Source organism: Siccirubricoccus deserti (assembly GCF_014283215.1).
In the GTDB taxonomy this organism is placed as follows: domain Bacteria; phylum Pseudomonadota; class Alphaproteobacteria; order Acetobacterales; family Acetobacteraceae; genus Siccirubricoccus; species Siccirubricoccus deserti.
Window position 1 is genome coordinate 222,713 of sequence record NZ_JACOMF010000002.1, and the last position, 55,044, is coordinate 277,756.

The window sequence follows — 55,044 nt, forward strand, 5'->3', positions numbered from 1 at the left end:
GAACCACACCGCCAGCGCCGCATGGAACAGCGTGAAGCCCCAATGGATGGCGGCGACGCTCCTGGTGCCCAGGCCGCTGCGCTGCGCCATCTGGTAGAGATGGGTGCGATGCGCGGCGCCCACCCGGTCGCCCATCGCGCCGCGCCGCGCCAGGGTGAAGGCGGCATCCCACAGCAGCCCGAACAGCAGCAGCGGCACGATCAGGAAGCTGACCTGCGTCGAATCGAAGCGCGCTGCCGCGACCGCCAGCACCGCCAGGGTGAAGCCGGCGAATTGGCTGCCGACATCGCCCATGAAGATCCGCGCCGGATGCAGGTTGTACGGCAGGAAGCCGGCGAAGCCGGCGGCGAGGAACAGCGCGGCCGCATAGACGAAGCGCCCGCCCTCGGTCGCCGCGATGGCGGCCAGGGCAGCGCAGGCGATCAGCAGAGTACCGCCCACCAGCCCGTCCAGCCCATCCATGAAATTCACCGCATTGGTGCAGCCGATGATCCAGACCAGGGTCAGCAGCGTTCCCAGCAGCCCAAGCTCGACATGGCCGACATAGGGAATGGCCAGCCGCGACAGCGTCAGTCCGCTGGCCACCGCCACCAGCGCCGCCGCCGCCTGGCAGCCCAGCCGCAGCCGGGCCGAGAGGTCGCGGATGTCATCCACCAGCGCCACCCCGGCGATCGCCACCGCGGCGAAGATGACGCCGAGGAATTGCCGCTCCGCCAGCCGGGCGAAATCCGCCAGCTGGTAGAGCACCAGCATGCCGGCGATGAAGGCCAGCACCACGCCCACTCCGCCGCCCCGCGGCGTCGGCCGGACATGGGCGCTGCGACCGTTCGGATGGTCGAGGATCGGGAAGGCGATCATCCCCCGCACCACGATGCCCGACAGGCAGGCGAGGCCGAGCGCGAAGAGCAGGTGCTGGGACAGGGCATTGAGCGTCATGCGCGCCGGGGTGTGGCGGAACCGCGCCGGCGCGGCAAGGGCGCGGCCCGGCCATCCGTCAGGGCAGGAGTGCCTGTCAAACCCGGCCGCTTCCCTGTGCCCTTCCGCGGCAAAGCCACGGAAGGCAGGCCGAAACGCCGGTCAGGAGGGGCCATCGGGTCCCCCAGGACCGGCAAAGCGGTGTTGCGGGCAGCTCCTACAGCGGCGGCAGCGGCGCGGCGATCGCCGGGTCGCGGGTCATCCGGCCGAGGGTGTTCCAGCCGCGCTCATACTGCGGCGGCACCTTCAGCGCCTCGGTCCGGCCGAGCGCGGCGGCGGCATGCAGCGGCCAGTAGGGGTCGCGCAGCAGGAGCCGGCCCAGCAGGATCAGGTCGGCCTTGCCCTCGGTCAGGATCGCCTGCGCCTGCGCCGGCTCGGTGATCAGCCCGACCGCCGCCACGGCGACCCCGGCGCCCCGGCGCACCGCCTCCGCCCCCGGCACCTGATAGCCCGGGCCGAGCGGGATCTTCTGCCGGTGGTCGAGCCCGCCGCTGGACACGTCGACCATGTCGACGCCGAGCGCCTTCAGCCGGGCCGAGAGCCGCACCGTCTCCTCGGTGGTCCAGCCGCCCTCGACCCAATCGGTGTGGGAGAGCCGGACGCAGAGCGGGATCTCATCCGGGATGGCGGCGCGCACTGCCTTGGTCACCGCCTCGGCGAAGCGGGTCCGACCGTCGAAATCGCCGCCCCAGGCATCGTTGCGGCGGTTCGACAGCGGCGAGAGGAATTGGTGCACCAGATAGCCATGCGCCGCATGCAGCTCGATGAAGCGGTAGCCGGCGGCGACGCTGCGCTTCGCCGCGGCGGCGAAATCGGCGATCGCCTGGGCGATCTCGGCCTCGGAGAGGGCATGCGGCACGGCGAAATCGCCGAAGGCGGCGGCGGAGGGGGCGATGGCCTGCCAGCCCGGCTGGGCCGGGCCATCCGCCCAGGGCGCCATGCGGCTGGCCTTGCGCCCGGCATGGGCGATCTGGATGGCCGGCACCGAGCCGGCGGCGGTGATGCCGGCGACCAGGCGCTTGTGGCCGGCAAGCTGGGCATCCTCCCAGATGCCGAGGTCGCCGTGCGAGATGCGGCCCTCGGGCGCGACCGCCGCAGCCTCCGTCATGGTCAGGCCGGCGCCGCCGATCGCGCGGGAGACCAGGTGGGCGTAGTGCCACTCGGTCGCCTTGCCGTCGTCCGCGGAGCAGTACTGGCACATCGGCGAGACGCCGATGCGATTCTTCAGGGTCACGCCGCGCAGGGTCAGCGGCTCGAACAGATCAGTCATGACAGGGGGCTCCCAGGCATTCCCGCGGGGAATGCCGTGTTGTCGGACACGGGTCCGGCCACCGGGCCGGCATCATCGGGCCCTGGCCTGGACGGAGCGCCGGACCAGGGTGGCAGGCGACCGAGGCGGTTCTCGAAGATCGCGAACCACACCGGGGCGCCGCCGGGTCTGGGCAGAAGATAGCCGGTTCCGTCGGCGGTGAAACGGGTACGGGTGACGGCGTCGCGGACATTTCCGCCGATGGCGTCGACGAAGCCGGGCCCGGTGGCCACGGCGATATCGCAATGCATCGGCCGGAAGGCGCCGGCATCGGCGGCGCGCTGGCGCCAATGCACGATCGGCGCCCGGCTGCGGTCGGCGCAGAGCAGGTCGCCCGCCCGCGGCGCGTATTCCGCCGGACCATGCGGCAGGAAGGGGGCGGTGGCAGGGAAGGCGGCCGCGTCGCGGATCAGCGCGTCGAGGTAATGCACATGGGAGGCGGACGGCGGGAATTCCCGCGTATCCACCCCGGCGGCGCGCATGACGTAGCTGATGAAGGCGGCGGACCAGAAGGGCTCCTGCCACAGCGCCGCGCCCTTGGCCCGGCCGGCCAGCGCCGCGGCGTAGAGGTCGCGGTTGCGGGCGACGGCACCCTCATCCTCCGGCACGGCGCGCCAGTAGGCGAGGACACGGGGGAAATTCGCCGGATCGCTCTCGGCGCCGGCAGCGGGCTGCGGGCTGGCATCCGCCGGCGCCACCACCGCGCCCCATTCCGCCCATTCGGCGAGCGCGATGCGCAGCATCCGCTCCCGTGCCGCCGGCGGGTAGACCAGTGGCGGGGCCGGCACGGCGGCCGTGCAGGCGCCGAGCAGCAGCAGCAGGACCAGGGTCCGCATGCGGCAGGCCGGCGTCAGGGCTCGTCCTGCAAGGCCAGCAGATGGCCGAAGCGGGCCGCCTTGGTCGCCAGGTAGCCGTCGTTCACCCCGTTCGGGGCGAACTCATGCGCCTCCCGCCCCGCGATGGTCACGCCGCAGGCCGCCAGCCCGGCCAGCTTGTCCGGGTTGTTGGTCAGCAGCCGGATGCGGTGGATGCCGAGCTGGTCCAGCATGGTGGCGGCAACCAGGAAGTTCCGCTCATCCGCGCCCCAGCCGAGCGCCCGGTTGGCGTCGAGCGTGTCGAGCCCGGCATCCTGCAGCGTATAGGCGCGCAACTTGTTCACCAGGCCGATGCCGCGCCCTTCCTGCGCCAGGTAGAGCAGCACCCCGCCATCAGGGTCGGTGGCCATGCGGGCGATGGCGCCGCGGAGCTGCGGCCCGCAATCGCAGCGGAGCGAGCCGAGAAGGTCGCCGGTGAAGCATTCCGAATGCAGCCGGACCAGCGGTGCCCTTCCCTCGGCCGCCACCACCTCGGGCTGGCCGATCAGGATGGCGAGGTGCTCGATCCCGCCATCGGCGGCACGGAAGGCGATGATCCGGGCGTCGGCGGTGGCCTCCAGCGGCACCGCCGCCTCGGCGACGCGGCGCAGGCTGGTGGCGGCCGAGGCCGGGTAGGCGAGGACATCGGCGGCCTCCACCGCCAGCAGGTCGGGCCGCGGCAGCCCGTCCCGCGGCGGCGCCTGAGGCGCGGCGATCACCGCCGGCAGCAGCCGGCCGAGCTTGGCCAGCGCCAGGGCGGCGGCGGCCAGCGGCGGGGCCGGCACCCGTTCGGTGCGGGCGCCCTCCGGCAGCAGCCGGTCCAGGGTAGGGTCGGCCAGGCTGCGCAGCGTCGCGGGATCCAGCAGCGCTTGCGGCAGGCGGAGCGCCACTGCCGCCTCCTCGGCCCCCAGCACCGGCCGCAGCGCCGGCACCGGTGCCACCGCGGCGGCGCGGGTCGGCGCCAGCAGCAGCACCGGCGGCGACTTCGCCAGACCGGTGATTTCAGCCAGCCCACGCGCGCCCACGGTCTCGGCAGCAGCCATCACAAGACTGTGTTCGCCGCTTCTGAGCAGCACGGGCGTGCCCCGGCGCAATTCCGCCGCAGCCCGATGCACCGCCCGAAGGGCGGAGACGGCGGGATCAGGCAGCATGGCAGGGGTGGACGCCTGCGGTTCGGAAGCCATCATACGGGGCATGGTCATGACTATAGGTCCATCGCAGGCGCATGGCGCCCCGCCAATGTGGCGTGGAAAGGGCGCCCGAAAGACCCCTGGGTGAAATAATCGGGAATGGTCACGGTCTTGTCGCCGCTACCGTCCCAAACCCATGTATGCGTCCACACTGTCGCCACAGCTTCGCCACCGATGGCGGATACGATGGCGTTGAGAGCAGTGAAACCGCTGGGAGATGGCATGGCCGGTCCGCGCCCCTTGCTGATCGTGGATGACGACGCCGCATTGCGCGCGACGCTGGCGGAGCAGCTTTCGCTGGATGGCGAATTCGCCCCGGCCGAAGCCGCCACGGCCGAGGAGGCCCAGCAGATGCTCGCCGACGCGGCCGCCCGATTCGACGCGGTCCTGCTCGACATCGGCCTGCCGGATGGCGACGGGCGGGAGCTCTGCACCCTGCTCCGGCGCCAGGGCATCAAGATCCCGATCATCATGCTGACCGGGGCGGATGGCGAACAGGATGTGGTGCGTGGCCTCGATGCCGGGGCCAATGACTACATCGCCAAGCCGTTCCGGCTGAACGAGCTGCTGGCGCGGCTGCGCGCCCAGCTCCGGGTCTATGACAATTCCGAGGATGCGGTCTTCGTGATCGGGCCCTACAGCTTCCGGCCCTCCTCCAAGCTGCTGCTGGAGCAGGCGCGCAACCGGAAGATCCGGCTGACCGAGAAGGAAAGCGCCATCCTGAAATACCTCTACCGCGCCGGCGGAAGGCCGGTGGGGCGGCAGATCCTGCTGAACGAGGTCTGGGGCTACAATAGCGCGGTCACCACCCATACGCTGGAGACCCACATCTACCGCCTGCGGCAGAAGATCGAGCCGGACCCGACCAACGCAAGGCTGCTGCTGACCGAGGGCGGTGGCTACAAGCTGGATGCGACGGCGGGCCAGGCGAACGCCTGAGCGTCCGGCGCCGGCGCGCCGCCGACAGTGAGACGCCGTCATGGCCGGACTTGATCCGGCCATGACGACGTGGCCGCGGAAGCGGATGCGCGGATCAGGTCCGCGCATGACGGAGGGAGGGCGATCCGCCGTGCGATGCGCCCCCTATTCCAGCCGCACCGCCTCGTCGAAGCTCAGCCGCGGGCTGCGCTCGAACAGGCCGGTGGGGTCGCCGTAGCCAAGATTGACCAGGAAATTCGACTTCCAGCCGGTGTCGGCGAAGAAGGCCGCGTCCACCTTGGCGTTGTCGAAGCCGCTCATCGCCCCGGTATCCAGCCCGAGCGCGCGGGCGGCGATGATCAGATAGGCCCCTTGCAGGGTGCCGTTGCGGAAGGCCGTCACCTCGGCCAGCGATGGATTGTCGGAGAACCAGGACCGCGCATCGGTGTGCGGGAAGAGCTTCGGCAGCTGCTCGTAGAAGGCCGGGTCATAGGCGACGATGGCGGTGACCGGGGCGGTCATGGTCTTGGCGATGTTGCCCTCGGACAGCGCCGGCTTCAGCTTCGCCTTGCCCTCCGCCGTGCGGATGAAGACGAAGCGGGCGGGGGAGCTGTTGGCGCTGGTCGGGCCGTATTTCAGCAGGTCGTAGAGGTCCTGAAGCTTGGTGTCCGGGATCGGCCGGTCCTGCCAGGCATTCTGGGTGCGGGCGCTGCGGAAGAGCTGGTCGAGGGCAGCGGGATCGAGGTCCTGGGTCATGGCGAAACTCCGTATTCGGTTCGGCCATGGATATCGCGCCTCCGCCACGGCCGGCCAATGCGCCGGGCCGGATGGGCGCCATCACCGCTGCTGATGATGGCGCGGGGCCGGACGGGCGCCCTCAGACCTCCTCGACCTGCTCCACCGCCACGACCTCCGGCACGTAGTGCCGCAGCATATTCTCCACCCCATGCTTCAGCGTGGCGCGGGAGGAGGGGCAGCCGGAGCAGGAGCCCTGGAGCTGCAGCTTCACGATGCCATCGCGGAAGCCGCGGAAGATGATGTCGCCGCCATCGCCGGCCACCGCCGGGCGCACCCTGGTGTCCAGCAACTCCTTGATCTGCTCGACCAGTTCGGCATCCGCCGCGTCGAACTCCTCATCCTCCGCCTCGGCGGTGCCGGCGCCCTCCAGCACCGGCAGGCCGGACATGTAGTGGTCCATGATGGCGCCCAGCACCTGCGGCCGCAGCCCATGCCATTCGGCCTCGTCCGTCTGGGTCACGGTGATGAAGTCGGCGCCGAGGAACACCCGGGCCACGCCGGGCAGGGTAAAGATGCGGGAGGCCAGCGGGCTGCGGGCGGCGGCCTCGGGGCTGGAGAAATCGGCGCTGCCCCGGTTCCCCATCACGTCCCGGCCGGGAAGAAACTTCAGGGTGGCGGGGTTCGGGGTGCCTTCGGTTTCGATGAACATGGGGCTCGTCCTGGTGATGCCGCAGGGAATACCGGACCAAGGTGGTCGGTTTTACCCGCCGGTGCAAGGCGGGGCGGCGGCCCAAGGTGTGGGCATCCGCAAACCGGCCATGGCCGGGCCTGGCCCGACCAGCCAACCCACTGTTTTCACGAAAGATCGGATGCGCGGGTCAGGACCCGCGCATGACGGGGAAGGTGCAACTCGCCGTTCTGCGGCACGCTACCAGGCGGCGCACCCGGCGCCTGCAGGGGAGCTGAACGCGCCGGGTTCAGCCCCATGCATCATGTCACCCGCTCCATTTCCTTGTCGTCCAGCCCGCCCGGCACGATGGTCATCGGCACCCGCACCTGCGTCGCATAGCGGCCGGTTAGTGCCGAGATCAGCGGCCCCGGCCCGCTGCTGCCGCCAGCGGAGGAGGCCAGCACCAGGATGGAGATGCGCGGATCTTCCTCCAGCAGCGCCAGCAGCTCGTCGCGCGGGTCGCCCTCGCGGATCAGCAGGATCGGGATGCCGCCGGTGATCTCATTCACCTGAGCGGCAAGGCCGGAGAGCAGCTTCTCCGCCTCCTCCCGCCGCTCCTCGGCCATCATCGCGCCGACCCCGGCCCATTCCACCAGCCCCTCGGGCTCGATCACCCGCAACAGCGCCACCCTTCCGCCACCGTTGCGGGCGCGCAGGCAGGCGTAGCGCAGCGCCACCGCGCGCTCCGGGCTGTCGTCCACCACCACCAGGAAGACGCGATCGCGCTTGGTTGCGGCCGCGGTCGCCTCGGGTGTCGTCTCGGCCATCAGCTCCTCCGGAACACCACGCTGCCAAACCAACCAGCGAAGGCCGCCAGCAGGATGCAGGCAATACCGTAGACCAAGGGCTGGTCTTCCGCGACGCTGGCGATGCGGTCGGCGGTGCCGACGCGGTCCACCCGGAAGGCCAGCTCCTGCCGCGCCACCACCTGGCGGGACCGCACCAGCAGCACCTCCACCCGGTAGTCGCCCGTCGGCACCCCGGCCGGCAGCGGCAGCCGGACATGGAACAGCCGGCTGCCGGCGATCTCCACCGGCTGGGAATCCTCGACCCAGAGGCCGGACAGCACCTCCAGCTCCAGCAGGGCGGCGCGGAAAGCCGGGCTGCGGGCCCCGGTACTCACCAGCGGCAGGGCATCGAGGCCCAATCCATATCGGTGCCGCTCTACCTCCGGCAATAGCTGCCAGGCCGGGCGGGTGCCGGCGACGAAGTAAAAGCCCGGCACGTCGGCGAAGCGGGCCGAAGGGCCGTTGACCCAGAGCACGCCGAGCACCGGCACCTTGCGCCGCACCACGGTCGGCCGGTTCGGCCCATGCACCACCACCACCACCTCATCCCCGCCGGGGCCGATCGGCGCTTCGGTGCTGCCGAAGACCATGAGCTGGGCGCCGGTGAAGCCGGTGGTGACCTCGACCGCGTCCTGCGACAGCGCCGCGACCAACGCATCCTGCGCCCGGGCCGGAAGCGCCAGCAGGACCAGTAGCAGCAGCAGGCTGCCTGCCCTCACAGCGCCGGGCCGCTGCTGAACAGGTTCTCGGGCGGCCGCAGCAGGCCCCAGAGCAGGCTCAGCGCCACCCCCAGCACCAGCATGCCGAGCAGCGCGCGGGTTTCCTCACCGCGCAGCTTGCCCCCCATGGAGGCGCCGAATTGCGCACCGGCAACGCCGCCGAGCAGCAGCAACAGGGTCAGCAGCAGGTCAACGGTGCCAAGCTGGATCGCCTGCAGCAGCGTCACGTTGGCAGCCACGAACACCACCTGGAACAACGAGGTGCCGATGACCACCGAAGTCGGGATGCCGAGCAGGTAGATCATCGCCGGCACCAGCATGAAGCCGCCGCCGACGCCCATCACCGCCGAGAGCACGCCGATCCCGACACCGATAGCGAAGGGCGGGATCACCGAGATATAGAGCCGCGACTTGCGGAACCGCATCTTCAGCGGCAGGCCATGCACCCAGAAATGCTCGTGCAGCTTGCGCTTCATCGCGTTGCGGCGGCGCAGGATGGCCCGCACGCTCTCCATCACCATCAGCCCGCCGACGGTGCCGAGCACCACCACGTAGAACAGCGACACCGCCAGATCGACCTGGCCGACCCGCCGCAGCAGGGCGAAGAGCTGCACGCCGAGCAGTGATCCGGTGAGGCCGCCGACCAGCAGCACGGTGCCCATCCGGGCATCGACAGTGCCGCGTCGCCATTGGGCGATCAGGCCGGAGACGCTGGCGCCGAGGGTCTGGTTGGCGCCGGAGGCGACCGCCACCGGGGCCGGGATGCCGATCAGGATCAGCAGCGGGGTCAGCAGGAAGCCGCCGCCGACGCCGAACAGCCCCGAGAGCCAGCCCACGCCGAAGCCGATGCCGACCAGCAGGAGGGCATCCACGGACATCTCGGCGATCGGCAGGTAGACCTGCAACGCGGCTTCCGGATCAGACGGGAGGGGGAACGGCTCGGGAATGGCGGTTTGAACCGGGGGCGGCAGCCGCGCAACCCCGAATCGCCCCGTAAACGCACGGTGGTGAACCGGTTCGCAGCCGCTGCGTTCAGCCCGCAACGCCATCCTGGGGGATAGACCCATGCAGACCCGCGTCGCCGACACCGAACTCGCTGCCGGTACCTCCCTTCCTGAAGGGGCGCCCGCGCTCCCGCCACGCATTTCCTGGGGTGCCGTCTTCGCCGGCGGCGTGGTGGCGGTGGCGATCGGCGCCATGCTGTCGATCCTAGGCGTGGCGATCGGCGCCAGCGCCGTCGACGCCACCAACGCCGACACCCCAAGCGGCCAGACCTTCGGCATTGCCGGCGGCGTCTGGCTGCTGGTGTCCAACCTGATCGGGCTGGCCGCGGGCGGCTATGTCGCGGCCCGGCTCTCCGGCTCGACCGACACCACCGACACGACGCTGCACGGGCTGTCGGTCTGGGCGATCGGCTATCTGCTCTCGGCGGTGCTGCTCGGCAACATCATCGCCGGCACTGCCAGCACCGCGGTCCAGGGCGCCTCCTCGGTGCTCGGCGGGGTGATGCAGGGGGCCGGGCAGGCTGCCTCGGCAGCGGGCGGGCCAGCCAGCCAGATGGCGCAGCAGGTCGATCCGCGGCAACTGGTGGAGCGGGCGCAGGCTGCGCTCAGCACCGGCGGTGACCCGGCGCAGATGACCAGCGACCAGCGCAACGCCGAGATCGCCCAGCTGCTGACCCGCCGGGTGACCGACGGCAACTTGGCGCAGGCCGACCGCGACCGGCTGGGGCAGCTGGTGGCGGCCGAGTACAACATCGCGCCGGATGAGGCGCAGCGCCGGCTGCAGCAGGTGGAGCAGCAGGCGACCCAGACGGCGCAGGAGGCCGAGCGCCAGGCTCGCAGCGCCGCCGATGCCGCGGCGACCGCCGGCGCGGTCGCGGCCTATTGGGCCTTTGCCGCGCTGCTGCTCGGCGCCGCCGCCGCGGTACTCGGTGCCCGTGTCGGCACCCGCAACACCGTGCCGGTCCGCCGCTACGCCTAACCTGCCGGGAGCGGATCGTGACCCAGTTGGGGCCGCGATCCGCTGCGGCTTTCTGCCTTCAGATTAGCCTTAATGCCCTACCCTTCCCCCGCTCTGGCGGGGGAAGGCTTTTCGGCACCCAGTCGCGGCATCGTCGCATGGCCGGGCGCTGTCGCCCCATGGCCGCGCAGCAGCAGTCCGGCACAGCGCAGCAGCAATCCCAGGTCGGCCGCCAAGCCCGGCCGCGCCGCGTAGCGGACATCCAGCGCCAGTCGCCGCGGCCAGGGCACCCGGTTGCGGCCGGCCGCCTGTGCAAGCCCGGCGAGGCCCGGCCGGACCCGATGCCGCAGCGCCTGCGCCGGGGTCAGCAGCGGCAGGTATTCCAGCGGCAGGGGGCGTGGCCCGACCAGGCTCATCTCGCCGCGCAGCACGTTCACCAGCTGCGGCAACTCATCCAGCCCGCTGGCCCGCAACCACCGGCCGAAGCCGCCGAGGCGGGGCGCGTCCTCGCCCGGGCCGGGCGCCATGCTGCGGAATTTCACGAGGGTGAAGCCCACCCCGCCGCGTCCGATCCGCGCCTGGCGGAACAGCACCGGCCGGCCGAGCACGCCGAGCACCGCCAGCGCAACCAGCGCCAGCACCGGCGCGGCGGCAACCAGCAGGGTAGTGGCGCCCAGCACATCCAGCAGCCGCTTGCCCCGGCGCTCGTACCAGCCGCCCTGACCCTTCCCGTGCCCGGGGCCGCTCAAGGAATCGGTCCGCTGGTATGGTCGGGGCGCCGCGCCTCCACCCCCAGCGACAGCAGCAGGCCGAGGGCGAACCAAGCCATGCGGTTGCCGAGGTCGGTCGAGAGCATCACCGTCAGCGCCATCGGCAGCACCAGCGCGGCGATCTCCGCCGCCCGCTCCGGCGCCACATGCCGGGCCTGGCGACAGGCCAGGGCGACGCCGCCGCCGAAGCTGGCCAGCCACAGCAGCAGGCCGGGCAGCCCAGCCTCCGCCAACATCTCCAGCGCATGGTTGTGCGGGTGCAGGCTGCGGTCGTCGCCGCTGCCGGCGGCAATGGTGAAGCCACCTGTGCCGAGGCCCCAGGGCGCCGCCGCGCCGGCCCAGCGCAGCGCCTGGTCCCAGAGCAGCAGCCGGGCCGGGGTGCGCTCCGTCGGGTCGCCGATCAGCCTTTCCAGCGTCGCCAGCCCCTGCGCCATCTCCGGCAGCCGCGCCAGCAGTGCCAGCCCGAGCCCGCCGGCCAGCGCCACGCCGGCCGCCCAGCCGAGCGCCGCCAGCGGCCGCCGGCCCCGCCAGAGCAGCAGCGCCGGTGACAGGGCCACGCCGAGGCTGAGCGCCAGCAGCGCCGCCCTGCCGCCCGGCAGCAGCACCGCCACCGCCAGCGCCAGCACCACCACCGCCCAGCCCAGGCGGCGGAGGCCGCGCGCCCGGACCAGCCGCACCGCCGCCAGCCCGGCGGCGCAGGCGATTGCCATCCCGGCCAGCTGGTACTGCACCCGGGTCCGCGTCGGGTCGGCCCCGATCTCGCCGCCCAGCACCACCTGGTTGGCGGCGATGCCCCAGCCCACGGCAGCGCCGACCGCGAGGCCGATCAGCACCACCGCTGTGGCGAAGCGCCGCCGGGTCGGGCCATCAGCGCCCACCAGCAGCCCCGCCAGCAGCATCGGCGGCCCGAGCAGCACGATCTGCGGCAGCTTCTCCGCCACCACCGAGGCGGAGCGGCTCCAGCCCCCGGCCAGCACCAGCCAGAATGGCAGCAGCCCGGCGCCGAGCAGCGGCAGCGCCAGCGCCGCCGAGACGTGCCACCGCCGCACCAGCAGCAGCAAGAACAGCGAAGGCAGCAGCAGCGCCAGGGCAACGAGGGTGAGGTCCACCGGCAGCGCCGCCAGAACCGGCAGGGATTTCAGGGCGCCGGCGAATTGCAGAACCGCGGCGAGGGCGCCGGTCCCGACTGCCAGCGCCGCGGCATCGGCGCGGCTCAATCGGCGCCGCCGCGGTGGCCGGCGAAGCCGAAGGGCAGCTCCGCCTGCCGGTGGCGTGGCACGGCGCCGCCGAGCAGCACCGCGCAGGCCGCGCCGAACAGCGCCAGCACCGGCGCCGCCACCGCCAGCAGCAGCAGCAGCAGTGCCCGGTTCGGCAGCGAAGGGCGGAGCTCGACCATCGGCCGGGAGACCAGCCGCGCCGCCACCGCCTCATCCACTCCGATGATCAGTCCGCTGCGCTGGTGCTGGCCGAGCTGTTCGTAGAGCATGTTGCGCAGGAAGAGATCGGTTTCCACCGCCAGCCGCGCCTCGATGGCGACGATGCGGCGGCGGGTCAACTCGGCAAGGTCGGCGCGTACCTTGGCCTCGGCCATGGCGTGCAGCCGCTGCAGCGCGCCCAGCGCCGCGGCGCGGTCCTGGTGCGCGAGGCTGAGGGTAACGGTTACCGTGCCGATGCCCGGCGTGATGGCGAGGTTCCGCTCGACCCAGTTCTGCGCATCGTCCAGATCGGCCTCGGTCCGGAGGGCAAGCAGGCGGCGCAGGGCGCCGCCCGGGCCGCTGCCGCGCAGCCCGGTGAGATAGGTCAGCAACCCGGTCTCCCGCGCCAGCACCGCCACCGCCTCCGGCGAGCGCAGCACGTCGAGGTAGACGGCGAAATGCCCGGTCTGCCGGGCCTCCAGCAGCCCGCCGCCGAGCAGGGGCGTGGGCGAGAGCAGGGTGGAGGTGGCGATCCCGGTGGTCTCCGCCGGCGCGATCACCGCCTGGGCGACATAGAGCCGCGGCAGGAATTGCACGATGGCGGCCCCCGCGGCGAAGAACAGCAGCGCCGCCATCACGATGGCCAGGCGGATGCGCCACATCCTGCGGAGCAATTGGTCCAACGGCATCGAACAGGTCGCCCACCCCGGCCAAGCCACTTCCAAGGATCGTTTCGAAGACTATTCAACCTGTGGATGATTCGGTAGCAGGATTTCGCTTTCGATGCGATGAAGCGGCGCGCGGCAACGTGCAACCAGAACGACTGCTTCGCGCATCACGCCGTAGCCGGGGCTCTCCCACCCCTGCTCCAGCCGGCAGTCGAGCGGCGCGTCCGCGGTGATGCGCAGCCGGGCAAGCGGGCTTTCGGCGCCATCCAAGGTCGCGCGCCATTCCGCCGGGGCCAGCCGCCAGCGCAACGCCACCTGCCGGAAGGGGCCGGAGAGCCTGTCTTCCACCAGCCAGCGCCGGCCCTCGACGCGGATCACGCGGTCCTGCCGGTTGCCACGGCAATCCCGCAGCCAGGCACCATCCGGCAGGGCGCCGGTCCGCGGCCAGCGGGCGAAGAGAAAGCGGGAGACGCGCGGCATCTGGTCGGCGCCGTCGAACTCCACCGTGTTGTGGCCGGCGGTGCCACCGAGATGCGCGTGCCACCAGCCTGCGGCGGGGTTGTAGGCGCCGGTCCCGCCATCCCGCAGCAGGTTCAGCGGCCCATCCCAGAGGTCGAGGTGCAGCAGGTCGGCATGGCCCGGACGGAAGCGGATCGGACCAGTGCGCAGGAAGGCTCGGGCGCCGCCGGCATGCCAAGCCATCAGCCCGCCGCCGGCCCAGCGCGCCGGCGGGGCGGGCAGCGGCGGCGCCTTCGCCAGACCCAGCCAAGCGCAGCCGGCATCGTCGCGGAGGCCGGCGGAGCGCCCGGCCAGCAGCCGTGCCGCGCGTTCCAGGCTGGGGCGGGTGTCATTCGGCCCCGCCAGCGACAGATCGGCGAAGGCCGAGCTGTCCTGGTGGCCGAGCCGCGGCGTTGCACCGGTCTCCGGGTCGGTCACCCGCCACAGCCATTCCACCGCCGCACCGCCGCGCTCCGCCGCGAAGCGGGGTAGCGCCACCAACCAGACCGTCACCGCCAGCACATCCAGCAGTAGCCGGTGGAGAGCTGGGCGAAGCCGCCGTCCGATGCCACCAGCCGCCGGATCGCGGCCTCCAGCCGGGCCTGGCCCTGCCGCGCCCAGCCGGCCTCGCCGCAGAACAGCCCGCAGACCCAGAGCCCGGCCGCCTCGGAGACCGTGTGGTTGTTGTCCTGCGCCAGCGCATAGGCCGGGGTGGCGGCGATCCGCCTGCCATGCAGCGCCAGCAATTGCCGCGCCCCGGCCGGCGGCGCACCGCCAAGCAGGGCGAGCGCCAGCGCCAGGTGCAGCGCGCGCAGCGCCGCCTCCTGTCCGCAGGCCCAGTTCGGGCCGCGAAAGGGCGGGTTCGCCGTCAGCCAGGCCGCCAGCCATGCTTCCGCCCGCGCCGCATGCCCGGCCGCGGGATCCAGCCGCGCCGCCTGCGCCAGCAGCGGCAGCTCCGCCCAACGGCTGGCTTCCCAGACCGGGCGGATGTCGCCCGGGCCGAACAGGTCGAGCGCCAGGGTCGGGGCCTCGGCCGCGAAGGGTCCATGCCAATCGCCCGGCGCCACCGCCGCCGCCCGGGCCAGCACTGCCGCCGCATGACCGGCGGACAGGGCTGGCGGCGGTGGGAAGGGCGGCGCCGGCAGGAAAGGCCCCGCCGGCAGGGGCCTATCGCGCAGCGCCCGGCGCGCCAGCAGCCGGGCCGGCACCGCCTGGTGCCAGGCCGCCAACAGCACCGGCTGTGGGCCCAGGCGGCAGGCCGCATCGATTACCAGGCGCAGCTGCGCAATATATTCCATTGCATTATCGATAATGATCTGAATAAGAATTGATGCAAGCGATCTTCACATCGTGGTGAAGTCATACACCCGGGGGATCTGGTCCTGAGGCGCTGTTCGGGTCGCTCCATCCTCCATCGCCTGATGGCCGCGCTACTGGTGCCGCTTGCCCTGGTCCCGCCGGGCGCGCTGGCGCAGGCGACCCATGGCGGCACTCCAGGTGGCTACCTCGCGGCGCCATCCCTGCCGCCAACCCTGCCCGGTGGCCTGCCGCTGCCGAGCCTGCCGCAGCTGACCCAGCAGGACATGCTGCAGCGCATCCTGGACGGCGGCGCTACCCGCCCGCCCGCCCAGCCTCCGCCCTCGCCACCGCCGCTCGCAGTACCTGCCTATGCCCCAGGGCCGGAGGAGCCGCTTTCCCCCGCCGAGGCCTTCTTCGCCGCCCGCGACCCCGGCAGCCCCCGGCCGCTTCGCCAATTCGGCTACGACAATCTGCGTGGCGGCGTGCCGCAGGGGCAGAGCTTCGGCATCCTGCCGGAGGACTACCTGCTCGGCCGCGACGACGAGGTGGTGCTGGCCTTCCGCGGCCGCGTCCGGCAGACCCTCACCCTCCGCATCGGCCGCGACGGCACCCTGCTGGTGCCGGAGCTGCGCCCGTTCCCGCCGCCGGCCGCACCCTGCGGGAGCTGCGCAGCGAGTTGGAGGCACGGGCGCAGCGCGACCTCGGCGGCTCGGAGGTCTTCGTCTCGCTCGGCCAGCTCCGGCAGATCGGCGTCTTCGTCGGCGGGGAGGTGGCGCGGCCCGGCTTGCAGGCGCTGACCTCGCTTTCCTCCGTACTGGATGCGCTGGTCGCCGCCGGCGGCATCCGCCGCACCGGCTCGCTCCGCGCCATCCGGGTGGAGGGGCCGGGCGGCCGCCGCAGCATCGACCTCTACCCGGTCATCGCCGGGGAGGGGGCGACGCCGGACCTCCGGTTGCGCGAGGGCGAGCGCATCCTGGTGCCACCGCTCGGCGCGGTCGCTGCGGTCGGCGGCGAGGTGACGCGGCCCGCCATCTACGAGCTGCCCGCGGGCACCGCCCAGGCACCGCTCGCCGCCATGCTGCGGCTGGCTGGCGACCCGCTGCGGCCGAGCGGCAACCGCTTCCTGCTGCAGACCACGGACGCCGAAGGCCGCCGCAGCCTGCGGGAGATCGGCCCGCGCGATCCGCTGCGCCGCGGCGATGCGCTGCGGGTGGAACCGGGCTCCGACGTGGTGGCGCAGGACCTGCGGCTGGCCGGCCATGTGGTGACGCCATTGCTGCGGGCGGCCGGCGGCCGTGGCCAGACCCTGCGCGGCCTGCTCTCCGACCCGCGGCTGGTCCGCCCCGATCCCTATGCCAGGCTCGGCGTCATCTGGCGGACCGACCCGCGCAACCGCACCCGCCGCTTCCATCCCTTCGACCTCGGCCGGGTGCTGACCGGCCAGGCCGATGCGCCGCTGCAGGAGGGCGACGAGATCATCCTGCTCGGCCAGCGGGACGTCGCGTGGCTGGCCAGCCCCGGCGTGCAGCAGGCGCTGCGCGGCGATGCGGCGGAAATGACCGAACTGGCGCCGCCGCCGACGCAGCCCGCCACAGCGCAGGGCACGTCCTTCGGCCTGCCCGCGGCCGGCATGCCCGGCGGGCTGGCGCCGCCTGCCGCTCCCACGCCTCCCCTGGCCGGCCCGGATTGCCCGGCGCTGGTGCAAGTGACCATTGCCGCCCAGGCCTCCCGCCGCCGCTTCGCCCATATCCGCAGCGCCGGCTTCCCGGATTTCGGCCGGGCGCCCTGCCCGCAGATCTTCCTCGACTACCCCACGCTGCTGCCCTTCCTGCTCGACCAGGCGGTACTGCTGACCGGGGAAGTGCGGCTGCCCGGGCTGTTCCCCGTCGTCGACGGCGCCGGGCTGGATGCGGTGCTGGCGGCGGCCGGCGGCGCCACCGACACCGCCGACCTCTCCACGGTGGAATTCGCCCGCGAGCCGTCCGACCAGAGCAGCACCCTGCCGCTGTCGCGCACCTTGCTCGACCTGCGGTCGCGGAACTTCGCCGCCATCCGCCTCTCCCCGCGCGACGTGGTGCGGCTGCCGCGCGGCTTCGGCGACCGCGACCTGGGGCCGGTGACCTTGGTCGGCGAATTCCTCCGCCCCGGCATCTATGACATCCGCCGCGGCGAGCGGCTTTCCGAGGTCATCGCCCGGGCCGGTGGGCTGACCCCCCAGGCCTACCCTTATGGCGCCGTCTTCAGCCGCGACAGTGTGCGGCAGCGCCAGCAGGAGGGCTTCCAGCGCACCGCGCGGGAACTGGAGCAGGGGCTGATGCAGGTGGCGGCCGGCCAGGCGGTGGCCGGGCTGCGCGGCCAGGCCGACCTCGGTGGCGCCGTCAACGCCGGCCAGGCGCTGGCGGCCACCCTGCGGCAGACCCGCGCCGCCGGACGGATGGTGGTGGAGGCCAACCCGGTGGTGCTGGCCGGCCGCCCCGACCTCGACGTGCTGATGGAGCCGGGCGACCTGGTCGCCATGCCGAAGCGGCCGAATGAGGTGACGGTGGTCGGGGCCGTGCTGAACCCCGGCAGCCTGCAATTCGCCACCGGCTGGAAGGCCGCCGAATACGTCCGCGCCGCCGGCGGCGAACAACGCTTCGCCGATGGCGGCCGGGCCTTCGTGGTGCTGCCCAATGGCCAGTCGGCACCCGCCGGCCTCGGCGCCTGGCAGGCCGGCGGGCCGCCGATCCCGCCCGGTAGCGTGGTGGTGGTGCCACAGGACCCCTCACCCTACGAAGGCTGGGGCGTGCTGCGCGACGTCACCCAGGTGCTGTCGCAGATCGCCCTCTCCAGCGCCGCCCTGGCCGTCATCGTGCGGTCGAGTGGGCGGTAGGCTGAGGGAGCAAGACGAGGAGGGCGCCGCCCCCCTCGACCCCTCGCCAAGGGCCAAAAGGCCCTCGGAGTCCACGACTTACCGCTGCCCGGAGGACCCCCAAAGGGATCATCCGGGCAGCGATGAAATCCACATCGGGGGCCGGGGACCGGTTCGGTCCCCGGCGGGCGGGTCCAGGGAGGGCAGAGCTCTCCTTGGCCTGGCATTCGCAACCCTGTTCACGCTGTCCGCGACAGCGCAGGAGGTGCCGGCGACGGGCAGTGATTACGGCGGGGCTGGATTGCTGGAGATGCGCAATGCGCGCTTCCGGCCGGATGGGACGTTGGAGGCCGGGACGGCGCTGCGGCATCAGCGGCGCTTCTGGTTCCTGAATTTCCAGGCATTGCCTTTCCTGGAGACCACCTTCCGCCTGGCCGAGCGGCTGGACGCCACCGCCGGCAGCGGTACCACCACCGACCGCGCCTTCGATGTGAAGCTCCGGCTATGGGAGGAGGATCGCTGGCGCCCGGCCCTGGCGGTGGGGCTGCAGGATGCGATCGGTACCGGGATCTACGGTGGCGAGTATGTCGTCGCCTCCAAGCGCTTCGGTGCGCTGGACCTGACGCTTGGCCTGGGCTGGGGGCGGCTCGGCACCGGTGGCGGTTTGCGCAATCCGCTCGGGCAGCTGTCAGGGCGCTTCCTCGACCGGTCGCGGCGGGTCGGCGAGGGTGGGACGCCAGCCTTCGGCGCCTGGTTCCACGGGCGGGAGGCGGCGGTGTTCGGAGGCATCGAATACAGCCTGCCGCCGCTGCCCACCCCCTGGGGCGAGGTCGAGGGGCTGCGCGCCAAGCTGGAATGGTCCGGCGATGCGCTGCGCGACGAGCGGGGCGGCTACCCGTCCCGCACCACCGGCCTGCGGGGGAAGGCGGCGTCGCGGCTGAACCTTGGGCTGCAATGGCAGCCCAACCCCTGGGTCGATGCCGGGGTCAGCTTCGTCCATGGCACCGACCTGCTGCTGCGGCTGTCGCTGCGGCTGGATCCACGGCACCCGCCGGAACTTCCGCGCCGGCCGCCGCCGCCCATGGCGCCGAGGCCGGCCGGGGCGGAGGCGGATGCGGCGGGGCTGGCGGCGGCGCTGCGGGGTGCCGGCTTCCGCCCGCTCGGCCTGGGGATCACCGGCACGGAGGCACGCATCGCGGTCGAGGGCGGACGCTACGCCAGCCTCGCCCAGGTCGCCGGCCGGGTGGCGCGGGCGGCGCAGCCGCATCTGCCGCCGGAGGTGGAACTGCTCCGGATCGAATGGCATCGCGCCGGCGTGCCCATCGCCCGCACGGTTCTACTGCGGGAGGCGATGGAGGCCGCCACCACCGGCCACGGCAGCGCCGAGGAGGTGCTGGCCACCACGACCCTGCTGCCGGCCACGGCCGAGCGCTTCCCGCCCGGCACCGGCGCCGCCTGGCCACAGCTCACCTGGGCGGTGGAACCCCGGCTGGCGCTGCAGCTCGGCGATCCGCGCATCGGGGTCGGCTGGCAGTCGGGCATGGCCTTCGGGGCGCGCCTTGGGCTGGGCGATGGCTATGCGCTGGCCGGCAGCGTCAGCCAGGCCATGGGCGGCAACCTCGACCGTGCGACCCCCTCCGACAGCCAGCTGCCGCATGTCCGTAGCGACCTCGCGCGCTATGCGCAGGAGGGGAAGACGGCGATCCCGACGCTCTACGGCGAACGGCTCTGGACCCCGGCGCCGGATGTCTTCGCCCGGCTGACCGCCGGGATGCTGGAGCCGATGTTCACCGGCGCACAGGGCGAGGTGCTGTGGCGCCCGGCCGACCGGCCCTTCGCCCTCGGGCTCGACCTCGGCTGGGTGGTGCAGCGGGAGTTCCGCCAGCGGCTGGCGGTGCGCAACCACTCGGTCACCACCGGCCATGCCGCGGTCTATGCCGACCTGCCGGTCTGGAACCTCTACGGCATAGTGCGCGCCGGGCGCTATCTGGCGGGCGACTGGGGCGGCACGCTGGAGCTCGGACGCCGGTTCGACAGCGGGATCGAGGTGGGCGGCTTCGTCACCCTGACGAACGTATCCTACGGCCGGTTCGGCGAGGGCAGCTTCGACAAGGGCATCTTCCTCCGCATCCCGCTGCAATTGCTGGGACCGGAGACCGCGGCGCGGGCCGGGGCGGTGATCCGGCCGGTGTTGCGCGATGGCGGCCAGCGGCTGGCGGTGGACAACCCGCTTTGGGAGGCGACGCGGGACGGGCGGGCGGAGGCGCTGGGGCGCGGCTTCCTGGGGTTCCTGCATTGAGAGCTCCCCGCAAAACCGCTTCGCAGCCTTGCGAGGGCCTTGCTGGTCCCTCCCAATCGGCGTTTTGGCATGCCTTCCGCAGCAAAGCCGCGGAATGGCCTCGGGAAGCGCCCGGTTCTGGTGGGCACTCCACGGTCTGCGGACCGGTCAATGAACCGGTCCCCGGGATTACAACGGCCCTCAAATGCGTCAGCATTCATGGCCGCTGTAATAGGGGAGGACGGACATGGCCGCCTATCTGCTCGCCAACATCCGGGTGAAGGACCCGGCGCGTTTCGCCGAGTACCGTGAGAAGGTGGCACCGCTGATCGCCGCCTTCGGCGGCCGCTACCTGATCCGCGGCGGCGCGGTCGCCCCGGTGGAGGGGGCGAAGGTGTTCGAGCGCGTGGTGGTGCTGGAATTCCCCGACATGGCGAGCCTCCGCGCCTTCTACGACAGCCCCGAATACGCTCCGCTGATCGCCTTGCGGCAGCAGGCGAGCGAGGGCGATGTGGCGCTGGTCGAGGGCTACGCCGGATAGAGCGGATCGCGGAGGGGCGGAATCACGCCTCCGCCAGCACCTCCCGCAGCCAGGCCTCGCCCTCCGGCGGCAGCCCGGCCCATGCGGGGGTGCCGGAGATGGGGCAGACCAGCAGCAGCAGCTCCGGCGCGCCTTCGGCATTCAGTGCCCGGCGCAGGTGGTCGCGGAGGTAGGCGGGGGAGAGGCCGGTGGCCACCAGCGTGGCGCCGGCATGCAGCGGCCAATGCTCCGGGCTGGCTTCGAAGATCGCATCGAAGAAGGCCTTGCGCGCGGCGGGGCCAACCCCCTCCAGCGCGTGCAGCACCAGCAGGCATTGTGGCATGGCGGACCCTCAGCTGGGGTGGAGATGCGTCACTACCACCCCGGGCACCCCTGCTGCCACTGCTTCCGCTACGAGCGTCCGGTGGCACGCTGCCGGATCGGCCTCAAGGCAGAGCAGGCAGACCCGTTCCCGCGTCGCCCGCTCCGCCAGCCCGGCCAGCGCCGCCTGCGGCTCGGTGCCGGCAAGATGGGCGGTGAAGATGCGTCGCATCTCGGCCGGCCGGCCAGAACGCGCCGCCACCCGCCCCGCCGCCGGGGTGCCGAGCGGGCGCAGGTGCAGATAGCCGATCCCCGCCGCCTCCAGCGCCGCCGAGAGCGCGGTCTTGGAGAAGCCAGGCTTGCGGCTGTTGGCGATGGCCCGGACATCGACCAGGGTGGTGACCTCCGCCGCCCGCAGCGTGGCGATCACCCGGTCCGGGGTCGCCTCGCCATAGCCGATGGTGAAGATGAGCCGCGCGGCCAGGACACTACCTCCCGATCGCCGCATGCGCCGCGAGGCAGGCCATGTCGAGCAGCTGGTTCACGCTGGCGTCCATCGGCACGATCTGCACCGGCTTCGACAGCCCCATCAGCAGCGGGCCGATGGTGGTGGCGCTGGTCAGCCGCGGCGTCGCCCGGGTGAGGATATGCGCCGCGTGCAGCCCCGGCATCACCAGCACATTGGCCGCCCCGGTCAGCCGGCTGAAGGGGTAGAGATGCGCCCGCAGCGCGGGATCGAGCGCGACATCGGCGGCCATCTCGCCGTCATACTCGAAGTCCACCTGGCGCTCGTCCAGCAGCTTCACCGCATCGCGGATGCTGCCGGGGATCGAGCCCTTTGGGTCGCCGAAGGTCGAGAAGGACAGGAAGGCGACCCGCGGCTCATGCCCGAGGCGCCGCGCCGCCGCCGCCGAATGCACCGCGATCTCGGCCAGGGTGGCGGCATCCGGCCGCTCATGGATGGCGGTGTCGGCGACGAAGACGGTGCCGGACACCCGCGCCAGCATCAGTGTCAACCCGAACAGCGGGCTGCCCGGCGCCGGGTCGATCGCCGCCATCATGCCTTCCAGCGCCACCGAATAGCTGCGGGTCAGGCCGGTGACGACCGCATCGACATCGCCCAGCGCCAGCATGCAGCCGGCGAAGACGTTGCGGTCCTGGTTGACCAGCCGCTGGCAGTCGCGGAACAGGAAGCCTTCCCGCTGCCGCCGGCCATACAGGTACTCGGCATAGCGCAGGTTGCTGTCGGAGTTGCGGGCGTTGCGGATCTCGATCCCGTCCGGCAGCGGCACGCCGATGGCACGGCAGGTGGCGTTGATCCGGTCCTCCCGTCCCACCAGCACCGGCGTGCCGTAGCCGGCGTTGTGGAAGGCGATGGCGGCGCGGATCACCTTCTCCTCCTCGCCCTCGGCGAAGACCACGCGGCGCGGGTTGGCGCGGACCCGCTCGGTGATCAGCTCCAGCGCATTGGCGGTGCTGTCGAGCCGCGCCGCCAGGGTCCGGGCATAGCGCGGCAGGTCGGTGATCGGCTTGCGGGCGACACCGCTTTCGATCGCCGCCTTGGCGACGGCGACCGGCACGCGGGAGATCAGCCGCGGGTCGAAGGCGTTGGGGATGATGTATTCCGGCCCGTAGCGCAGCGACTTGCCGGCGCCGGCGGTGTTGACCTCCTCCGGCACATCCTCCCGCGCCAGCAGCGCCAGCGCCCGCGCGGCGGCGATCTTCATCGCGTCATTGATGGTGCTGGCGCGGACGTCGAGGGCGCCGCGGAAGATGAAGGGGAAGCCGAGGACGTTGTTGACCTGGTTCGGGTAGTCCGAACGCCCCGTCGCCACGATGCAGTCCGGCCGCGCCGCCTTCGCCTCCTCCGGCGTGATCTCCGGGTCCGGGTTGGCCATGGCGAAGATGATCGGCTTGTCGGCCATGGCGCGGACCATGTCCTGGGTCACCGCGCCCTTGACCGAAAGCCCGAAGAAGACGTCGGCGCCTTCCAGCGCCTGGGTCAGGCTGCGCGCCGAGGTCTCCACCGCATGGGCCGACTTCCACTGGTTCATGCCTTCGGTGCGGCCGCGCCAGATCACCCCCTTGGTGTCGCACATGATGATGTTCTCGGGCCGCATGCCCATCGCCCGCAGCAGCTCGGCACAGGCGATGGAGGCGGCGCCGGCGCCGTTGATGACCAGCCTTGTCGTCGCCAGGTCGCGCCCCGTCAGGTGCGCGGCGTTGATCAGCCCGGCCGCGGCGACGATCGCCGTGCCGTGCTGGTCGTCGTGGAACACCGGGATGTCCATCAGCTCGCGCAGCCGCTGCTCGATGATGAAGCACTCGGGCGCCTTGATGTCCTCAAGATTGATGCCGCCGAAGCTCGGCCCGAGGTAGCGGACCGCGTTGATCATCGCGTCCACGTCCTCGGTGTCGATGCAGAGGTCCATGCCGTCCACATCGGCGAAGCGCTTGAACAGCGCGACCTTGCCCTCCATCACCGGCTTGGAGGCGATGGCGCCGAGGTTGCCGAGGCCGAGCACCGCGGTGCCGTTCGACACCACGGCGACGAAATTGCCCTTCGAGGTGTAGTCATAGGCCAGCGTCTGGTCGCGATGGATGTGCAGGCAGGGCTCGGCGACGCCGGGCGAATAGGCGAGGCTGAGGTCGCGGGCGGTGATCAGCGGCTTGGTCAGGCGGATCTCAAGCTTGCCGGGGCGTCCCTCGGCATGCATGGCCAGCGCTTCCTCCGGCGTGACGCGGGCGGTGCGCCCATCGGCCGGCATGGTTCCGTTGCGACCGTCGTCCATTCCCGCGTTCCCTCGACCCGATCCCTGGGCGATGCACTGCCGCCGCCCGACGTACCGTCCAGCATCGCAGCCGCGCGAGGGTTCGGGAAGGAGGCTGCTTCGCATCGGCGAAGGCTGCTGCATCGCCCCGGACGATTACGTCAGGGCCGCTTGCAGGCTAGGTAGGGGCCATGGATCAGACCGCCGCCCCGCCGCTGCCCTCCGCCGAGGGCGCCTCGCCCGCCATGGCGCAATGGTTCGCCTGCAAGGCGCAGCACCCGGATGCGCTGCTGTTCTTCCGCATGGGCGACTTCTTCGAGCTGTTCTTCGCCGATGCCGAGGCGGCCAGCGGGGCGCTCGACATCGCCCTGACCTACCGCGGGGAGCACCAGGGCCAGCGCATCGCCATGTGCGGCGTGCCGGTGCATAGCCATGAGGGCTACCTCGCCCGGCTGATCCGGCGCGGCTTCCGCGTCGCCATCGCCGAGCAGATGGAAACCCCGGAGGAAGCCAAGCGCCGCAAGGCCAGCGCGGTGCGGCGGGAGGTGGTGCGCCTGGTCACCCCGGGCACCATCACCGAGGACAGCCTGCTGGAGGCCGCCCGCCCTGCCTGGCTGCTGTCCCTCGCCCCCGATGCGGAACGGCTCGGCGCCGCCTGGCTCGACATCTCGACCGGCGCTTTCGAGACCGAGGTGCTGGCGGCGGAGGACCTTCCGGCCCTGCTGGCCCGGCTGGAACCCGCCGAGATCCTGGCTCCGCCGGCGCTCGGCCTTGCCGGGGCGGTGGCGACGGCACCGCCGCGCGATGCCGCCCGCCGCGTCGCCGAGGCCTATCATGTCGCCACCCTGGACGGTTTCGGCGAATATCACCCGGCCGAGATCGCCGCCGCCGCCATGGCGATCGACTATCTCCGCGCCACCCAGAAGGACGCCTTCCCGCATCTGTCGCGGCCGGTGCCGCGCGGCGGCCAGGGCGTGCTGCAGATGGACGCGGCGACCCGGCGCAGCCTGGAAATCCTCCGCGCCGAGCGCGGTGGTACGCAGGATTGCCTGCTGGGCGCGGTGGACCGCACGGTGACCGCCGCCGGCACGAGGGCGTTGGCCGCCCGGCTCGGCGCGCCGCTGGCCGAGGTCGAGCCGATCGCCGCCCGGCACGACGCGGTGGCGGCGCTGCTGGCCGCCACGCCGCTGCGCGCCGCCATCCGCGCCCGCCTGAAGGGCGCGCCGGACGTGGCGCGGGCGCTGGCCCGGCTCTCCCTGGACCGCTTTGCGCCGCGCGACCTCGCCGCCGTCCGTGACGGCCTCGCCCGCGCCGCCGCCATCGCCGAGGCGCTGGAGCACCCCGGCGGCCTCGCCGCCATCCCGCCGCTGCTGGCCGCCGCCGGCCGCGCCCTGCGCCCCTCCCCCGACCCTGGCGCCGAACTGGCGCGCGCCCTGGCCGAGAGCCTGCCCGCCCGGCTCGACGACCCCGGTATCATCGCCCCCGGCTATGATGGCGAGCTGGATGCGCTGCGGCGGCTGCGCGACGATGCCCGCGGCGCCATCGCCGCCTTGCAGCTCGACCTCGCCCAGGCCTGGGGCGTCGCCGCGCTGAAGGTCCGCCACCACCAGCAATTCGGCTATCTGGCCGAGTTGCCGGCGGCGGCCGGGGAGAAGCTGCTGCGCGAGGCGCCGGCCACCGCGACGGGCGCCTTCGCCCCAATCCACCGCCAGACCATGGCCAATGGCCATCGCTTCACCTGCGCCGCCCTGGCCGACCTCGACCGCCGCCTGTCCGAGGCCGCCGACCAGGCGGCGCGGCGGGAGAAGCGGATCACCCGGCATCTGCGCGAGCTTTGCCTGGCCGCTGCCCCCGGCCTGACCGCGGCGGCCGAGGCGCTGGCCGAGATCGACCTGCACGCCGCTGCCGCCGAGCTGGCCGCCGAGGGCGGCTGGTGCCGGCCGGAGCTGACCGAGCGGCCGGAGTTCTGCATCACCGGCGGCCGCCATCCGGTGGTCGCCGCCGCCCTGGCGCGCAACCGGGCCGGCGCCTTCGTGCCCAACGACTGCGACCTGTCGCCAGGCCGGCGGATCTGCCTGCTCACCGGGCCGAACATGGCCGGCAAATCCACCTTCCTGCGGCAGAACGCGCTCTTCGCCGTGCTGGCCCAGGCCGGCTTCTACCTCCCGGCGGAGGCGGCGCGGCTCGGGCTGGTCGACCGGCTGTTCTCCCGCGTCGGCGCCGCCGACGACATTGCCGGCGGGCGCTCCACCTTCATGGTCGAGATGGCCGAGACGGCGGCCATCCTCAACCTGGCCGGGCCGCGGTCGCTGGTGGTGCTGGACGAGGTCGGCCGCGGCACCGCCACCTGGGATGGATTGGCGGTCGCCTGGGCGGTGCTGGAGGCGCTGCACGACCGCACCCGTTGCCGGACGATCTTCGCCACCCATTTTCATGAGCTGACCGCGCTGGCCGGCAAGCTGCCCGAACTGACCCTCGCCACCATGCGGGTGAAGGAGTGGAAGGGCGAGGTGGTGTTCCAGCACAGCGTCGGCCCGGGCGCGGCGGAGCGAAGCTGGGGGCTGCATGTGGCACGGCTCGCCGGCGTTCCCCGTGTCGTGCTGGCCCGCGCCGCCCAGGTGCTGGAAGCGCTGGAGGCCCGCGCCCGCGGCCTCGATCCGCTGTCCGAGGAGCTGCCGCTGTTCGCCCGGCCACCGGCGGGACCGGCCGCGCCCACGGATCCGGTCCCCCAGCACCCGGCGCTGGAGGCGCTCGCGGCGATCGATCCGGACACGGTTTCGCCGCGGGAAGCGCAACAGACGCTGTATCGGTTGCAGGCGTTGCTCAATGGTGCTGTCAACAACCGATGAGCCGGGCTAGGCTGGGGGGAATGACATCCGCGGCCGCATTTCCCGCCAGGGCGACGGCCCAGCGCTCCACCGCGCTGGCCGATGCACCTTCTGTGATCCCCGACCTGATCGCGGAACTCACCGGCGCGCCCGATGGCTCGCCGATCCGCCGGGAGGCGGCACTCGACCTGCTCCGCCGCCACCTCGGCCGGATCCAGCTTCGGGTGCAGGACGCCTTCGAGGCGCAGGAGCTCTCCGGTCTCGCCTCCGCCCGCTGGCTGGCGGCGCTGACCGACGGGCTGATGCAGGCGATCCACGCCTATGCCGTGGCCATGGTCCCGCCCCGCAACCCGGCGGAGGAGGCCGAGCCGCCCTTCGCCCTGGTCGCCACCGGCGGCTACGGCCGCGGCGTGCTGGCGCCCTATTCCGACATTGACCTGCTGTTCCTCACCGAGCAATCCGCCGGGCCGCGGGTGCAGCGCATGGTGGAGTTCGTGCTCTACCTGCTGTGGGACCTCGGGCTGAAGGTCGGCCATGCCACCCGCTCCATCCGCGACTGCATGGAGGAAGCCGGGCGGGACACCACCGTGCTCACCGCCCTGGTCGATGCTCGCTTCCTGGTCGGCGACCGCCCGGTCTTCGAACGTTTCCTCGAAGTCTTCCACCGCACCCGGCAGGAGCGTGGGCTCGGTCCCTTCCTCGCTGCCAAGCGGGCGGAACGGGCCGGCCGCCATGCCCGCTACGGCGACAGCCCCTATCTGGTCGAGCCGCATGTGAAGGAAGGCCGCGGCGGGTTGCGCGACCTGCAGACCCTCTATTGGCTGGCGCGCTACGCCTTCAACACCCAGCGCATGCCGGAGCTGGTCGGCGCCGACAGCCCCGGCGGCGGCCTGCTGACCGAGCATGAGGCGCGGGCCATCCGCCGGGCCTGGAACTTCCTCTGGACCGTCCGCTTCCACCTGCACTACGTCGCCGGACGGGCCGAGGAGCGGCTGACCTTCGACTTCCAGCCGGTGGTCGGCGCCCGCATGGGCTACACCCCGCGCGGCCGGCAGGACGGCGTCGAGCGCTTCATGAAGCACCTGTTCCTGACGGTGCGCGACGTGCTCCGCCTGACCCGGGTGCTGGAGCCGGCGATCGAGCGCGCGGCGCTCGGCCCCCCCGCCACCCGCCGCCATGGCGATGCGGCGCTGGCCGAGGCGGGGTTGGCCTTCGCCGACGGCAAGCTGGTGGCGGCGCCGCCGAACCGCGACTTCTCCCGCGAGCCGATCCTGATGCTGCGGATCCTGAAGGCGGCGCGCGACCGCAAGCTGGAGATCCACCCGCTGGCGATCCGGGCGCTGATCCGCAACGCCCACCACGCGACCGCGCTGCGCGACCAGTCCGAAGCCAATACGCTGTTCCTCGACCTGCTGACCGGCAAGGACGCGGCGCAATGGCTGCGGCTGATGAACGAGACGGGGTTCCTCTCCCGCTTCATCCCCGACTGGGCGCGCATCGTCGGGCTGATGCAGTTCGACACCTACCATGTGTTCACGGTGGACGAGCACACCATCGAGGCGATCGGCGTGCTGCAGCAGGTCGAGCGCAACGAGCTGGTGGAAGTGGCGCCGGTCGCCTCCGAGCTGATCGGCCAGTTGCAATCGCGTCGCGCGCTCTACATGGCGGCGCTGCTGCACGACATCGCCAAGGGCCGCGGCGGCGACCACTCGGAACTCGGCGCCCGCATCGCCACCGAGCTCTGCCCGCGGCTCGGCCTGACGCCGGAGGAGACCGAGACCGTCTCCTGGCTCGTCCTGCACCACCTGCTGGTCAGCCAGACCGCCTTCAAGCGCGACATCGAGGACCCGAAGACCGTCCTCGACATCGCCGACCTGGTACAATCGCCGGAACGGCTGCGGCTGCTGCTGGTGCTGACCGTCTGCGACATGCGGGCGGTGGGCCCCAAGGTCTGGAACGGCTGGAAGGCCACCCTGCTGCGGGAGGTCTACTGGCGGGTGGCGGAAGTGCTGGCCGGCGGGCTTTCGGTGCCGGAGCGCGACGTGCGCGTCGCCCGTGCCCGCGATGCCGCCGCCGCCATGCTCGCCGCCTGGCCGGCAGCCGAGCGGGACGCCTTCCTCGCCCGCGGCTATTCCGGCTACTGGCTCTCCTTCGACGCCGACACCCATGCCCGCCATGCCGCGCTGATCCGCGAGGCGGAGGCGAGCAACGCGCCGCTGACGGTGCGCACCCGGGTGCTCGAAAGCCGCGCCGTCACCGAGATCACGGTCTATGCCGCCGACCATCCAGGCCTCTTCAGCCGGATCGCGGGCGCCCTGGCGGTGGCCGGGGCCAGCATCGTCGATGCCCGCATCCACACCCTGACCAATGGCATGGCGCTCGACACCTTCTGGGTGCAGGACGCCGCCGGCGGCGCCTTCGATGCGCCGCACCGGCTGGCCCGGCTTTCGGTGCTGGTGGAGCAGGCGCTGTCCGGCCGGCTCAGGCTGCGCGAGGAGATCTGCAAGGTGCGGCGGGAGCCGGCCCGGCTGCGGGCGGTGACGGTGCCGCCGCGGGTGGTCTTCGACAACCACGCCAGCAACACCCACACCGTCATCGAGGTGAACGGCCGCGACCGGCCGGGGCTGCTGCATGACGTGACCGCAGCGATCAGCGGCGAGGGGCTGCAGATCGCCTCCGCCCATATCACCACCTATGGCGTGCGGGCGGTGGACGTCTTCTACGTGAAGGATGTCTTCGGCCTGAAGGTGGAGAACGAGCGCAAGCTGGCCAGCCTGCGCGTGGCGATGGAAGCGGCGCTGGCGCCGCCGGCGGCGGATGGCGGCGGCTCGGTCGCGGTGGCGGCGCGGGCGGCGGCGGACCGGGCGTAAACCCTGGGCTTTGCCGGCGCGTTCCCTGTGGCATGCCACGGGAGACCGCCATGCCAGCCGACCGCAAGCCCGACCCCCCCTTCCCCGGCGCCGGCGCCGATTACGAGGACACCGTCAGCAGCCGCACCACCGCCGACGGCCCCAAGGCCCCGCCCCGCGACAAATCCCCCGAGCACCAGTACCCGGAGGCCGAACGCGCAACCGGTGTGAACCGCACGGACGCCAAGGCTCCGGGCGGGCCGGTGAACATCCCGGTCAAGGGCAAGCCGGACGACAGCGGCGCGGAGGCCGCCGGCCAAAGTCCGGACCAGGCCACCGGCAAGGGCAGCCGCGACGCCTCGGGCGGGCTGGCGCAGGAGTAGCTCAACCGGTCCCGGACCAGAGCCCGCTTTCCTCGCGCCGGCGCTTCTGCACTTCCTCTCCGTAGCGGCGGAGCAGATGGGCCTCGGTCAGCAGCCCGACCGGCCGGTGGCTGGCCGGCTCCACCACCGCCAGCGCATCGGCCTCGGCGAGGCCGAAGGCGGCCATGGCGTCGCGCGCATTCATGCCCGGCAGCAGCACCGTGCCGCGATGGTGCAGCAGCGGCGCCAGGCAGGTGACCTCGGGCGGCGCAGCATGGACCTCGGGCACCGAGACCAGCCCGGCGTAGCAGCCTGCCGCATCCACCGCCACGACCCGCGCCGTGGCGCCGAGCGGGAAGGCGCGGCGGAAACTGGCCAGGTCGATGTCCTGCGGCACCTGCGCCACGTCCCGCCGCATCAGCTGCGCCGCTGTCAGGTCGTTGATCCAGCCGATGTCATGCGCGCTGCGGATCGACTCCCCCCGCAGGTGGAAGCGCCAGGTGGCGAAGGAATAGCCGAACAGCCGCCGGACGATCAGGCCGGAGACCGCGACCGAGGCCAGCACCAGCCCGGTGACCGCCAGGCTGCCGGTGGTCTCCAGCGCCAGGAAGGTCATCGCCAGCGGCGCGCCGATCACCGCCGCCCCGAAGGCGCTCATCCCCACCAGCACCATCAGCAGCGGGTCGGGCCCGGGCGGGTCCAGCAGCGCCAGCAGCGCGGCGAACAGCTTGCCGCCCAGACCGCCGATCAGCAGCGAGGCGAAGAACAGCCCGCCGCGGAAGCCGCTGCCGATGGACAGGATGGAGGCCAGCGCCTTCACCAGCAGCAGCGCCAGCACCGGCCAGGCCGGCGCCTCCGTCACCAGCGTCAGGTGCAGCGCGCCATGCCCGGCCGAAAGCGCCACCGGCGAGACCTGGGCCAGGGTCCCGACCGCCAGCCCGCCCACCGCCAGCCGCAGCATCGGGGAAGGGATCAGCCGCGCCAGCCCTGCCTCGGCCAGCCCGACCCCACGCATCAGCAGGATCGCCGAGAGGCCGCACAGGGCGCCGACAGCCAGCGCCAGCGGATAGGCCGAGGTGTCGATCACGCTCGGCACTAACGCCTCAACCTGGACGCTGTGGGCGGCAAGGCTGCGGGCCACCAGCACGGCGGTGACCGCGCTGGCCACCACCGGGAACAACGCGCCGATGCTGTAGGTGCCGATCACCAGTTCGAAGGCGTAGAAGGCGCCGGTCAGCGGCGCGTCGAAGGCGGCGCCGATCGCCCCGGCGGTGCCGGCGCCCACCAGGATCCGCAGGTCGCCGCGGCGCAGCGAGAAGGCGGCGCCGAGGCGGGAGGCAAGGCCGCCGCCGGCCTGGGCATAGCCCGCCTCCAGCCCGACCGAGGCGCCGAAGCCGTTCGACACCACGGTCTGCGCCCCCACGACCACCGCATCCGAAAGCGACATCCGGCCGCCATGCAGGGCATTCGCCTCGATCGGGTCGACCGGCGGCTTCGCCCGCCAGCGGGCGATCGCCCAGTTGAGCAGCGCCAGCGCCAGCCCGCCCAGTACCGGCACCAGCAGCAGCCGCCAGCTCGGCAGGAAGGTGGTGGTCGAGAGCCGCGCCTCCGGCCCCAGCCCGTAGAGCAGCCGCTGCAACCCATGCGCCGCCGCGCCCATGCCCCAGGCCAGCACCCCGACGCCGGCCCCGGTCAGGGTGGCGAGCACCACCACCCCCACCTCGCTGCTGCGCACCCAGCTGCGCAGCGCGGCCTCCCGCCGCGCCCGGTGGCGGAGAAGGCGAAGGTAGCGATGCGGGGCGAGCGGGTGCATGACCGCCGCAGATGCCGCAGGACGCCAGCCGAAGCGAAACACCTTACGGTGCCTCGCCGTGGTCGCCGTTCTGCTCTAGACCGCGCCGATGCTCAAAGGCGTCCTCACCGTCGGCGGCTGGACCATGGCCAGCCGCATTCTCGGCTTCGCACGCGACATGCTGATCGCCTCCCGGCTCGGCGCCGGGCCGATGGCGGACGCCTTCTTCGTCGCTCTCAAGCTGCCCAACCTGTTCCGCCGACTGTTCGGGGAGGGTGCCTTCAACGCCGCCTTCGTCCCCGCCTTCGCCGGGACCCTGGCAGTGCAGGGGCCGCGCGTCGCCCAGCAGCTGGCGGAGCGCATGGCGGCGCTGATGACCCTCTGGCTCAGCCTGCTGGTGGTGATCGGCATCCTGGCCATGCCGCAGCTCATGCGGGTGCTGGCGCCGGGCTTCGCCGACGAGCCGGCGAAATTCGCGCTGGCGGTGGAACTGACCCGGATCACCTTCCCCTACCTGCTGCTGATCTGCCTGACGGCGCTGGTCTCCGGGGTGCTGAACGGGCTGGACCGCTTCGCCGCCGCCGCGGCGGCGCCGATCTTCTTCAACCTGCTGTCCATGGCAGCGCTGCTGGTGCTGACGCCCTTCGTGGCGACCCCCGCGCATGCGCTGGCCTGGGGCGTGACGGTCTCCGGCGCCGTCCAACTAGGCCTGGTGCTCTGGGCCGCGGCGCGGGCGGGGATGGCGCTGCACATCCTCAGGCTGCCGTCGCTGGCGCCGGAGGTGCGGCAGGTGCTGCGCAAGATGGTGCCGGGGGTGCTCGGCGCCGGGGTGACCCAGCTCAACCTGGCGATCGACGTCATCATCGCCAGCTTCCTGCCGGCCGGCGCGGTTTCCTACCTCTACTACGCCGACCGGGTGGGGCAGTTGCCGCTCGGCGTCATCGGTGCGGCGGTGGGCACGGCGATGCTGCCGCTGCTGTCGCGGCAGGTGCGGTCGGGCGAGAGCCTTTCGGCGCACCGCACCATGAATCGGGCGGTGGAGCTTTCGCTGCTGCTCTGCCTGCCGGCGGCGGTGGGCCAGGCGGTGGCGGCGGAGCCCATCGTCACCGTGCTGTTCCAGCGCGGCGTCTTCGGGCTGGCGGAGGCGCAGGCGACGGCCGCGGCGCTCTCGGCCTATGCCATCGGCCTGCCGGCCTATGTGTTGGTGAAGATCTTCGCCCCCGGCTTCTTCGCCCGCGGCGACACCGCGACGCCGGTGAAGGTCGGGCTTGGCGCCGTGGCGCTGAACCTGGCGCTGAACCTGATCCTCACCCCATGGCTGTCGCATGTCGGCGTGGCGCTGGCGACCGCGCTTTCGGCCTGGGCGAATGCGCTGGCCTTGGGTGCGCTGCTGTGGTGGCGGGGGCATTTCCTGGCCGACCGGCGGCTGCGCCGGCGGGCGCCGCGGCTGCTGCTGGCGGCGCTGCTGATGGGCGGCGTGCTGCTGGCCCTGGGTGCCGTGCTGTTCCCGGCCGGGCCGGGCTGGCGCTTCGCCGCGCTGGCGGCGCTGATCGGTGCCGGCATGCTCTGCTACTTCGGCGCCGCCGTCCTGCTGCGGGTGCTGGACTGGCGGGAACTGCGCGGTCTGTTGCGCCGGCGGCGCAAGCCGGCGAAAGCTTGACCTGCCGGCCGCCACGGGGGATCACCCCCGTCGCAGCCAGCGAACCGGTACACCAGCCATGCAGCGCGTCTTCTCCGGGATCCAACCCTCCGGCATCCCGACCCTCGGCAACTACCTCGGCGCCATCCGCAATTGGGTGCCGCTGCAGGAGACGCATGACGCGATCTATTGCGTCGTCGACCTGCATGCCATCACCGTCTGGCAGGATCCGAAGCAGCTCGCCACCCAGACGCGGGAGATGGCTGCGGCGCTGATCGCCTGCGGGCTGGACCCGCGGCGCTGCATCCTGTTCGTGCAGAGCCATGTGCAGGCGCACACCCGGCTGGCCTGGATCTTCAACTGCGTGGCCCGGCTCGGCTGGCTGAACCGAATGACGCAGTTCAAGGACAAGGCCGGCAAGGACCGCGAGGCGGCCTCCTCCGGCCTCTATGTCTATCCGAACCTGATGGCGGCCGACATCCTGGCCTACAAGGCGACGCTGGTGCCGGTGGGCGACGACCAGAAGCAGCATCTGGAGCTCGCCAACGACATCGCCGAGAAGTTCAACCACGATTACGGGGTGGATTTCTTCCCGCACATCGACCCGCTGATCCAGGGCGTCGCCGCGCGTGTCATGTCGCTGCGCGACGGCACCAGGAAGATGTCGAAGTCGGATGCCTCCGACCAGTCGCGCATCAACCTGACCGACGACCATGACGCCATCGCCCTCAAGATCCGTCGCGCCAAGACCGATCCGGAGCCTCTGCCGGAGCAGGTGAACGGCCTGGAGGCCCGGCCGGAGGCGCGCAACCTGGTCGGCATCCTCGCTGCCATCAGCGGCACCCTGCCGGAGAACGTGCTGCGCGAGCATGGCGGCAAGGGCTTCGGCGCGTTCAAGGAGGTGCTGTGCGAGGCGCTGGTCGCGCATCTGGCGCCGATCCAGGGGGAGATGGCGCGGCTCCTCGGCGATCCCGCGGCGCTGGATGCGGCGCTGCGCCTCGGCGCCGAGCGGGCCGAGGCGATCGCCGACCCGATCGTCGCCGAGGTGGAGCGGCTTGTCGGCTTCCTGCCGCGCTGACGCTCTCCACGACATCGCTGCGCGCTTTCGTGGGGGGAGGTCCCTCACGATGGGCGCTTCGGCACGCCTGCCGCGGAAGGACGCCGGACGCCAGGTCAGCCCACCCGCAGCAGGGCCGGCCCGTTCGTGCGGAGCCATTCCACCGCGGCGTCGCGGTGGGGGGTGAGCTTTTCCACATGCGTCCAGAAGCGCGCGCCGTGGTTCAGCTCCTTCAGATGGGCAACCTCATGCGCCACCACGTAGTCGAGCACCCAATCCGGCGCCATCACCAGCCGCCAGGAGAAGGCCAGCGTGCCGTCCGGGGCGCAGCTGCCCCAGCGGCTGCGGGTGTCCTTCAGCCGGATCATGCGCGGGGTGACGCCAAGTAGCGCGGCATGGCCCGCCGCCAGCACGCGGATCCGCCGCTGCGCCTCCGCCCGGAGGAAATCCGCGGTCCGCGCCGGTACCGCCTCGGCTTCGCCCGGTACCAGTATGGCGCCAGGGGCCAGGCAGACCTCGCCGTTCGCATCCGGCACATGGCGAATGACATGCGGTGCGCCGCCGAGCGGCACCTCGGCACCGGGCTCCAGCGCGATATGCGGGGCGAGGGCGGCCAGCCTTCCCATCACCCAGGCGGCATGGGTCGCCAGCAGCGCCATCCCGGCACGGCGGCCGGCCCGCGGCGGCAGGGTCACCACCACCTCCCCGGCCCGGGCATCGATCCGCAGGCTGACCCGCCGGGCGCGGCGGGACCGGCGCCAGCGCACCGGGCAGGATTGAGCTGTGGCAAGCTCCCCCGCTGGGAGGGCCACGGTTTCAGCGTCACGCAATTCCATAACCCGGAAGATGGACCTTCGGGGCCGTCGGCGGCAACGGCTTGACACGCTTCGTTGCGGAACGGCCGGCAAACACTACCGTGGCGCGTCCCCGCCCGCGGGACGCCGCTCCCGGTCGTGCCTGGAGCGGCGGCGCGTCCCACCAGCCGAGAGGGTCGGTCGGCCTACCTCAGGCCGCCCAGGTCAGCCGGGCAGCCCCTTCACCTCGGTCTCGACGAAGGAGAGGGGGGCGGCGCCGGCATTGACCACATTGTGCTCGACCCCTGCGTCGCGGCTGTAGGCGACGCCGGCCTTCAGCTCGGCGGTCAGGGTCTGGCCGCCCGGCAACTCGATCAGCAGCGTGCCGTCGGTGACCGGCACCACCACATAGAGCCAGCCATGGCGGTGCCAGCCCGTCTCCGCGCCGGGGTTGAAGTCCCAGCGGGTGACCCGGACGTGCCCGGTATCCACCTGCACGGTCGCGGTCGCCGGCTCCCGGCAGCGCAGCGGCTCGGTGAAGCCGCCAGCTCCGCTCACTCCGCCGCGGCTTTCACTGCCAGCCCCGGCAGCGGCAGCGCCCCGGCGGCCTGCCAGGCGGCCCAGACCGCATCGGCCTGCGCCTTGTCCAGCTTGAGGTGCGGCGGGCGGATGGTGCGCCAGCCGTCATCTCCGGTGGAGCGGGCGATGATCTCGCGCAGCCCGGGGATCAGCGCGACGCTGGTCGCCGCCTTGCGGGTGGCGTTCAGCACCGCCTGCGCCTTGTCGGCCTCGGCCCCGGTGCGCTTCGCATAGACGATGCCGCCCCAATGGCTGTTGGCGTTGGAGGCCGCGGTGATGCAGCCCGCGCCGCCATCGGCCAGCATCTGCTGCAGGAACTCGTCCGAGCCGGAATAGACCTCGAACCCGTCCTTGGCGAAGTTGTCGGCCATCGCCTTCATGTTGGCGTAGACGCCGCTGCTGTCCTTCACCCCCTTGATGACGCCGGGGAAGGCCTTCAGCAGCCGGCCGATCAGGTCGAGGCTGAAGGGGACCGCCGATTGCTGCGGGAAGTGATACAGATAGAGCGCGATGCCGCCGCCGACCCGGTTCACCACCTCGGAGAAATAGGCGAAGAGCCCATCGTCGGAGGGGTTCTTGTAGTAGAAGGGCGGCAGCACCAGCACGCCGCGGCAGCCCTGCGCCTTGGCATGCAGGGTCAGCTCCACCGTGTCGGTCAGGCTGGCGCAGCCGGTGCCGGGCATCATCGCCCCGGCCGGGATGCCGCGGGCGATCAGCCCTTCCAGGATCGCCTTCCGCTCATGCAGGCCGAAGCTGTTGGCCTCCCCGGTGGTGCCGAGCACGCCGAGGCCGTTGCAGCCATTCGCCAGCAGCCATTTCGCATGCGCCGCCATCCGGTCCGGATCGGGCGAGAGGTCGGGCTTCATGGCGGTGAGCACGGCGGCGTTCACGCCACCGAACAGCGCGTTTTTCATGGGGCTGCGTTTCCTTCGGGGATCTCAGCAGGGGGCTTCGGTTGCCGCGCCTTCGGCCACATGCCGGGCCAGCGGACGACATGGTCTTCCAGCGCGCCGGCCTCGCGTTCCGGCACCGCGCGACCGCGCACCGAGGCACCGGAGCTATGCACCGTCTCCGGATCGCCGGACACCAGCGGGTGCCACCAGAACAGGTCGCGCCCCTCGGCCACCAGCCGATAGGCGCAGGAGGGCGGCAGCCAGTCCACCTGGGCCACCTTGGCCGGGGTCAGCTTGACGCAATCCGGCACATGCCGCTTGCGGTTGGGGTAGTCCTTGCACTGGCAGGAATGGGTGTCGAGCATCCGGCAGGCGACTTCGGTGAAGGCCAGCCGCTCGGTATCCTCGTCGCGCAGCTTGTGCAGGCAGCATCGGCCGCAGCCATCGCAAAGGCTTTCCCATTCCGCGCGGCTCATGCCGTGCAGCGGCTTGGTCTTCCAGAAAGGCAGGACGGCGGACACCTACCCAGCCTAGCCCGAATGGGCGCCGGCGGGAACCTGCCGGCGCCAACAGATCAGGTGTCATTAGACCAGGTGGCTGAGCGCGAATTCCAGCGCGACCACGAAGCCGATGAACCAGGTGATGGCGCCGGTGGTCAGCCGCATGTCCCGCAAGGGCGGATGGGAAGCGGTGCCAGAGGTCATGGCGGGCACTCCAGATGGGGGAGAGGAGGGTGAGATGCATCCTCCGCCTCGCTCCGCCGCGGCGCCAATGCGCAGAACCGATCCGCGGCATCCGCCGCACGGATGGCGCTTCCGGCCCGGCGTGGCAGGATGCGCCGCCTCGCATGCGGTACCTCATCCCCCTGCGCCCTGGCGCCGCCGCCGCCCTCGGCGCCCCGGCGATCGCCATGGCCGTCACCTTCCTCGCCTTCGGCGCCGCGGTCGCGGCAAGCGGCCTGGGGCTGGGCTGGGCAATCGGCGCCTCCCTGCTGGTCTATGGTATGGCCGGGCAGGTGGTGCTGCTCGGCGCCGTGGCGGGGCCGGTCGTCCCGGCGGTGCTGGGGGCGACGGCGGCGAATGCGCGCTTCCTGCCGATGGCGCTGGCGCTGGCCCCCTGGCTTGGCCCTCTGGGCTGGCGGCGCTGGCTGGCGCTGCCCTTCATCGCCATCACCCCCTGGGCGGCGGCGATGCGGGTGCTGCCGGGGCTGGCGCCGGAGCGGCGGCTGAGCTGGTTCCTCGGCTTCGCGCTGGTGTCCTGGATGGTGGCGGGGCTGGCGACGGCGGCCGGATTCCTGGCGGCGCCGCTGCTGGGGCCGACGACGCTGGCGGCGCTGGTCTTCGCCAATCCGCTGTACTTTGCCCTGCTGATGGCGGCCGACCTTGGCGTGGCGGGGCCGCGCCGAGCGATCCTCTGCGGTGTGGCCGCGGCGCCGCTGGCCCTGCTGCTGCCCCCGGCCTGGGGGCTGCTGGCGGCCGGGCTGCTGGGCGGCACGATGGCCTTCCTGCTTGGCCGCCATGGCCGCTGACCTCGCGCTGCTGCTGACCGCGGCGGCGATGCTGGCGCTGCGGGCCATGGGGCTGGCCGTGGCAGGCGCGCTCGGGCCACGGCATTGGCTGGTGCAATGGGCGGCGGCGGTCAGTCAGGCGACGCTTGCGGCCTTCGTCGCCCTGGCGGTGGTGGCGCCGGTCGGGGCGCTGGCGGGGGTGCCGCTGGGGGCAAGGCTGGCCGGGCTTGGCGCGGGGCTGCTGGCCTGGAGACTGCTGCGCGGGCGGCTGCTGCCGGGTTTGCTGGCCGGGCTGGCGGCACTGGTGGTGGTACGGGCGGGGTTGGGCTGACGGACGCCTGCCGGAGATCTTACGCGGGCGCCCGAGCGCTGGAGCGCTCAGGCCGGTCCGTGATCCGATCCGGGCGCCGCCTCAGCGCGCCGCGGACTGGCTCCGCAGCTCGCGTGCGCGGGCCAGCACCTTGTCCTCGAATTCGGAGTTGGTGGCGGCGGAGACCGGCGCGTCGACCCATTGGCCGCGTTCCTGCACCTGGCGGAACACCTGCACGCGCACGCCATCCGAGCGGAGCTGGCGGCCCATCACATAGGCCTGGGCGCGGAAGCGTTCGTTCTGCGAGGCTGGTGGGGCGTACCAATCGGTGATGATGGTGCCACCGAAGGGATCAGCCGATGCCAGCGGCATGAAGGCGAGGGTGTCGAGGGTGGCGCGCCAGAGATAGGCGTTCACCGCAAGCCCGCTCCCGCCGCCGGCGGCGGCGGCTTCCCGCTCCTGGCGTTCCTTGTCGACACCGAAGATCACCAGGCCGGAGGAGGCCCCGGACGGGCGGTTGCGGACGGAGGACCCCCGCCAGTCGCCATATTCGTCGTTCTGCACCAGCCGACGATTCTCGGCGGAACAGCCGGCCATCAGCGGCAGAACCGTGCAGGCGGCAAGGAAAAGGTGCTTCATGGCTTGCTTGACCACCGTAGGACGGGGATCGGTTAAGCCCGATCAGGCGGAAGCCGCAAGAGCGTGAATGGAAACGGGGCGGCGGATCGCTCCGCCGCCCCGCCCCATGGAGTTTCCTGGCGGATCAGAACGCCAGGCGGACACCGGTGAGGAACACGTTCGCCGACGCACGGTCGCGGAGGTCGTTGCCCGGAGCTGCGTTTGCCGCGGTGAAGCCCTGCTGCGGCGTGCCCGGCTCCTTGAACTCCTGGCGCACATATTCGGCGACCAGGTCGAGGCCCGGGGCCAGGCGGTAGTTGGCGCCGATGGAGTAGGCCCAGCGGCGCTGGCCGCGCGGGTTGGCATCGCTGCCCGAGTACTGGCCGGAGTACATGTTGGCGCCGATGCTGACCGGACCGGCGGTGTAGGACAGGCCGCCGAAGATCTGCGACATGTCCTTCGAGCCACGAAGGGTCGGGATGTAGAAGAAGTTGGTGTTGCCGAACATGTAGCCACCACCCAGGGTGAAGCCCATGTACGTCGCCTGCAGGCCGGCCTGGTAGACTTCCGGGTTGCGCAGGTTGCGGTTGATGTTGCCGGCCAGGTCGATGTTCTTGATGACCTGGGAGTGCATGCCACCGACAGAGGCCGAGAGGCCGACGCCGGCCAGCGACCCGCGCCAGCGCGCCATCCACTGCACCTCGTTCCGCCGGCCCGGCATGTCGTGCGAACGGCCATTGCCCTGCGGGTTGGTGATCGCCGTGACGCGGTCGCAGTTGGTGCTGGCGAAGCTGTTCAAGCAGCCCGTGTCTTCGCCCTCGCCCTCGTTCGGCGCGTAGGAGACGCCGACGTCGAAGCCGAAGAACTGCGGCGACAGGTAGACGATCTTCGAGTTGTCGCCGACGCCGCCCGGGGTGGTGCCGGTGCGGGTCGGGCGGGTCACGAAGCTCTCGAAGTCGCCGAAGACGCCGCCGGTACCGAAGTTGGACACCCAGCCGGTGTTCATCAGGCCGCCGAACGGACCGTCTTCGTCACCGAAGCGGATCTGGCCGAGGGTCGGCGAGGCGATGAAGGCGTACATCTCGTCGATGGCCGCGGTGGTCTTGCTCTGGACAGCGCGGCGGGCGCCGCCACGCACCGAGCCTTCCGCCGAGTCGAACTGCATCTCGACCACGGCGCCGTAGGTCAGGCCATTGGCCGTCTTGCCGTTGACGAAGACATGGATTTCGGCGTCGGTCGAGATGTCGGTCTTGCCGAGGCGGGCGGACTGGTTGGTGTTGCCAACGGCACTGTTCGCATCGTTCGCGCCGCCGTTCTGGGCGTTCATCGAGACGTTGGTCGGTGCCTGGCCAGTCTGCTGCGTATAGCCGAAGTAGGCGCGGAAATAACCACCGACGCGAACGGTCGGGGCTTGCTGCGCCACGGCGACGGCCGGCGCGAGAAGCGCCGCACCGACCACCGCGGTCGTGCCCAGAAGTAACTTGCGCATTCCATCCTCCTCACGCGCCGGGCACGCCCGGCTGTTCCCACGACCCGTTGCCCCCCTGAGGCAGGCAGCGCCCGATTGCCAAGAAGGCGGCTTCGGACGCACCTGGGTCTGCGGCGGACTATGGGGCAGCGGAACAAAGTCCGGCAACCGGCCTCATGCCTGTACCGCGACTTCGCTGAAACACTGTGGCGAGGACGCAACAGCCCTTTGATGCAGGGCGGTTACGCGAAGCCGCCGATGGCGGCCAGGCCGGCGGTCCGGGCCGGAAGCCGCCCGGCATTCCCCCCCGCCACGCCGCCGAGCGCCACTGCCGGCCGGCCGCCGCGCGCCGCCAGCGCGGCCCAGCGCAGCGGCCCCAGCGCCGGCGCCCCTGGATGGCTCGCGGTGGGGAAAACCGGCGAGAGCAGCACGGCATCGGCGCCGAGCCGTCTGGCCCGGGCCAGCCCGGCCCGGCCATGCGCCGCCGCCAGCAGCACCAGGCGATGCCGCCGGCGCGCCGCCAGGAAGGCCGGCAGGCCGGTGGTCGGCCGGCGGTCCGGCAGCAGCAGCCCGGCGCCGTGGCGCAGTGCCAGCCGTCCTTCGCCGGCCACCAGCAGCAGCAGGCGGCGGCGCCGCGCCACCGCCGCCAGCCCGGCCAGCACCGCCGGCGCCAGGTCGCGCGCCACCACAGCGGCGCCGGGCGGCAGCCGCGCCGCCGCCGCCCGTGGGTCCGGCAGCCGCCGCGGGTCCGACAGCAGCCAGAGCCCGGGCAGCCGCCAGGGCCAGCGCAGCCGGCCGGTCACCCGGCCCCCGGCCGGCGTGCCGGGGCCGGCCAGCTTGAGCCGGCGGGCGGCAGCCTCTAGCGTCCGCACCGCATGTCCTCCACCGCATCCATTCCGGCCAGCCTCGCCCAGATCCGCGCCAGGATCGCCGAGGCCACCGACCGCGCCAACCGCCCGGCCGGCAGCGTCACCCTGGTCGCCGTCTCGAAGACCCATCCGGCCGAAGCGGTGGTGGAGGCGCTCCGCGCCGGGCAGGCGGTGTTCGGGGAGAACCGGGTGCAGGAGGCGGCGGCGAAATTCCCCGCCTTGCGGCCGGATTGGCCGGCGCTGCGGCTGCACCTGATCGGCGCGCTGCAGACCAACAAGGCGCGCGAGGCGGTGCGGCTGGCCGATGTGATCGAAAGCCTGGACCGGCCGCGGCTGGCCACCGCCCTCGCCGCGGCGATGGCGCAGGAGGCGCGGCGGCCCGCGGTGCTGGTGCAGGTCAATGTCGGCGACGAGCCGCAGAAGGCCGGCGTCCCGCGTGCCGAGGCGGCGGATTTCCTGCGCGCCTGCCGGGAAGAGCATGGGCTGCCGGTGACCGGGCTGATGTGCATCCCCCCGGTCGAGGGCGACCCGCGGCCGCATTTCGACTGGCTTGCCGGGCTGGCGGCGCGCCATGGGCTCGGTGTGCTGTCCATGGGCATGAGCGCGGATTTCGAGGCGGCGATCGCCTGCGGTGCCACCCATGTGCGGATAGGCTCGGCGATCTTCGGCAGCCGCGGCTGACGCGGGCCCCGCGCGCCGGTGGAAACACGACAAAGGCCCATGAGTCAGGTCTACGAGATCATGGATCGGCCATCACCGTGAGTCCGGTCAGCTGGGCGAGCACTGCCCGCATATCGCGTTCTGTCAACGCGATGCAGCCATCGGTCGGCGCCAGATCGGGCCGGGCAAGGTGAAGAAAGATGGCGCTGCCCCTGTTCCGGATAACCGGCGTGTCATTCCACCCCAATACACCAATGATGTCGTAGAGCCCGTCCTCCCGCCACAGCGCCTCGTGCCGTGCCGGGTGCGGCAGGCGGATATGGCGGTTGTAGTCGGCATGCGCGGGGTCGTCGCACCAGCCATCCTCGGGCGCCAGCGGCTCGACCGGCACTAGGCAGGCGGGCCGTGCGACGCGGTCGGCCCGATAGAACACCCGGCGCAGCGGCAGCGCGCCGATTGGGGTGGCGCCGTCGCCTTCCGCCTTGTCGGGGCGCAGCCCGCCGCAGCCCAGGGCGCAGCGCCAAGCCTCGCGGCCCAGCCGCAGCACACGGTCCGGCCCGACCCGCGCCCAGCCCTGGTCAGCGGCAATGCTCATGCGTTCCCCTTCGAAGGCATCGCCGCCATCGGCATGATAACGGCTTCATCACAATAGAAATTACCGTGCTTTCACGATTTTGTGCTTCTCACGCCGCCGTGAAAAGAGTAGATTGTATGCGTTCAGGCGATGCCTTGGACGTCTCCTCCCAGTGATCTCTTGCCGCAGCCTGGGGCTGGGTTCCAGATCACCACTTGGGGCCGATGGGAAACCATCGGCCCCCTTTTTTTGCCTGATAACGGACCTGAACGCCGGCACCTTCAGCTTTCCTCAAGCGCCGGCGCAAATCTTCGATCTGCCTGGTTCGTGCCACTGGGCACGGCGCGTAGAAGGGCGTTCGGGCCGGCCCGTTGCCCTACCGCCGCGACAGGCTGAGCGCCCCCGCCGCCATGGCAAAGCCGATGCCGGCCATCAGTGCCACCCGCGGCCCCGAGAACGCTCCATCCGGCCCCGCGAGCTGAAAGCACAGCGCCACCACCGTGGTGCCGAGCGTCGTTCCCAGCAGCCGCGCCGTCGCCTGCATGCCCCCGGCGCTTCCGCTGCGGGTCTTCGGCGTGGAACCGATCATGGTGCGGTTGTTGGGGGTGGAGAAGCAGCCGAAGCCAGCGCCGCACAGCGCCATTGTCGCCCCCAGCAGCACCACCCAGCCGACCACCGGCAGCACGGAGATCAGCAGCAGCCCGCTCGCCAGCGCTGCCATGCCGGCGGTGCAGAGCAGCGCCGTCGGCACCCGGTCCGAGAGCCTGCCGGCCAGCGGCGCGGCGATCGCCATGCCCAGCGGCCAGGGCGTCATCACCAGCCCGGTCTCCACCTGGCTGAACCCGGCCGACTGCAGCAGGAAGGGGAGCGAGACGAAGCTGGCGTACCAGGCGCTGAAGGCGCAGACCGAGGCCAGCACCGAGATCGCAATCACCGGGATCCGCAGCAGGTCCACCGGCAGCAGCGGCGCCGGCCGCGACAATTGCCGCCGCACCAGCACGAAGCCAGTGGCGAGGCCGCCGGCCATCAGCACCATCGCCGGCACTGGCGCATGCAACACCAGGCCGAGGCCGAGGAAGAACAGCCCGAGGGCCAGCACGTTCAGCCCGGCGCTTGGCCAGTCGAAGCGGCGGTGCGTGCCGGGGTGGTTGGGCAGCGCCCGCAGCCCGATGACGATGCCGAACAGGCTGACCGGCACGTTCACCGCGAACAGCACCGGCCAGGGCGCCACCGCCAGGATGGCCGCCGCCAGGCTCGGCGCCGAGGCGCCGGAGACCGCCACCACCATGGCGTTAATGCCGAGCGCCCGGCCGAGCTCCCGCGCCGGGTAGGTGTGGCGGATCAGCCCTGCCGTCAGGCTCATCACCGCCGAGGAGCCGAGGCCCTGCAGGATGCGGAAGCCGAGCAGCGCCTCGAAGCTGCCGGCCAGCGAGGCGCCCAGCGCGGCCGCCGCGAACAGCAGGAAGCCGGCCAGGAACACCCGGCGAAAGCCGAGCGATTCACCGAGCGAGGCCAGCGGCAGCAGGGTGGTGACGACGGTCAGCTGGTAAGCGGTCAGCAGCCAGGTCGCCGAGGCGGGCGGGATGCCGAGGTCGCGCGCAATGCCCGGCAGCGCCACGTTGAGCATGGAGCTGTCCAGCACCGTCATGGCGATGGAGGTGGAGATCGCCACCACCGCAAGCACGCGGCGGGGCATCGGCAGACCATCCTGGTCGGCAGGCAGGGCCACGCGATGCTACCCGTGGAAGGACGGCGGGGTTGCATCGGGGCCGGGCGTAACGCCGGCGTGCCGGCGCCGCGCGCGCCGCAGGGCCGCGACCGCGCCCAGGCCGCGAAAATCGCCGATGGTGCTGATGCCGTCCTCCCGCAATCCTTGGGCATCGCGCGGCCCAGGATGGCGCAATGCCGAGCTGATCCGCCGCAGCGGCGACCGCAGGCTACTCGGCGGCGAGGGCCGTCGGCACCTGCGGCAACGCAACCCCGACCAGCGCGTCACGCGTGACCAGGGCGGCGAGCCGATCCTCCGACCAGCCCTCGGTCCCGGCGGGGCGCAGCGGCAGGACCATCCAGCGGTAGTCGGCGGTGCTGTCCACCACCCGGAGCCGGGTGCCGGGCGGCAGGGTGGTGCCCCATTCCGCCAGCACCGCCCGCGGCTCCCGCACCGCGCGGGAGCGGTACTCGAAACTCTTGTACCAGCTCGGCGGGTAGCCGAGCACGGCGCGCGGGTAGCAGGAACAGAGGGTGCAGACCACCAGGTGGTGGAGGGTGGGAGTATCCTCCAGCACGCCGAGCGGCGGGGCGCCGGCCATGGAAACGCCCATCTGCTCGGCCGCCGCAGCACCGTCGCGCAGCATGAGGGCGCGCCATTCCGGGTCAAGCCAGGCGCGGGCGACCATGCGGGCGCCGACCTCGGGGCTCGCGCGGTCGGTGCTGGCCTGCCGCGCTGCCAGCTCCGCTTCGGAGACGAGGCCCCTGGCGGTCAGCGCGGCGATCAGGCGTTCCAGATGGGCGATGGATTGCGGGCGGGCGGGGGCGCTCATGCAGCCCTCCGGTCGCTGGAGCGCCGCATGGTGCGGAGGCGTGAATCGGCGGGCATCATGCCGCTTGCTCCTGGGATTCCAGTGGTTCCAGCCAATGCTCGAAGATCTCGACCAGCAGGCTGTCGCCCGGCGCGCCCTCGTTCCAGATCGGTGGCTGGTCGAACAGCACATGGTACAGCGCGCGCTTCGGTGCCGGCCGGGCGAAGGCAAGGTCCTCGGGGTTGGCGAAGCTGCCGAGCACCGCCTGCACCGTGCCCAGCCGCCCGCGCAGGTAATGCGGCGTGCGGATATGCGCCGAGGGCAGGCCGTTGGGCTGCGGCCGCTGTTCCGGCCAGTCGTATCTCACCCGGACGCGGTCACCCGGGGCGAAGCGCGCCTCGGTCATTTCAGCTCCTCCGGGGTCACGACGCCCTTCTCGATCAGCAGGCTGGTGATGCTGGTCAGCCAGCGCTCGTAATAGGTGAGGGAGAAGTACTCCTCCTCGGGGATCGCCTCGATCCCCCGGCGCAACTCGTCCACCGTCATCATTTTCTTCTGCGCCAAAATCTGGCGCAGCGCATCGACCCGCTTGCCGAAGGCATCCGGCGGCGCCTCGTCGTGCTCCACCGGGGTGCAGCGGAAGCGGCTGAGGCCGCCGATGTCATGGATGGCGGGGGTGGGTTCGACGTCGCTCATGCGGCGAGGCTAGATCAGGTTCGGGGGCGGCGTCCACGCCTGCCCGCCGGTATGCGGCCGGTCACTTCACCTCCTCATCCCCGGCCACGCCGAACAGCTCGTTGCGCCTGATCCAGCCGCGATAGTCGGCGACCTGCACCTCGCACCATTGCTCGCCGGCCCCGCAATGGCGCACCCGGCCGATGACACCAGGGCGCAGCCGGGCGACCTCGGCGGCGCCCTCTTCCGGCGCGCGGCGCATCACCCGTTCATGGCCCTGTACCAGGAAGGTCCGGCGGCTGGTGAGCAGCGGCCGCTGGACCCAGCCCTCGGTGCCCTCGGAATCGCGGATGCGGCGCCAGTTCTGGTGCTCATCGACGATCTGCACCGGCAGGTCCTTGCGCTGGTAGGTCCATTCGATCGGGTAGCGGAGGTCCGGCCCGACCCGCAGGTTCACCTGGTTGGAGCCGAGGGCCGCGAAGCGCGGCAGCGGCAGGCCGGTGGCGGTGCCGACCCGGGGGGTGGGGGGCGGTGGCGGCTCGGCCGGGCGGGCGGGCTCCGGCGGGCGGGCCACGGCGGCGGCGCCAGCCACGGCGGCAGCTCCGCCGACAGCGGCCCCGGCTGCGCGGCGGCGGGCATTGCTCCCCCCCGGCGGAGTGGCAGGCGGCGCATCCGAAGGCTGGGGCGGCTGGCCGACGCGGCGTGGCGCGCCGGAGCGGAGTGGCTTGATCACCGGCGCGGGGCGGGGCGTCGGCGCCGTCGCCTGGGGCGGGCGGGGGTTGGTGGCAGGCCGTGTCGCCGGTGGCGGGGCGGCGGCCCGCGGCGCAGTGGGCGAGGCTGGCCGGCGCGCCGGGGCCGCAGGGGCGGGCTCGGCCCCCCGCGGCGGGGTCGGCGGCGGCAGGCTGCCCGCCTGGCCGAGGCTGCTCTGCGCCAGTGCCGGCGGCGCCAGCACCAGCCACGCAAGCAGCGGTAGCCAGGCGGTGGGCGGGGAAATGAGTCGTGGGATCACCGGAAGGGCATCGCCCGAAAGGGCGATTTGGGTCAAGCACAGCCTGCGGTGTGATCATCCGATGCGGGATCAACCAGAGGTGTGGAGCAGGCGACCAGACACCAGGATCGGGGCTGCGGCGCCCGGCGCTACAGAGACAGCATCTGCCCTTCGCCCACTGCCGCCAGGAAGGTGGCCACACCAGCCACCTCCACCCCGGGCGCCAGGGCGCCGCCGGCCAATCCTTCGGCCCGCAGCCCCGCCTCGCAGGCGATGCGGCGCAGGCCGAGCTCCCCGGCCGCCTCCAGCAGTACCGCCAGGGTCGCGACGCCACGCTCCGCCAGCACCGCCTCCCGCGCATCCGCCAGCAGCGGAGAGGGGGCGAGAAACAGCCGGCAGCCGGCGTTGGTGGCGAAGAGGGTGACGTCGCGGCCGAGCGCGGCTGCTGCGGTCGCCATCACCAGCGCGTAATGCGCCCGCTCATGCCCGCCCGAGAGCAGCAGGATGCCAAGCGGCCTCATCCGGCGACGCAGACCAGCGGCGGCGGCGCGGCATGAGCCGAGAGGTCGCGGATGGTGGCCGCCTCGCCGCACAGGGCGCAGCCGGGATCGCGCCGCAGCTTCACCGTGCGGAAGCGGGTGTCGAGCGCATCCCACAGCAGCAGCCGGCCGGACATGCCCTCGCCGATGCCCATGATCTCCTTCAGCACCTCCGTGGCCTGCAGGGTGCCCATCACCCCGGTGACGGCACCGAGCACGCCGGCTTCCGAGCAGGAGGGCACCAGCCCGTCCGGCGGCGGTTCCGGATGCAGGCAGCGATGGCAGGGATGGGGCGGGCCGAGGTGGGATTTGTAGGTCGAGAGCTGCCCCTCGAAGCGCAGCACCGCGGCCGAGACCAACGGCCGGCCGAGCAAATGGCAGGCATCGCCCAGCAGGAAGCGGGTGGCGAAATTATCGGTGCCGTCGCAGATGATGTCGTAGCGCGGGATCAGCGCCCGGGCGGTTTCGGCGTCCAGACGGATGGAATGGGTCTCGACCCGCACCTCGGGGTTCAGCGCGGTCAGGGTCTCGGCGGCGCTTTCGGCCTTGTTGCGACCGATCCGGGCGGTGGCGTGGACCACCTGGCGCTGCAGGTTGGAAAGCTCCAGCGTGTCGTGGTCGACCAGCCCGATGGTGCCGACCCCGGCCGCCGCGAGATAGAGCGTCAGCGGCGCGCCGAGCCCGCCGGCGCCGATCACCAGCACCCGCGCCGCACGCAGCTTCGCCTGGCCGATGGCGCCGACATCCTGCAGCAGGATATGGCGGGAGTAGCGGTGCAGCTCGGCGTCCGAGAAGTCGAGGTCCATGGCAGGGATATGGGGCGGGCTTGAGGCCGGGTCCATCCTCCGGCCGGTGCGGAATTCCGTGCGGGTGCGGAAGAGCTGGCCCGCCCGGGCTTGGCCCGTGCATCCGGTTCCGCCGAGGCATCAGCAGCCTGGGATGGCCGGGTCAACTCCGGCCGTGACGGTTGGCGAACGCGCCCCCCGCTTTCCCAGCCGCCGATCAGTCCCGCCAGGGATGCGCCGCCCAGAGCTTTTCGTAATGCGTCTTCATCGCCACCAGCTCCGCCCGGTACTCGTCCGGCCCGAGGATGCGCAGCGGCAGGGCGAGTTGGGTCGCCACCACCTGCCATTCCGGATCATTCGCCGCCTTGCGCGCCGCATCCACGATGCGGTCCAGCACCGGGCGCGGCAGGCCGGCCGGGGCGGCAAGGCCGCGCATCGAGCCCTCCACCACGTCGAAGCCCTGTTCGCGGAAGGTTGGCACATCCGCCATCACCGGCCAGCGCGTCGTGCCCATCTGGCCGATCGGGCGGAACAGCCCCTGGCGGAAATCGCCGATCGCCTCGCCGATGTTGGTGACGGCGAGGTCGATCTGCTTGGCGATGGTCGCGGTGCGCACCGGAGCGCCGCCGGCGAAGGGCACGTGCAGGAATTTGGTGCCGGTCACCCGTTCCAGCGCCAGCACCGCCAGATGGTCGTCGGAGCCGATGCCGGAAGTGCCGTAGCTGACCTGGCCCGGCCGCTTCTTCGCTTCCGCCACCAGATCGGCGACATTGCGGATCGGGCTGTCCGGCACCACCCAGATGGCACCGGGGTCGTCCACGATGTTCAGCACCGGGGAGAAGTCGTCCAGCCGGAAGCGTGCCTGTGGCCGCTCGATCGGGATGGTGACGATGGTCGGGGTGTTGATGAAGCCGATGGTGTAGCCATCCGGCTTGCTGCGGGCGAGTTCGGTGAAGCCGATCTCGCCGGCGGCGCCGGGCCGGTTGGTGATCACCACGGGCTGGCCGAGGTACTTCTCCATGATCCGCGCCAGTGGCCGCGCCGCGATATCGGTGCCGCCACCGGCCGGGAAGGCGATGACCATGGTCAGCGGGCGGTCGGGATAGCTCTGGGCAATCGCCGGGCGGGCGAGGGGAATGCTGGCCATCCCGGCAAGCAGGGCGCGTCGCTGCATGAAGCTCCTCCCGATGGCCGCTTGTTGTTGCGGCATCCTTGCGGTGGATCGGACCATAACGGGCGCGGCCGCGCAACCGGGCGGTCATCGGATTGGGCTGGCGGCGTCCCCGGCGTCCCGGCATGCTCGATCCGGTTGCGGCATGGCGGGAGGCTGCGGATGCGTCGCTGGATGGCCGGGCTGCTGATGGGGCTGGGGTGGGCAGGGCTGGCCGGCATGGCGCAGGCCGGCACCACGCTGGATGCGGTGCGCCGGAATGGGGTGGTGCGCTGCGCCGTCTCCACCGGGCTTGCCGGCATGTCGCAGCCGGATGCCCAAGGCCTCTGGCGCGGCTTCGACACCGATATCTGCCGCGCCGTCGCCGCCGCGGTCTTCGGCGATGCCGGCAAGGTGCATTTCGTCCCCACCACCGCCGCGACGCGCTTCACCGCGCTGCAATCCGGCGAGGCGGACATGCTGAGCCGCACCACGGCGCTGACCGTGGCGCGCGACAGCCAGCTCGGGCTGAGCATCACCGTGCCGCATTTCTTCACCGGCCAGGGCGTGCTGGTGCATCGCCGCCTCAACATCACCCGGGCGGAGCAGCTGGACGGCGCCACCTTCTGCGCCACCCAGGCCAGCGAGATCGAGCGCAACCTGGCGGATTGGGCGCGGCAGAAGAACCTGCGCATCAGCACCATCCCCTTCGACACCCCGCCCACCATCCTGCAGGCCTTCCTGGCCGGCCGCTGCGACGCGATCAGCAACGACATGATCAATCTCTCGGGCAACCGCACCGCGGCGCCTGACCCGGATGCGCTGGTGCTGCTGCCCGACATCATCTTCAAGGAACCGCATGGCGTGCTGGTGCGGAACGGCGACCCGGAATGGGCTTCGCTGACCCGCTGGGCGGTCTTCGCGCTGATCCAGGCGGAGGAGATGGGCCTGACGCGGGAGAATGTCGCTCGTATCCGGGAGACGACGCAGGACCCGAAGATCCGCCGCTTCCTCGGCCTGACCGAGAATGTCGGCACCGGCTGGGGCCTGCCCGCGGGCTGGGCCTTCGAGGTGGTGCGGCAGGTCGGCAATTACGGCGAGGTGTTCGAGCGCGGCCCGGGCAAGGTGCTGGGGATGGAGCGCGGGCCGAACCGGCTGTGGACGGAAGGCGGGATGCTGATGTCCTGGCTGTGGCAGTAGCGACGGCCGCCGGGGCGGCGGCTCTTCTCCCGCGGATGTGCGCCCGGCCGCTGAGGTTCGGTATACTATTCCCGGAAATTCTCCGGAGATGCTCCGCATGTCGTTGCCGCGGGAAAAATCGGTTGAGGTCCTGGGCGTGCTGATCGCGCTGATCGGCTCGGGCGCCGGGGTTCTGGCGTACCTCAATGATGTTCATGTCTGGCCAGCCAATGGCCCGGGCGAGCCGGCCGTCACCGCGCCACCGCCCCTCCAGACGCCAGCGCCCGCGCCGCCCGCTCCCCAGACCACCTACGGCCCGAACTCGCCGAACATCAGCGGCGTGAACGGTCCGGTGAACCTGAATTACGGCAAGCCATGAGGCGGCCAGTAGGGGCCGGCTGCCTGGCTCTGCTCGCATTCCTGGCTCCCGCGGGCGACCTTCACGCTCAATCCCAGAGCACGCATGGCCGCAACAGCCCGAATTTTTCCGGCGTAACTGGGAATGTCACCATCTACTACGGGACACCAAGCCCCGCGCCTTCCGGCAGCGCCGCGCCGGTGCAGACCACCAGGGCGGTGACCGTCGAGTTGCTGCAATGCGCCGAAGCGCATCGCTCGATGCGCTGCGACATCAGCGTGACGGCCAAGGAGCGCAGCATCCTGTTCCGGCTGATGGGCGACGCCAATTCGGCGCGCGCCAACTCCGCCTTCACTCCGGTGGGCAGCCGCATGACCTACACCGCAGGGGTGAACTTCGGCCGCAGCGGCCCGGTCGGGGCAAGAAGCGTCCGGCTGGAGCCGGATGCACCGAAAACCGCCTACCTTCTCATCCGCGATCTGCCCGCCGGTGTGCGGGGCGGGGTGCTGACCGTCTGGTACGAAATCGACCGGCAGTTGGGACGGGCCGAGTTTGCCATCGCCGCACGCGGCGGCTGAGCCGGCACCATCCTTCCGTCAGCCCAGCGCCGCCTCCGCCACATGCGCCTGCCGTGCCGCCGCCTGCATCTGCACCGGGTCGGCGGCGTGGAAACCGCAGGCGCCCTTGGCCAGATCGATCAGCGGCATCAAGGCTGCGTCGTCGCCCGGCCGGTACTGACCGAAGCCCTCGCCCACGCCGCAACGATGCTGGCCATCGGCGCTAACCCCTCGGAGCAGAGTCACACCTTCCGATGATCCGCTCTACTCCAGCCAGGGATGCTCGTCCCACAGCACCTGGTAGCGGCCGCGCAGCGCGGTGAGCTCGGCCCGGTAGGCATCCGGCCCGAGGAAGCGCAGCGGCAGCAGCTGCTGCGCCGCCAGTGCCTGGAACTCCGCATTGTCCACGGTGTGCCGCACCGCCAGCGACAGCCGGTCCAGCACCGGCGGCGCCACCCCGGCCGGCGCCGCGACGCCGCGCATCGAGCCCTCGACGACATCGAGGCCGGCTTCGCGGAAGGTCGGCGCATCCGGCGCCACCGCGGTGCGCGCCTCGCCCATCTGGCCCAGCATGCGCACCAGCCCCTGCCGGATCTCCTGCACCCCCTCCGCCACATTCATCGAGGCGATGGCGATCTGCCGTCCGAGCAGCGCCTGCTTCACCTGGATGCTGCCGCTGTAGGGCACGTGCAGCAGCTTCACCCCGGCCTGCCGCTCGAAGGCCAGCATCGCCAGGTGGTCGTCGGAGCCGATGCCGGTGGTGCCATAGCTGATCGCCTCCGGCTTCGCCCTGGCCGCGGCGATCAGCCCGGCCAGGTCGCGGAAACGGCTGTCGGCCATCACGTAGAAGGCGCCGGGATCGTCGACGATGTTGGCGATCGGGCTGAAATCCTCCAGCCGGAAGCGGGTGCGCCGCTCGATCGGCAGGGTGACGATATGCGGCGTGTTGATGAAGCCGATGGTCTGGCCGTCGGGCTTGGCGCGGGCGAGTTCAGTGAAGCCGATCCCCCCGCCGGCGCCGGGCCGGTTGACCACCACCACCGGCTGGCCAAGGTCCTTTTCCAGGAAGCGGGCCAGGGTGCGGGCGGCCAAGTCGGTGCGGCCGCCGGCGGCGAAGGCGACCAGCATGGTCAGCGGCCGGTCCGGCCAGACGGCGGCGCGGGTGGTGCGCCCGAGCGGCAAGGCGGCCGCAGCGCCGAGCAGCAACCGGCGTGTCGTCATCCGCCCGATCCTCTTGTCACATGGAAAGGGCCGGCGGTGTCCCGCCGGCCCTTCATCCCCTTGCCGCCCGTGAGGCTCAGTCGGCGGCCAGCGCCATGCGGCTGCGGTTCATGCGCGAGAGCACATGATCCTCGGCGGCATCGACGACCTTCTCGGTCTGCTCCGGGGTGAAGACATGGCCGGCGGCTGGCATCACCCGGTAGTCGATGGTGATGCCGCGCTGGGTGTTCAGCTTGTCCACCAGCTTCTTCACCGCGGATTCCGGCACCAGCTCGTCCTCCGCGCCGTGCAGGATCAGGCCGTTGCACGGGCAGGGGGCGAGAAAGCCGAAGTCGTAGTGGCTGGCCGGCGCGCTGATGGAGACGAAGCCGCCCATCTCCGGCCGCCGCATCAGCAGCTGCATGCCGACATAGGCGCCGAAGGAATAGCCGGCGACCCAGAGGCTGTGCGCGTTCGGGTTCACCGCCTGGAGGAAGTCAAGCGCCGCCGCGGCATCGGAGATCTCGCCGATGCCTCCGTCGTAACGCCCCTGGCTGCGTCCCACTCCACGAAAATTAAATCTGAGGGTGGAAAACCCCATGGCCTGGAAACGTTGGTAAAGGGCATGGATCACCCGGTTGTTCATCGTGCCGCCGTGCAGCGGATGCGGGTGCAATATCAACGCCACCGGCGCATTTGCCTGCTTCGAGTGGTGGTAGCGGCCTTCAAGCCGGCCGTCAGGGCCGGCGAACATGACCTCAGGCATCGTCCCTTGGGTCCAATTCCGGTTGTGCCGTGCGCGTCTGGGCTGCCGGGAGATAGGGATTGCTCATACCCGCCGACAGGCCAAGCGCGCACCGACGCTTGGTTGGGAAGACCTGGCTGGCTTGCTGCGAATGTCGCGCGGTTCGGATGGATGCCGCGGGATATTCATCGCACCAAAAGCCCATCCACGTCCTCAAGGCCGCACCGCCACCCGTCCGGACCACCCCAATGGTTGACTGGGGCAGTCGGACAAAATAACGTTCCTGTTCGATGCCCTTGCGGGGCGATCGTATCGAGGACATGCGGCTCCGATCGTGCACAGGCGCCCCAGGACAGGCTCCTGGACCCGGGGGCACCCCCAATATAGATAGTCAGCGACGGGTTTCATAACGGATTCAAGGCATGGCCCCGAATGTTACTGCATGTGGCCATGATTCTGGCTTCCGAGACGCCTAATAGCAGGGGTTAACCCATGCGACTCTCTACCCGTGGTCGCTATGCCGTCATGGCAATGGTCGAATTGGCGACCCGCCAACAGGCAGGCAACGTCGGGTTGCACCTGAACGAGACTCCAGGCCAGCCGCCGGGTGCCGCGTCGGGTCGAGCCGAGGACCGGCCAGTCAGCTTGGCTGAAATTGCACAGGCGCAATTGCTGTCCCTGGCCTATCTCGAACAATTGTTCGGGAATTTGCGGCGGGCCGGCCTGGTGGCCTCGGCCCGCGGACCGGGGGGCGGCTACCGGCTGGCCCGTGCCGCCACCGCCATCGCCGTGGCCGACATCATCGATGCGGTGGATGAACCGCTGCGTGCCACCCGCTGCGAGGCGGATGCCCCGGGCTGCCTCGCCGGCAAGCGCTGCCTGACCCACGACCTGTGGTCGGAACTGGGCGAGCAGATCCGGCTTTTTCTGGCCAATGTCACCCTGGCCGACATCTGCGCCGGCAATATCGCCGGCCGGGCGGTGTGCCCGCTGCGCCAGGGCCTGGCCGAAGTGGTGGAATAGCTGGCCGCCCCCATGTCTCTCTACCTCGACGCCAACGCGACCGAGCCGTTGCGGCCGGAGGCGCGAGAGGCGGTGCTGGCGGCACTGGACGCCGGCGGCAATCCCTCCTCGGTCCATGGTGCCGGCCGGGTGGCCCGCCGCCGGCTGGAAGCGGCGCGGGAGGCTGTGACGGCGCGCTGCGGCCGCCGCCTGGGCCTGACGGAGGTGGTCTTCACCGCTGGCGGGACGGAGGCGAACGCGCTGGCGATCCACGGCCTCGGCCATGGCCGCCGGGTGCTGGTCGGCGCCACCGAGCACCCGGCGGTGCTGGCCGCCGCGCCGGCGGCCTCGCGGCTGCCGGTGCTGCCCGACGGCACCTTCGACCTGGATGCGCTGGCCGCGGCCCTCTCGGGCGGTCCCCCCGCCCTGGTCTGCGCCATGGCGGCCAATAACGAGACCGGGGTGCTGCACCCGCTGGCCGCAATCGCCGTGCTCTGTCGCGAGCATGGCGCGCTGCTACATGTGGATGCGGTGCAGGCGGCGGGGCGGGTGGCACTGCCGCCCGGAGCCGATAGCCTGGCACTCTCCGGCCATAAGCTGGGCGGGCCGCCTGGCGCCGGGGCGCTGCTGTTGCGGCCGGGGCTCGACCTGCCGGCCCTGATCGCGGGCGGTGGACAGGAACGCGGCCGGCGCGGTGGGACCGAGCCGCTGCCGGCCATCGCCGGCCTGGCCGCGGCGCTGGACGCCGCCGACCCGGCCCAGCACCCCGAAGCCGGCACCCGGCTGGCCGCATTGCGCGACCGGATCGAGGCCGGGCTGGACGAGGGTGTGGTCATCGCCGGCGCCGGCGCTCCCCGGCTGCCCAATACCAGTTGTATCCTGCTGCCCAGGGTGGCGGCGGAAACCCAGGTGATCGCCCTGGACCTGGCTGGGGTGCGGGTCTCGGCCGGCGCCGCCTGCTCCTCCGGCAAGGT

55 protein-coding genes (2 of these 55 only partly in view) are annotated in these 55,044 nt (G+C 72.0%); 18 read left to right on the plus strand and 37 right to left on the minus strand.

The genetic code is table 11. From position 1 onward, the window contains the following. The 4 genes from H7965_RS02750 to H7965_RS02765 form a co-directional block, all read right to left on the minus strand. A protein-coding gene (locus H7965_RS02750; protein WP_186768996.1) for a glycosyltransferase family 4 protein crosses the window boundary here: on the minus strand, window positions 1–936 show its 5' portion. 120 nt of this gene lie to the left of the window's left edge; the window shows 936 of its 1,056 coding nt (coding positions 1–936); it begins with the start codon at window positions 934–936; its stop codon lies beyond the left edge, outside the window. 196 nt (window positions 937–1,132) lie between these two features. Then, window positions 1,133–2,245 carry an NADH:flavin oxidoreductase/NADH oxidase gene (locus tag H7965_RS02755; RefSeq protein WP_186768997.1) on the minus strand — a complete coding sequence of 371 codons (1,113 nt, stop codon included), beginning with the start codon at window positions 2,243–2,245 and terminating at the stop codon, window positions 1,133–1,135. After that, window positions 2,242–3,120, minus strand: a complete 879-nt coding sequence (locus H7965_RS02760) for a DUF2272 domain-containing protein (RefSeq protein WP_186768998.1) — start codon at window positions 3,118–3,120, stop codon at window positions 2,242–2,244. The genes H7965_RS02755 and H7965_RS02760 overlap by 4 nt, the downstream gene beginning before the upstream one ends. Window positions 3,121–3,134: 14 nt before the next feature. Next, a complete protein-coding gene (locus H7965_RS02765; protein WP_229682400.1) occupies window positions 3,135–4,289 on the minus strand; it encodes a GTP cyclohydrolase II in 1,155 nt (384 codons plus the stop codon). A 261-nt stretch (window positions 4,290–4,550) separates the two neighbouring features. On the opposite strand from H7965_RS02765, the gene H7965_RS02770 reads away from it, so the two are divergent. Beyond that, on the plus strand, window positions 4,551–5,267 hold the full coding sequence (locus H7965_RS02770) for a response regulator transcription factor (RefSeq protein ID WP_186768999.1): 717 nt from the start codon (window positions 4,551–4,553) through the stop codon (window positions 5,265–5,267). Window positions 5,268–5,411: 144 nt separating this feature from the next. Here H7965_RS02770 and H7965_RS02775 read toward each other — a convergent pair whose 3' ends face one another. The 5 genes from H7965_RS02775 to H7965_RS02795 all read right to left on the minus strand — a co-directional run bounded on the left by H7965_RS02775 (window position 5,412) and on the right by H7965_RS02795 (window position 9,126). Then, window positions 5,412–6,002, minus strand: coding sequence for a malonic semialdehyde reductase (locus tag H7965_RS02775; RefSeq protein WP_186769000.1), 591 nt, complete (start codon window positions 6,000–6,002; stop codon window positions 5,412–5,414). Window positions 6,003–6,123: 121 nt separating this feature from the next. After that, window positions 6,124–6,693 (minus strand): NifU family protein, encoded by a 570-nt coding sequence (locus H7965_RS02780; RefSeq protein WP_186769001.1) that lies wholly within the window; start codon window positions 6,691–6,693, stop codon window positions 6,124–6,126. A gap of 281 nt (window positions 6,694–6,974) precedes the next feature. Then, window positions 6,975–7,481, minus strand: a complete 507-nt coding sequence (locus tag H7965_RS02785) for a universal stress protein (RefSeq protein ID WP_186769002.1) — start codon at window positions 7,479–7,481, stop codon at window positions 6,975–6,977. Then, a complete protein-coding gene (locus tag H7965_RS02790) occupies window positions 7,481–8,221 on the minus strand; it encodes a TIGR02186 family protein (RefSeq protein ID WP_186769003.1) in 741 nt (246 codons plus the stop codon). The genes H7965_RS02785 and H7965_RS02790 overlap by 1 nt, the downstream gene beginning before the upstream one ends. Continuing rightward, window positions 8,218–9,126: a sulfite exporter TauE/SafE family protein gene (locus tag H7965_RS02795; RefSeq protein ID WP_186769004.1), complete on the minus strand. Its 909-nt coding sequence runs from the start codon at window positions 9,124–9,126 to the stop codon at window positions 8,218–8,220. The genes H7965_RS02790 and H7965_RS02795 overlap by 4 nt, the downstream gene beginning before the upstream one ends. Window positions 9,127–9,286: 160 nt before the next feature. Here H7965_RS02795 and H7965_RS02800 point away from each other — a divergent pair, with 160 nt between their 5' ends. Then, the gene (locus H7965_RS02800; RefSeq protein ID WP_229682401.1) at window positions 9,287–10,204 is read left to right on the plus strand and encodes a hypothetical protein; all 918 of its coding nucleotides are present in this window, start codon (window positions 9,287–9,289) and stop codon (window positions 10,202–10,204) included. A 77-nt stretch (window positions 10,205–10,281) separates the two neighbouring features. Here the strand turns inward: H7965_RS02800 and H7965_RS02805 are convergent, their stop codons facing one another. From H7965_RS02805 to H7965_RS30695, 5 genes are all read right to left on the minus strand, one after another. Then, window positions 10,282–10,932: a sugar transferase gene (locus H7965_RS02805; RefSeq protein ID WP_261394037.1), complete on the minus strand. Its 651-nt coding sequence runs from the start codon at window positions 10,930–10,932 to the stop codon at window positions 10,282–10,284. Beyond that, window positions 10,929–12,170: an O-antigen ligase family protein gene (locus H7965_RS02810; protein WP_186769005.1), complete on the minus strand. Its 1,242-nt coding sequence runs from the start codon at window positions 12,168–12,170 to the stop codon at window positions 10,929–10,931. Before H7965_RS02810 ends, H7965_RS02805 begins: the two co-directional genes overlap by 4 nt. Then, window positions 12,167–13,030 (minus strand): hypothetical protein, encoded by an 864-nt coding sequence (locus H7965_RS02815; RefSeq protein ID WP_186769006.1) that lies wholly within the window; start codon window positions 13,028–13,030, stop codon window positions 12,167–12,169. Before H7965_RS02815 ends, H7965_RS02810 begins: the two co-directional genes overlap by 4 nt. Window positions 13,031–13,108: 78 nt before the next feature. After that, window positions 13,109–14,047, minus strand: a complete 939-nt coding sequence (locus H7965_RS30690) for a heparinase II/III family protein (RefSeq protein WP_229682402.1) — start codon at window positions 14,045–14,047, stop codon at window positions 13,109–13,111. Continuing rightward, window positions 14,044–14,832 (minus strand): hypothetical protein, encoded by a 789-nt coding sequence (locus H7965_RS30695; RefSeq protein ID WP_229682403.1) that lies wholly within the window; start codon window positions 14,830–14,832, stop codon window positions 14,044–14,046. The genes H7965_RS30690 and H7965_RS30695 overlap by 4 nt, the downstream gene beginning before the upstream one ends. A gap of 677 nt (window positions 14,833–15,509) precedes the next feature. Here H7965_RS30695 and H7965_RS02825 point away from each other — a divergent pair. The 3 genes from H7965_RS02825 to H7965_RS02835 all read left to right on the plus strand — a co-directional run bounded on the left by H7965_RS02825 (window position 15,510) and on the right by H7965_RS02835 (window position 20,503). Further along, window positions 15,510–17,705 carry a polysaccharide biosynthesis/export family protein gene (locus H7965_RS02825; protein ID WP_390624547.1) on the plus strand — a complete coding sequence of 732 codons (2,196 nt, stop codon included), beginning with the start codon at window positions 15,510–15,512 and terminating at the stop codon, window positions 17,703–17,705. Between the two features lie 223 nt (window positions 17,706–17,928). Next, window positions 17,929–19,983, plus strand: coding sequence for a YjbH domain-containing protein (locus tag H7965_RS02830; protein WP_261394063.1), 2,055 nt, complete (start codon window positions 17,929–17,931; stop codon window positions 19,981–19,983). A gap of 226 nt (window positions 19,984–20,209) precedes the next feature. Next, the gene (locus H7965_RS02835; RefSeq protein ID WP_186769008.1) at window positions 20,210–20,503 is read left to right on the plus strand and encodes a DUF1330 domain-containing protein; all 294 of its coding nucleotides are present in this window, start codon (window positions 20,210–20,212) and stop codon (window positions 20,501–20,503) included. Between the two features lie 22 nt (window positions 20,504–20,525). On the opposite strand, the gene H7965_RS02840 is transcribed toward H7965_RS02835, so the two are convergent. The 3 genes from H7965_RS02840 to H7965_RS02850 are packed head-to-tail and all read right to left on the minus strand — an operon-like array spanning window position 20,526 to window position 23,595. Beyond that, on the minus strand, window positions 20,526–20,825 hold the full coding sequence (locus H7965_RS02840) for a hypothetical protein (protein ID WP_186769009.1): 300 nt from the start codon (window positions 20,823–20,825) through the stop codon (window positions 20,526–20,528). Window positions 20,826–20,834: 9 nt separating this feature from the next. Further along, entirely contained in the window at window positions 20,835–21,311 is a 477-nt protein-coding gene (locus H7965_RS02845) for a DUF488 domain-containing protein (protein WP_186769010.1), read from the minus strand. Next, window positions 21,292–23,595 carry an NADP-dependent malic enzyme gene (locus tag H7965_RS02850; RefSeq protein ID WP_186769011.1) on the minus strand — a complete coding sequence of 768 codons (2,304 nt, stop codon included), beginning with the start codon at window positions 23,593–23,595 and terminating at the stop codon, window positions 21,292–21,294. Before H7965_RS02850 ends, H7965_RS02845 begins: the two co-directional genes overlap by 20 nt. A gap of 170 nt (window positions 23,596–23,765) precedes the next feature. Here H7965_RS02850 and mutS point away from each other — a divergent pair, with 170 nt between their 5' ends. The 3 genes from mutS to H7965_RS02865 are packed head-to-tail and all read left to right on the plus strand — an operon-like array spanning window position 23,766 to window position 29,634. Next, the gene (mutS, locus tag H7965_RS02855) at window positions 23,766–26,423 is read left to right on the plus strand and encodes a DNA mismatch repair protein MutS (protein ID WP_186769012.1); all 2,658 of its coding nucleotides are present in this window, start codon (window positions 23,766–23,768) and stop codon (window positions 26,421–26,423) included. 20 nt (window positions 26,424–26,443) lie between these two features. After that, complete coding sequence (locus H7965_RS02860) at window positions 26,444–29,272, plus strand: [protein-PII] uridylyltransferase (RefSeq protein WP_229682405.1); 2,829 nt, start codon at window positions 26,444–26,446, stop codon at window positions 29,270–29,272. A gap of 50 nt (window positions 29,273–29,322) precedes the next feature. After that, window positions 29,323–29,634 (plus strand): hypothetical protein, encoded by a 312-nt coding sequence (locus H7965_RS02865; protein WP_186769014.1) that lies wholly within the window; start codon window positions 29,323–29,325, stop codon window positions 29,632–29,634. 1 nt (window position 29,635) lies between these two features. Here the strand turns inward: H7965_RS02865 and H7965_RS02870 are convergent, their stop codons facing one another. Beyond that, window positions 29,636–31,426: a chloride channel protein gene (locus H7965_RS02870; RefSeq protein WP_186769015.1), complete on the minus strand. Its 1,791-nt coding sequence runs from the start codon at window positions 31,424–31,426 to the stop codon at window positions 29,636–29,638. Window positions 31,427–31,514: 88 nt separating this feature from the next. Here H7965_RS02870 and murJ point away from each other — a divergent pair, with 88 nt between their 5' ends. Both murJ and trpS read left to right on the plus strand, forming a co-directional pair. Continuing rightward, on the plus strand, window positions 31,515–33,065 hold the full coding sequence (gene murJ / locus H7965_RS02875) for a murein biosynthesis integral membrane protein MurJ (protein ID WP_186769016.1): 1,551 nt from the start codon (window positions 31,515–31,517) through the stop codon (window positions 33,063–33,065). A 58-nt stretch (window positions 33,066–33,123) separates the two neighbouring features. Beyond that, window positions 33,124–34,122 (plus strand): tryptophan--tRNA ligase, encoded by a 999-nt coding sequence (gene trpS / locus H7965_RS02880; RefSeq protein ID WP_186769017.1) that lies wholly within the window; start codon window positions 33,124–33,126, stop codon window positions 34,120–34,122. A 95-nt stretch (window positions 34,123–34,217) separates the two neighbouring features. On the opposite strand, the gene H7965_RS02885 is transcribed toward trpS, so the two are convergent. The 4 genes from H7965_RS02885 to H7965_RS02900 all read right to left on the minus strand — a co-directional run bounded on the left by H7965_RS02885 (window position 34,218) and on the right by H7965_RS02900 (window position 36,888). Continuing rightward, window positions 34,218–34,868 (minus strand): M48 family metallopeptidase, encoded by a 651-nt coding sequence (locus H7965_RS02885; protein ID WP_229682406.1) that lies wholly within the window; start codon window positions 34,866–34,868, stop codon window positions 34,218–34,220. 252 nt (window positions 34,869–35,120) lie between these two features. Next, on the minus strand, window positions 35,121–35,453 hold the full coding sequence (locus H7965_RS02890) for a cupin domain-containing protein (protein ID WP_315898674.1): 333 nt from the start codon (window positions 35,451–35,453) through the stop codon (window positions 35,121–35,123). Beyond that, window positions 35,450–36,388 (minus strand): dihydrodipicolinate synthase family protein, encoded by a 939-nt coding sequence (locus H7965_RS02895; RefSeq protein WP_186769019.1) that lies wholly within the window; start codon window positions 36,386–36,388, stop codon window positions 35,450–35,452. Before H7965_RS02895 ends, H7965_RS02890 begins: the two co-directional genes overlap by 4 nt. After that, window positions 36,385–36,888, minus strand: coding sequence for a YcgN family cysteine cluster protein (locus H7965_RS02900; RefSeq protein ID WP_186769020.1), 504 nt, complete (start codon window positions 36,886–36,888; stop codon window positions 36,385–36,387). The genes H7965_RS02895 and H7965_RS02900 overlap by 4 nt, the downstream gene beginning before the upstream one ends. Before the next feature lie 326 nt (window positions 36,889–37,214). On the opposite strand from H7965_RS02900, the gene H7965_RS02905 reads away from it, so the two are divergent. Together H7965_RS02905 and H7965_RS02910 are read left to right on the plus strand one after the other, a co-directional pair. Next, window positions 37,215–37,895: an AzlC family ABC transporter permease gene (locus H7965_RS02905; RefSeq protein WP_186769021.1), complete on the plus strand. Its 681-nt coding sequence runs from the start codon at window positions 37,215–37,217 to the stop codon at window positions 37,893–37,895. Continuing rightward, window positions 37,885–38,205, plus strand: coding sequence for a hypothetical protein (locus H7965_RS02910; protein WP_186769022.1), 321 nt, complete (start codon window positions 37,885–37,887; stop codon window positions 38,203–38,205). Before H7965_RS02905 ends, H7965_RS02910 begins: the two co-directional genes overlap by 11 nt. A gap of 81 nt (window positions 38,206–38,286) precedes the next feature. On the opposite strand, the gene H7965_RS02915 is transcribed toward H7965_RS02910, so the two are convergent. From H7965_RS02915 to H7965_RS02925, 3 genes are all read right to left on the minus strand, one after another. Next, window positions 38,287–38,823, minus strand: coding sequence for a DUF3576 domain-containing protein (locus tag H7965_RS02915; RefSeq protein WP_186769023.1), 537 nt, complete (start codon window positions 38,821–38,823; stop codon window positions 38,287–38,289). A gap of 124 nt (window positions 38,824–38,947) precedes the next feature. After that, entirely contained in the window at window positions 38,948–40,261 is a 1,314-nt protein-coding gene (locus H7965_RS02920; protein WP_186769024.1) for a porin, read from the minus strand. A 251-nt stretch (window positions 40,262–40,512) separates the two neighbouring features. Continuing rightward, window positions 40,513–41,142 (minus strand): thiamine phosphate synthase, encoded by a 630-nt coding sequence (locus tag H7965_RS02925; protein WP_229682407.1) that lies wholly within the window; start codon window positions 41,140–41,142, stop codon window positions 40,513–40,515. 3 nt (window positions 41,143–41,145) lie between these two features. Between H7965_RS02925 and H7965_RS02930 the strand changes: the two genes are divergently transcribed. Then, a complete protein-coding gene (locus H7965_RS02930) occupies window positions 41,146–41,820 on the plus strand; it encodes a YggS family pyridoxal phosphate-dependent enzyme (RefSeq protein WP_186769025.1) in 675 nt (224 codons plus the stop codon). A gap of 58 nt (window positions 41,821–41,878) precedes the next feature. Here H7965_RS02930 and H7965_RS02935 read toward each other — a convergent pair whose 3' ends face one another. From H7965_RS02935 to H7965_RS02975, 9 genes are all read right to left on the minus strand, one after another. Beyond that, window positions 41,879–42,394 carry a L,D-transpeptidase family protein gene (locus H7965_RS02935; RefSeq protein ID WP_186769026.1) on the minus strand — a complete coding sequence of 172 codons (516 nt, stop codon included), beginning with the start codon at window positions 42,392–42,394 and terminating at the stop codon, window positions 41,879–41,881. A gap of 355 nt (window positions 42,395–42,749) precedes the next feature. After that, window positions 42,750–44,069 (minus strand): MFS transporter, encoded by a 1,320-nt coding sequence (locus tag H7965_RS02940; RefSeq protein WP_186769027.1) that lies wholly within the window; start codon window positions 44,067–44,069, stop codon window positions 42,750–42,752. Between the two features lie 241 nt (window positions 44,070–44,310). Further along, the gene (locus tag H7965_RS02945; protein WP_186769028.1) at window positions 44,311–44,913 is read right to left on the minus strand and encodes a nitrile hydratase subunit alpha; all 603 of its coding nucleotides are present in this window, start codon (window positions 44,911–44,913) and stop codon (window positions 44,311–44,313) included. Window positions 44,914–44,968: 55 nt separating this feature from the next. Then, complete coding sequence (locus tag H7965_RS31885; RefSeq protein ID WP_186769029.1) at window positions 44,969–45,298, minus strand: SH3-like domain-containing protein; 330 nt, start codon at window positions 45,296–45,298, stop codon at window positions 44,969–44,971. Further along, entirely contained in the window at window positions 45,295–45,588 is a 294-nt protein-coding gene (locus H7965_RS31890) for an SH3-like domain-containing protein (RefSeq protein WP_186769030.1), read from the minus strand. The genes H7965_RS31885 and H7965_RS31890 overlap by 4 nt, the downstream gene beginning before the upstream one ends. Before the next feature lie 61 nt (window positions 45,589–45,649). Further along, complete coding sequence (locus H7965_RS02960; protein ID WP_222440437.1) at window positions 45,650–46,612, minus strand: SH3 domain-containing protein; 963 nt, start codon at window positions 46,610–46,612, stop codon at window positions 45,650–45,652. A 92-nt stretch (window positions 46,613–46,704) separates the two neighbouring features. Next, window positions 46,705–47,076, minus strand: coding sequence for a DsrE family protein (locus tag H7965_RS02965; protein ID WP_186769031.1), 372 nt, complete (start codon window positions 47,074–47,076; stop codon window positions 46,705–46,707). Then, window positions 47,073–47,900, minus strand: coding sequence for a HesA/MoeB/ThiF family protein (locus H7965_RS02970; RefSeq protein WP_186769032.1), 828 nt, complete (start codon window positions 47,898–47,900; stop codon window positions 47,073–47,075). The genes H7965_RS02965 and H7965_RS02970 overlap by 4 nt, the downstream gene beginning before the upstream one ends. A 196-nt stretch (window positions 47,901–48,096) precedes the next feature. Continuing rightward, window positions 48,097–49,053, minus strand: coding sequence for a Bug family tripartite tricarboxylate transporter substrate binding protein (locus H7965_RS02975; protein WP_186769033.1), 957 nt, complete (start codon window positions 49,051–49,053; stop codon window positions 48,097–48,099). Between the two features lie 159 nt (window positions 49,054–49,212). Here H7965_RS02975 and H7965_RS02980 point away from each other — a divergent pair, with 159 nt between their 5' ends. The 3 genes from H7965_RS02980 to H7965_RS02990 all read left to right on the plus strand — a co-directional run bounded on the left by H7965_RS02980 (window position 49,213) and on the right by H7965_RS02990 (window position 51,144). Continuing rightward, window positions 49,213–50,229, plus strand: a complete 1,017-nt coding sequence (locus tag H7965_RS02980; protein ID WP_186769034.1) for an amino acid ABC transporter substrate-binding protein — start codon at window positions 49,213–49,215, stop codon at window positions 50,227–50,229. 88 nt (window positions 50,230–50,317) lie between these two features. Beyond that, the gene (locus tag H7965_RS02985) at window positions 50,318–50,587 is read left to right on the plus strand and encodes a hypothetical protein (protein WP_186769035.1); all 270 of its coding nucleotides are present in this window, start codon (window positions 50,318–50,320) and stop codon (window positions 50,585–50,587) included. A 179-nt stretch (window positions 50,588–50,766) separates the two neighbouring features. Further along, window positions 50,767–51,144, plus strand: coding sequence for a hypothetical protein (locus H7965_RS02990; protein WP_186769036.1), 378 nt, complete (start codon window positions 50,767–50,769; stop codon window positions 51,142–51,144). Between the two features lie 18 nt (window positions 51,145–51,162). Here the strand turns inward: H7965_RS02990 and H7965_RS02995 are convergent, their stop codons facing one another. The 3 genes from H7965_RS02995 to H7965_RS03005 all read right to left on the minus strand — a co-directional run bounded on the left by H7965_RS02995 (window position 51,163) and on the right by H7965_RS03005 (window position 53,089). Continuing rightward, window positions 51,163–51,321: a LamB/YcsF family protein gene (locus H7965_RS02995; RefSeq protein ID WP_229682408.1), complete on the minus strand. Its 159-nt coding sequence runs from the start codon at window positions 51,319–51,321 to the stop codon at window positions 51,163–51,165. A gap of 66 nt (window positions 51,322–51,387) precedes the next feature. Beyond that, complete coding sequence (locus H7965_RS03000) at window positions 51,388–52,344, minus strand: tripartite tricarboxylate transporter substrate binding protein (RefSeq protein ID WP_186769037.1); 957 nt, start codon at window positions 52,342–52,344, stop codon at window positions 51,388–51,390. 76 nt (window positions 52,345–52,420) lie between these two features. Next, window positions 52,421–53,089, minus strand: coding sequence for an alpha/beta hydrolase (locus H7965_RS03005; protein ID WP_186769038.1), 669 nt, complete (start codon window positions 53,087–53,089; stop codon window positions 52,421–52,423). Between the two features lie 510 nt (window positions 53,090–53,599). Here H7965_RS03005 and H7965_RS03010 point away from each other — a divergent pair. Further along, window positions 53,600–54,091 carry an Rrf2 family transcriptional regulator gene (locus H7965_RS03010; RefSeq protein ID WP_390624549.1) on the plus strand — a complete coding sequence of 164 codons (492 nt, stop codon included), beginning with the start codon at window positions 53,600–53,602 and terminating at the stop codon, window positions 54,089–54,091. Between the two features lie 12 nt (window positions 54,092–54,103). Further along, window positions 54,104–55,044, plus strand: partial view of a cysteine desulfurase family protein gene (locus H7965_RS03015; protein ID WP_186769040.1) — the 5' portion only. 145 nt of this gene lie beyond the right edge of the window; only the first 941 of its 1,086 coding nucleotides appear in the window; it begins with the start codon at window positions 54,104–54,106; its stop codon lies off the right edge, out of view.

What these genes read in the sequence shown, in the direction of transcription:
- H7965_RS02755 (WP_186768997.1), bottom strand. Translation starts at nt 2,245, where the DNA reads ATGACTGATCTGTTCGAGCCGCTGACCCTGCGCGGCGTGACCCTGAAG.
- H7965_RS02760 (WP_186768998.1), bottom strand. Translation starts at nt 3,120, where the DNA reads ATGCGGACCCTGGTCCTGCTGCTGCTGCTCGGCGCCTGCACGGCCGCC.
- H7965_RS02765 (WP_229682400.1), bottom strand. Translation starts at nt 4,289, where the DNA reads ATGCTGCCTGATCCCGCCGTCTCCGCCCTTCGGGCGGTGCATCGGGCT.
- H7965_RS02770 (WP_186768999.1), top strand. Translation starts at nt 4,551, where the DNA reads ATGGCCGGTCCGCGCCCCTTGCTGATCGTGGATGACGACGCCGCATTG.
- H7965_RS02775 (WP_186769000.1), bottom strand. Translation starts at nt 6,002, where the DNA reads ATGACCCAGGACCTCGATCCCGCTGCCCTCGACCAGCTCTTCCGCAGC.
- H7965_RS02780 (WP_186769001.1), bottom strand. Translation starts at nt 6,693, where the DNA reads ATGTTCATCGAAACCGAAGGCACCCCGAACCCCGCCACCCTGAAGTTT.
- H7965_RS02785 (WP_186769002.1), bottom strand. Translation starts at nt 7,481, where the DNA reads ATGGCCGAGACGACACCCGAGGCGACCGCGGCCGCAACCAAGCGCGAT.
- H7965_RS02800 (WP_229682401.1), top strand. Translation starts at nt 9,287, where the DNA reads ATGCAGACCCGCGTCGCCGACACCGAACTCGCTGCCGGTACCTCCCTT.
- H7965_RS02815 (WP_186769006.1), bottom strand. Translation starts at nt 13,030, where the DNA reads ATGTGGCGCATCCGCCTGGCCATCGTGATGGCGGCGCTGCTGTTCTTC.
- H7965_RS30695 (WP_229682403.1), bottom strand. Translation starts at nt 14,832, where the DNA reads ATGGAATATATTGCGCAGCTGCGCCTGGTAATCGATGCGGCCTGCCGC.
- H7965_RS02835 (WP_186769008.1), top strand. Translation starts at nt 20,210, where the DNA reads ATGGCCGCCTATCTGCTCGCCAACATCCGGGTGAAGGACCCGGCGCGT.
- H7965_RS02840 (WP_186769009.1), bottom strand. Translation starts at nt 20,825, where the DNA reads ATGCCACAATGCCTGCTGGTGCTGCACGCGCTGGAGGGGGTTGGCCCC.
- H7965_RS02845 (WP_186769010.1), bottom strand. Translation starts at nt 21,311, where the DNA reads ATGCGGCGATCGGGAGGTAGTGTCCTGGCCGCGCGGCTCATCTTCACC.
- H7965_RS02850 (WP_186769011.1), bottom strand. Translation starts at nt 23,595, where the DNA reads ATGGACGACGGTCGCAACGGAACCATGCCGGCCGATGGGCGCACCGCC.
- mutS (WP_186769012.1), top strand. Translation starts at nt 23,766, where the DNA reads ATGGATCAGACCGCCGCCCCGCCGCTGCCCTCCGCCGAGGGCGCCTCG.
- H7965_RS02860 (WP_229682405.1), top strand. Translation starts at nt 26,444, where the DNA reads ATGACATCCGCGGCCGCATTTCCCGCCAGGGCGACGGCCCAGCGCTCC.
- H7965_RS02865 (WP_186769014.1), top strand. Translation starts at nt 29,323, where the DNA reads ATGCCAGCCGACCGCAAGCCCGACCCCCCCTTCCCCGGCGCCGGCGCC.
- H7965_RS02870 (WP_186769015.1), bottom strand. Translation starts at nt 31,426, where the DNA reads ATGCACCCGCTCGCCCCGCATCGCTACCTTCGCCTTCTCCGCCACCGG.
- murJ (WP_186769016.1), top strand. Translation starts at nt 31,515, where the DNA reads ATGCTCAAAGGCGTCCTCACCGTCGGCGGCTGGACCATGGCCAGCCGC.
- trpS (WP_186769017.1), top strand. Translation starts at nt 33,124, where the DNA reads ATGCAGCGCGTCTTCTCCGGGATCCAACCCTCCGGCATCCCGACCCTC.
- H7965_RS02895 (WP_186769019.1), bottom strand. Translation starts at nt 36,388, where the DNA reads ATGAAAAACGCGCTGTTCGGTGGCGTGAACGCCGCCGTGCTCACCGCC.
- H7965_RS02905 (WP_186769021.1), top strand. Translation starts at nt 37,215, where the DNA reads ATGCGGTACCTCATCCCCCTGCGCCCTGGCGCCGCCGCCGCCCTCGGC.
- H7965_RS02910 (WP_186769022.1), top strand. Translation starts at nt 37,885, where the DNA reads ATGGCCGCTGACCTCGCGCTGCTGCTGACCGCGGCGGCGATGCTGGCG.
- H7965_RS02915 (WP_186769023.1), bottom strand. Translation starts at nt 38,823, where the DNA reads ATGAAGCACCTTTTCCTTGCCGCCTGCACGGTTCTGCCGCTGATGGCC.
- H7965_RS02930 (WP_186769025.1), top strand. Translation starts at nt 41,146, where the DNA reads ATGTCCTCCACCGCATCCATTCCGGCCAGCCTCGCCCAGATCCGCGCC.
- H7965_RS02935 (WP_186769026.1), bottom strand. Translation starts at nt 42,394, where the DNA reads ATGAGCATTGCCGCTGACCAGGGCTGGGCGCGGGTCGGGCCGGACCGT.
- H7965_RS02940 (WP_186769027.1), bottom strand. Translation starts at nt 44,069, where the DNA reads ATGCCCCGCCGCGTGCTTGCGGTGGTGGCGATCTCCACCTCCATCGCC.
- H7965_RS02945 (WP_186769028.1), bottom strand. Translation starts at nt 44,913, where the DNA reads ATGAGCGCCCCCGCCCGCCCGCAATCCATCGCCCATCTGGAACGCCTG.
- H7965_RS31885 (WP_186769029.1), bottom strand. Translation starts at nt 45,298, where the DNA reads ATGACCGAGGCGCGCTTCGCCCCGGGTGACCGCGTCCGGGTGAGATAC.
- H7965_RS31890 (WP_186769030.1), bottom strand. Translation starts at nt 45,588, where the DNA reads ATGAGCGACGTCGAACCCACCCCCGCCATCCATGACATCGGCGGCCTC.
- H7965_RS02965 (WP_186769031.1), bottom strand. Translation starts at nt 47,076, where the DNA reads ATGAGGCCGCTTGGCATCCTGCTGCTCTCGGGCGGGCATGAGCGGGCG.
- H7965_RS02970 (WP_186769032.1), bottom strand. Translation starts at nt 47,900, where the DNA reads ATGGACCTCGACTTCTCGGACGCCGAGCTGCACCGCTACTCCCGCCAT.
- H7965_RS02975 (WP_186769033.1), bottom strand. Translation starts at nt 49,053, where the DNA reads ATGCAGCGACGCGCCCTGCTTGCCGGGATGGCCAGCATTCCCCTCGCC.
- H7965_RS02980 (WP_186769034.1), top strand. Translation starts at nt 49,213, where the DNA reads ATGCGTCGCTGGATGGCCGGGCTGCTGATGGGGCTGGGGTGGGCAGGG.
- H7965_RS02985 (WP_186769035.1), top strand. Translation starts at nt 50,318, where the DNA reads ATGCTCCGCATGTCGTTGCCGCGGGAAAAATCGGTTGAGGTCCTGGGC.
- H7965_RS03000 (WP_186769037.1), bottom strand. Translation starts at nt 52,344, where the DNA reads ATGACGACACGCCGGTTGCTGCTCGGCGCTGCGGCCGCCTTGCCGCTC.
- H7965_RS03005 (WP_186769038.1), bottom strand. Translation starts at nt 53,089, where the DNA reads ATGCCTGAGGTCATGTTCGCCGGCCCTGACGGCCGGCTTGAAGGCCGC.
- H7965_RS03010 (WP_390624549.1), top strand. Translation starts at nt 53,600, where the DNA reads ATGGTCGAATTGGCGACCCGCCAACAGGCAGGCAACGTCGGGTTGCAC.